We start from the raw sequence: 50270 nt of genomic DNA, 5'->3' as shown, positions 1-50270 counted from the left end.
AAGAGCGGAGCGTCTCGTTGTTGCCGAAGCGCCTAACGAGGAAGGCGTATTCTACCGAAAGCGCCGTGATTGTCAAGGCCGAAGCCGGCGAGACAATGCTTGGCAACGCTTCAAATCGCGGCGTTGCCCGAGGCCTTTCGAGATGCGGCGCATTCTACCGAAATCGGCGTTACTGTCAAGCGAGAAAGCCACCCGAAGGCTTGAATTTCTCAAGCAAGTCAGCCACTTGCGCCACCCCTTCACCGCCGGCCACGAAGCCCGTCGCCGGCAGCGGATGCGTACTTTACGGTCCACAGGGACTGAACGCAAGGGGATGATTTAAAAATAGTCGCCCGGCATTCATGTGGCAACGTCTTCGACCACATAGGGGCGACTAACCTCGTTGAGCAAGTCGAGAATCGAGCGATAGGGAATCCCGGCATAGTCGTGCGCAAATTCAACCGGCTCTTGGAGCGTCAAACGCGTATCGAGGCGTTCCACCATACGTTGTGTACAGGGGATCGTATCGCACAGCACGGGGTAGCGGCCGTTCTCTAACGCGAGCAATAACTCGCGGTTGAGCTCGCGCTCCAACGTCTCAAGCGCCTCGAGCAGCTCTTTATAAAGCGCTTTCAGCGTGGATTCCAATTATCAGCCGGCGGACGCAGTGCATCGAACTCGGCGAGAGCATACCGGAGTTCGTCCAGGCCACGCACCTGAGTCGCCGTCATGCCCAACTCGCGGGCGGCATCGACGCACTCGGGGTTGTCGTCGAAGAAGCGCACCTGGCCAGGCACCACGTCAAGCGCGCGACAGACGAATTTGAAGGCCTCAGGATCGGGCTTGCGCGCGCCGATCTCATGCGAGGCAAACGCCTTTTCGAAGGGCACATCGATACGGTAGTCATCGATCAGCCGCCGCCAGTGAACGGGGTTGGTGTTGCTGAGTATAGCGCGACGGTAGACGGGACGAATTCGCTCGACCAGTGATATGGCACCCGCGTAGGGACCACGCATCCAGTCGTCGAACACTGCCAGGAACGCTGCCGGCGTCATGTCCAGCTCGAGTGCCTCGAGCGCCGCTCGGGCAAAGCGCATGCCTTCGTCTCCACCCGTTTCGAACGGCGTGATCGCTTCGAAGCCCATCCAGAAGCGCCGGGCCTGCTCGGTATCGAAACGTCCCTGAGTCAGCTCGACGAGCCCGGATGTGCCACGCCAGTCGACTAGCACCCCACCAGCGTCGAATAGCAATACCGTTTCATCGGTCATTCGTCTCTCCCCGCTCCTGTCGGTCGCCCTTCAGCATGGCGCACGATCATCACCGCTCAATCAGCGCCGCGGCTTGCACCAGACACCAGCGAATCCGCCCCAAGCTCGGCGATAGAGCGCGCTCCGGTGAGCGTCATCGCGACCCGAATCTCCTTCTCGAACAGCTCGAGCAGGTGGGTAACACCCGCCTCACCGGCGGTAGCGAGTGCATAGACGAAGGCCCGCCCCAGTAACACGGTATCGGCACCCAAGGCGATCATGCGCACGACATCCAACCCATTACGCACACCGGAATCGGCCAGGACGGCCAGATCACCTTTGACCGCGTCGGCGATAGCCGGCAAGGCACGCGCGGTAGAGGGCACACCATCGAGCTGACGGCCGCCATGATTGGAAACGACGATACCATCCGCGCCGAAGCGAACCGCATCGCGAGCGTCTTCGGGGTCGAGTATCCCCTTGATGATCATCGGGCCATCCCAGAACTCACGAATCCATTCCAGGTCTTTCCAGGAAATGGAGGGATCGAAGTTGTTGCCGAGCCAGGCGATATAATCCTCGAGCCCCGTCGGTTGGCCGCGATAGTCCGAGACGTTGCCCAGGTCGTGAGGGCGTCCATGGAGGCCCACGTCCCAGGCCCAGAAAGGATGCGTCATAGCTTGGAGCATTCGCCGCGTCGCCGCATGCTTGCCGCTCATGCCGGCATGGGCATCGCGGTAACGCGCCCCCGGCACGGGCATGTCGACCGTGAAGACCAGGGTCTTGACGCCGGCGGCCTTGGCACGCTCCAGCACATGCTTCATGAAGCCCCTGTCCTTCAGCACATAGAGCTGAAACCAGAGAGGGCGATCGATGGCCGAGGCCACCTCATTGATAGGGCACACCGATACCGTCGACAGCGTGAAGGGTATGCCTTTCCCGGCCGCTGCGCGCGCCGCCTGTACCTCGCCGCGCCTGGCATACATCCCCGCCAATCCCACGGGCGCCAGCGCAACTGGCATGGCCATGGATTCGCCGAATAGTTCGGTTTCCAGAGACAAATGGGACATGTCCTTCAGCACACGCTGACGCAACGCGATATCGGCAAGATCTTCGACATTGCGTCGCAGCGTATGCTCGGCGTAAGCACCCCCGTCGGCGTAGTGAAATAGAAAGGGCGGGATACGTCGCTTAGCGGCTTGGCGGTAGTCCGTGGAAGCTGAAATGATCATGACAAGCCCTGTGCAAATGATGCGCTATCGTTGAATGGTCATCGAAGAGTCGTTCCGAACGTCCGGAGAGTGGTGACAATAGAGTGGTCAAGACATAGGCGGACGAGGATATGGAAACGGCACCTCGTCACTTTTTTATTGGTTTTACCAATTTACAAAAATGGATGAATCAACTCTATGAGCGTGAACTGAAGAGTGTCAACACAGAACCCATCTATTGCACAGCAATGGCCTTGAACTTTAGTCAAAACCATAGTAGCAGACATACGAACGAAGGCTGGAGTGACGCGAAAAGATTGCGTAAAATTGGTCATACCATTTATTGACTGATTTTACGCCCGTCATCAACCACCGAGTAACGAGCGACCCCCATGGCCCCACAACACCTGAGACAACCGCGTCTCGCCGACGTCATCACCGAGCGACTCGAGGCCATGCTGCTCGAAGGCAGTCTCAAACCGGGAGAGAAGCTGCCTCCCGAGCGCGAATTGGCGGAGCATTTCGGCGTTTCGCGCCCTTCCCTGCGCGAGGCCATCCAGAAGCTAGCCGCGCGCGGCCTGCTCACCAGCCGCCAGGGCGGCGGCACCTTCGTCTCTGAACAGCTCAACAATAGCTATAGCGATCCGCTCCTGGAAATGCTCGCGCGGCACGGTGAGTTCAATCTCGACCTGCTCGAATTCCGCGATGCACTGGAAGGTATATCAGCCTATTACGCCGCCTTGCGTGCCACACCCGACGACAAGGCCATGCTGCAAACGCGTTTCGAGGCACTCGAGGCCAGTTATCGGCACCCCGACCGCAGCAGCGATCCCATGCGCGAGGCCCGTGCCGACGCCGCTTTTCATCTGGCTATCGCCGAGGCGGGCCACAACGTCCTGCTGCTGCACACTATGCGCGGCCTGTTTCACCTGCTGGAGAAAAGCATCGTCGCCAATCTGGCTCATCTGTTCGAGAAGCCGGACTCCCGCGACCGCCTCATGGAACAGCATCGCGCCCTATTCGAGAGCATCGTCGCCGGCGACGCCGACGAAGCAAGGACACGTGCCCACGAACACCTGGCCTTCGTCGAGAATGGACTGCTTGAGCTCGAACGCGCCGAGACACGCGCCCAGCGCGCGCAACGCCGTTCCCAAGGATTACCCGAACCGCCTACCTGAGGCCGCCTCGTCAGGCCACATCACAGCCAGAATGTTACGCCGCGATTCACCAACTCCAGCAGCATGGCCCAGGGCGGCAGCCACGGCGCCAGGGCAACGCCCAACAGCAACCACAGGACAGCATTGCCAGGCTCGCGATAATCGAAGAGCTTGAAGGCGGTACCGAAGGAACGCTTGAGCCGCGAGCCAACCAGGTCAACGCTGTACAGCTCGTCAAGCAACAGATGGACCAACGCGCCCCCGCTTAGCGCCAGCCCCTGGGCCCATGCCATCGGTGCAGGCTGGGCCAGCAAGTGGAAGCTCATCGCCGCCGTGCCCATGCCGCACAGCAGGCTCGCGAGCAACGAATGCCAGATGCCGCGATGCACGGTGAAACGCTTGAAGATCGCGCCAGCCAGGTAGCGTACGCCGAGATACACACCGCCACATGCCAGCACCAGTGGGCCCGGCGCCAGGCGCGATTGCAGCCATAGCGCACCGGCGATCACTGCCAGGACGGCCAACAGGGTGAAAATCAGACGAATGGCGTGCGAATGATCGGAGTCGATGTCGGGCAGGATGCCGCCAAACGCCATCAATACCGCCAGAGGCCAGCCCTCGTTGAAGCTCCAGAGGCTTGCCTGCCAGCCGGCATAGGCCGCCAACGCGCCACCGCCCAGGGCAACGCCGAAATGTGTGCGAAAGTTGGCCATGGCCCGCCCGAGACGCCCTCGACAATACTGGATGAAAAACCAGATTATGGGGCTTCACGACGAGACAAAACAATGCGTTAAGCGAGAAAATACCGCCACGAGCAGGCCTGACACTCACGGGCGTGTCGTTATACGGGGGGCTGGGCCAGGTACTCGTCCTTGAGTTTCACGTAATTCCCCGCCGTATAGGTGAAGAATGCTCGCTCGGCTTCCTTGAGCGCCCTGAGCGGCTTCGCGGGATTGCCCGCGTAGACGTATCCACTTTCCAGGTGCTTGCCCGGCGTTACCAATGCGCCAGCGGCGATGATCACCTCGTCCTCGACGATCACACCATCCATGACCGTAGCGCCCATTCCCACCAGCACCCGGCTACCGATGGTGCAACCGTGCAATAACGCCTTGTGGCCCACCGTCACGTCATCGCCGAGCGTCAGCGGATAGCCCTCGGGGTTGTAATCGCTGGCATGGGTAATGTGCAGCACGCTGCCATCCTGGATGCTGCAACGCGCGCCGATACGGATACGATGCATATCGCCACGAATCACGGTCATCGGCCATACCGAGCAATCGTCACCCAAGGTGACATCGCCCAGCACGACACATGCCGGGTCGATATAGACCCGCGCCCCCAGGCGTGGCGTCGTCCCTTTGAACGTCCGCAATGTCATCCGCTCTCTCCTTTATTCCATTCATGATGGCCGGGCAGTTCATGATGAACGGGCGTCACCATAGCGCCGACAACAGTACGATAACGACCAGCGGAATCGACACATAACGTACCAACCCACGCCATAGCCGGTACCCACCAGGGCCTGCGTCCAGTGAGCGCATGGCCGTACTCGCCGGCATGATCCAGGCAGCGAAGATGGCGATCAACAACCCGCCGATGGGCAGAAAGAACTCCAGTGGCACGGTGGTCACCAGCTCGAAAAAATTCATGCCCGCCAGCCACTTCACCTCCGACAGGCTCGAGAAGGAGAAAACCGACAGCAAGCCGACCAACCATACCAAGGAGCCGATCAACGCTGCCGCCTTGCCTCGCTTGAGACCGGCATCGGTGAAGATCGCCACCAACGGCTCGGCCAGGTTGATCGACGAGGTCCATGTCGCCAGCAGCAGCAACAGGAAGAAAACGCCCAGCCACAACGGCCCGCCCGGTAGATCCGAAAAAGCAATGGGCAAGGTCACGAACATCAGCCCCGGCCCCTCGGCGGGATCCATTCCCTGCGAGAACACCACCGAGAAAATCGCGATGCCCGCAAGCAGCGCCACGGCAACATCCAGTACCGCCACCGCCGCCACTGCACGCGGTAGACTCTGATGATCGGGCATATAGGCACCATAGGCCATCAGCGCGCAGGCGCCTACCGCCAGGGTAAAGAAGGCGTGACCCATGGCATTGAGCACCACACTCAAGGTGATTGCCTCGAAATCAGGGGTGAATAGCCACGCCATCGCGGTGTCGAAGCCATCGGTGGTTACGGCGTAACCGACCAGCACCACCAGCAGGATGTAGAGTAACGGCATCAGCAGGTTGTTGAGCCGTTCCAGACCTCCGGAAATACCAGCCGCGACCACCGACATGGTTAGCAATATGAATAGCGTATGGTTAAACGTCATGCGTAGCGGATCGGCGAGGAAGGCATCGAAACTGGCGCCGATCTCATCCGGCGTGCGGCCGCTGAAATTACCGTTGACCGACTCGATCAGATATTCGACCGACCATCCCGAGACCACCGAATAGAACGACAGGATGAAGAACACCGTCAACGCTCCGAACAGCCCCAGCCAGCGCCAATGCGGCGACACGCCCGCCTGGCGCGCCAGATGCGCCAGGGCATGCATCGGCCCGCGTCGCCCGGCACGCCCCACGAGGATCTCAGCCATCATTATCGGCAGCCCCAGGATCAGCACGAACACCACATACAGCAACAGGAATATCGCCCCGCCGTTTTCGCCTGTCATGTAGGGAAAGCGCCAGATATTGCCCAGGCCCACGGCCGCCCCGGTCACCGCAAGAATGAAGGCACGTCGCGACCCCCAGCGTTCCAGCGTTTCACTCATGGTGCTGCATCCTTCGTTACGACCTGGCGCCCGACACGGCGCCGAAAGCGCCAAGCCTAGCAGGCGCGCGGTTGGCGGCCAATCACGCCGACATTGAAAGCCGCCGGGCCCACCCCCACTTATGCTGCATTAACACGTTCATATCGAGGTGCCCATGTCACGCAATCCTTTGCTCGAATCGCATGTCCTGCCGCCGTTCGATGACATCCAGCCCGAGCATGTGGTGCCGGCCATCGAGCAGCTTCTGACGGAGAATCGCCGTGACATCGAGGTCCTCGCCAATCAGTCGCAGGTCAGCTGGGAGAACCTCGCCGCGCCGCTCGAGGCTCTCAACGACCGCCTCTCGCAGGCCTGGTCGCCGGTGTCACACCTCAATTCCACCATGAACAACGACGCGCTACGCGAAGCCTATCAAGCGTGTCTCGCCATGCTGTCCGACTACAGCACCTGGCTGGGCCAGCATCAGGGCCTCTTCGACGCCTTCACGCGCCTGAAGGAAAGCGACGAATACGCCCACCTCGAGGAAGGTCAGCAGCGTTCCATCGATAATACCCTGCGCGATTTCCGCCTCGCCGGGGTCGATCTGGCCGAGGACAAGAAACACCGCTACGGCGAGATTCAGGCACGCTTGTCGGAACTGGCCAACACTTTCTCCAACCATGTGCTGGACGCCACTCAGGCATGGCACAAGGACTTGCCCGACGACTCGCGCCTGACCGGCCTTCCGGAAAGCGCACTGGCCACGCTCAAGGCCAACGCTGAAGCCAAAGACGTCGAGGGGTACCGCATCACGCTCGACTTCCCGAGCTTTTACCCGGTGCTTTCCTTCGCCGACGACCGCGCGCTACGCGAAGAAGTCTATACCGCCTTCGTGACCCGCGCCTCGGACAAGGGCCCACAGGCCGGACGCTTCGATAACGCACCGATCATCGAGGAAACGCTGCGTCTGCGTCGCGAACTGGCCGAGCTGCTCGGCTTCAGCACCTATGCCGAGTATTCGCTGGCCACCAAGATGGCCGACTCACCCGCGCAGGTACTGGGCTTTCTCAATGATCTGGCAGAACGTGCGCATCCCCAGGCGCAGCGCGAATTCAACGAGCTGGAGGCCTTCGCTCACGAATCGCTGGGCCTCGAGACACTGAAGCCGTGGGACATCGGCTACGCCAGCGAGAAGCTTCGCGAGGCACGCTATGCCATCTCGGAAGAGCAGCTACGCCCCTATTTCCCGGCTCCCAAGGTGATCGAGGGCCTATTCAAGGTGACCGGCACGCTTTACGGCATCCGCTTCGCCGAGCACGACGACGTGCCGCGTTATCATTCAGACGTACGCTATTTCGAGATCCTCGACGGCGACACGCCGATCGCCGGCTTCTATCTCGATCTTTATGCCCGCGAGGGCAAACGTGGTGGTGCCTGGATGGACGAATGCCGTGTGCGCCGCACCCACGAGGACGGCAGCCTGCAATTGCCGGTCGCTTACCTGACCTGCAATTTCACGCGTCCCGTGGGCAGCAAGCCGGCGCTGCTCACCCATGACGAGGTACTGACGCTGTTCCACGAGTTCGGCCATGGCCTGCATCACATGCTGACGCGTCAAACCGTCGCCGATGTCTCAGGCATCAATGGCGTCGCCTGGGATGCGGTCGAGCTGCCCAGCCAGTTCATGGAGAACTTCTGCTGGGAGCGCGAAGGGCTGGATATGATCGCCGCGCATGTCGACACCGGCGAGAAGCTGCCCGACGCCCTGCTCGACAAGCTGCAAGCCGCACGTAACTTCCAGTCGGCCATGGGCATGACGCGCCAACTGGAGTTGTCACTGTTCGACTTCCGCCTGCACCATGAACTCACAGCACCCGATGCTGGCGAAGTCCAAGCCCTGCTCGACGACGTACGCGACAAGACCACCGTCACGCCGCGTGTCGACTTCAATCGCTTCCAGCACGGTTTCGGACATATCTTCGCCGGTGGCTACGCGGCGGGCTACTACAGCTACAAGTGGGCGGAGGTGCTTTCGGCGGATGCCTACAGTGCCTTCGAAGACGCCGGCATCTTCGATACCGCAACGGGCAAGCGCTTCCGTCAGGAAATCCTCGAGCGTGGTGGTTCACGTGACGCCGCCGCGCTATTCAGCGCCTTTCGCGGCCGCGCGCCCAGTATCGAACCGCTGCTTCGCCACTCGGGCATCGAGAATGCCGACGCGGCCTGATACCGTTTTTTTCAATTCCGCTTTTGCAATCCTATTCCAACCGGGCAACGCGCCCGGTTGCCATCGTAAGAGGACGCCAAGATGACGGCCAATCCCAAGCGTTTCATCGCCGGCGCCATCTGCCCGCGCTGCGCGGCCATGGATCGCATCCGTGCCTGGGAGCAGAACGGCATCCGCTATCGGGAATGCGTGTCCTGCGATTACCTCGAGCAGTTGGCCATCGATGAGAATGGCTTCGCCGAAGACCTCGCCACGCGCGTCAACCAACCACGCGAGGACGACACATCCGATGATATCCAGACCGTGCGCTTGATCGATCCGAGTGACGGCAAGACGCACTAAGGAAACACTGCATAAAGCAAGACGCATGAAAAAGGCTCCCGCTGGGGAGCCTTTTCGTTGCCTAGCGTGGCCGATATAGAGCGATCAATCTGACAAGGTTCCGCAAGCGACACGCTTGCCACCGCCGCCCAGCTTGGGCTCATCAGAATAATTGTCGCCACCGGCATGAATCATCAGGGCGCGACCGTCCAGGTCGGAGGCTTCGAGACGCGGCGCCAACACCGGCGTCGTGGCATTGCCATCCTGATCGACCATCAAGACCGGCAGGTCGCCGAGGTGACCTTCCGCATAGGGGCCCTGGTGGGTGCCCGTGTCTTCGGGGTCGTAATGACCGCCGGCGGCACCGCCCGGCACCGTTTCACCGTCTTTCTCCGACGGCTGGCAACTCGGGTTCATATGCACGTGAAAGCCGTGCATGCCTGGCCCTAGACCCGAAAGTTCTGGTGTCAGCAGCAGACCGTGATCGGTGTCCTCAAGCGTCACGGTGCCTACGCTTTCACCGGTTCCCTGGGCATCGACCTGGTGCATCTCGATGTCATGTTGCGCTGCCTGGGCACTTCCCAGCATCAACAGGGCACTGCCGATACCGAGCGCGATTCGGGGAGTACGTAGCATGCCTTTCTCCTATCCATGGGTGAGACGTCTACCTCCCCCAGGCTAGATGAAGAGCACGCCAGACGCCATGCATCAGCTATCGCAGCGTAGATTGTCGAGCACTCGCAACGCCGGCGTTGACTGGTTGAGCGTATAGAAATGCAGCCCCGGCGCCCCACCGTCGAGCAGACGCTGGCAAAGGTTCGAGACCACCTCCTCGCCGAAGGCCTGGATGCTTTCGCTATCGTCGCCGTAGGCTTCGAGCTGCTTGCGAATCCAGCGCGGAATGTCCGCCCCGCAGGCGTCCGAGAACCGTGCCAGCTTGGTGTAATTGCTGATCGGCATGATACCCGGCACGATCGGCGCCTCGACCCCCAACGCGCGGGCCCGCTCGAGGAAATGGAAGTAGGCGTCGGCGCTGAAGAAGTACTGCGTGATGGCGATATCGGCACCAGCCTGCATCTTGCGCACGAAATTCTGCAGATCATGCTCGTAACTGGGCGCCTGAGGATGCACCTCGGGATACGCCGCCACCGCGATCTGAAAATGGTCGCCAGTTTCCTCGCGGATGAACTCGACCAGCTCGTTGGCGTAACGCAGCTCGCCCATGCCGCCCATTCCCGAAGGCAGATCACCGCGCAGCGCGACCAGATTGGTGATGCCCGCCTCACGGAAACTTTCGAGACGCTCGCGCAATTCGCCCTTGTCGCTGCCGATGCAAGACAGGTGCGGGGCAGTGTCGATGCCACACTGGCGCACCGACTTAACGGTCTCGAAGGTCCGTGCCTGAGTCGACCCCCCGGCGCCGTAGGTGACCGAGAAGAAACGCGGACGCCGCTCGGCAAGCGTGTCGCGCACGCCTTTCAGCTTTTCCCGCCCCGCCTCGGTGTTGGGCGGAAAGAATTCGAAGCTGATGCCCAGCGGATGTTCACGCATACTCATCGATGCAACCCTCTTCATGTCATGGCGTGACCGACATAGGGTCACGTTCGTATTCGATGCCGCGCATTCTGCCGATCCCCGCCCGCGCTGACTAATGAAAGTTTCGCGGCTTGGCATTAATCCGGGTCATGGCGCGCGACGCCACGCCGCGAACGCCTCAGGGATGCGTGGCGGATGTCACCTGGCAATCGCCGCCCGTCAGACACGCTTCACCCTCGACTTGCATCGTGGCATGGCTGATCCCGAAGCGTTCCTGCAAGCGCGCATAGGCAGCCTGGAGCATCGCCTGGTGCGACATGTCATCGCGTACCACCAGATGCAGACTCAGCAACGGATCCTGCGGCGTGAGTCCCCACACATGCAGATCATGCACACTCACCACACCCTCGATGTCTTCCAGCGCCGTGCGAATCTTGTCGACATCGACGCCTTCCGGCGTGCCTTCGAGCAGGGTATGGGCCGAACGACGCAGAATTTTCCAGGCCGCGCGCAGGATCAAGGCCGCCGCCAGCACGGACAACAAGGGGTCGATGGGCGTCCATCCGGTCAGCATGATCACCAGCGAAGCCGCAATCGCCGCCACTGATCCCAGCAGGTCGCCCATTACGTGCAACAGCGCCCCACGCAGGTTGAGGTTCTCCTGATCGCCGCCGTGGAGGATCTTGAACACCACGAGGTTCACCAACAAGCCGAGAATCGCGATGACCATCATCGGCCCCGCCAGCACGTCCACCGGCTGCGTGAAACGCTCGAGGGCAGCAATGAAGATCCATACCGCGATGCCCAGGAGCATCAGCCCGTTGATGAAGGCCGCCAACACTTGGAAGCGCTGGTAACCGAAGGTACGCCGCTTATCCGGCGCTTTGTCACCCATGTAGAAGGCGAACAATGCCAGCCCCAGCGCAAAGCTATCGCTGAACATGTGCCCGGCATCGGCCAACAGCGCCAGCGACCCCGATACCCAGCCGCCTACCGCCTCCGCCAGCATGAAACCGGCGGTCAGGTACATGGCGAGCTTGACGCGCTTGGCGCTATCGGCGGTGACCGTGGGCGCGTGATCGTGGTCGTGGTCGTGGTCGTGGTCGTGGTGATGATCATGCGCCGCATGATCATGGCCGGAAGACGAATGTCCCATACCGTCGTGCCTCTCGATGGCTTTTCTCCAGTGTAATGTCTGGAGTGGACTTCAGGGTCAATCCGTCGATCCTTGACCACGTCGCGGCATGCGTAACCAGCCACTGCCGATGAGCATGCCCAGCGTGATCAGGGCCGCCGCCAACACCAGCCAGGCCGTCGCCGAGGCATAGCCGGTGGCGATCAACACCAACGTGGAAAGCAGCGGGGTGAAATAGGCCAGCAGCCCCAGCAAGCGCAGATCGCCATGCTTCACGCCCACGTCCCAGGTAAAGAAGGCGCTACCCACCGGACCGAGCCCCAGGCCGATCACGCCCAGCCAGCCGATACCCTGGGGCCAGCGCGAGGGCTCGAAAAGCCAGTGGCACAACGCCGCCAGCACCGCCGTCGCCAGGCAAAAGCCCCCCACCGCAGCCGTGGGCACTGCGCGGTTGGCGCGTGAGAGCACCGAGTAACCGCTCCACAGGAAGGCGCAAGCGAACGCCGCGATATAACCTGTCGCACTGCCCGAGGCACTGACATCGCCGCCCACCAGCAAGGCAGCTCCTACGAAGCCCAACAGCGCTCCCACGACGTGTTGCGCACGCAGTCGCTCACCAGGCAGCAGCGCCACGAACAATACGATCAAAAGCGGCCACAGATAGCTGATCAACCCGGCATTGGCCGGCGGTGCATTCTGCTGGGCGACGAAGTACAGGGCGTGATAGCCGAATAGCCCACCGACACCCAACCCCCAGACCCGCGGCGGCTGACGCAACGGCGCCCGCAGCGACTCGCCACGCACGCGCAGCCAGACCATGAAGCATAAGAACGCCAGGCCGAACGCCAGCGCAGTGAGCAAAAACGGCGGAACAGGCCCTGCCAATTGCGTCAACGCGGCCAACAAGGCCCAGTTGAGCACGGTAGTAGCGCCGATCAGCGTGGCTCGGTGAGACGTGGACGACTCTAGCGACATGATGAACTCCCATGTGACATGAACGCGAGCGCTCAGACTGTCACGCCGATACGCCACAAACTTGTCGAATCCTGACCCGAGGACTACCACATTAGGTGCATTACAAGCGCATCAGAGACAGGTCAAAGCGAGAGTTTTTGCCATGGATGGCAAAAGTAGTGCCCAAGGATGGGATTTACAGCGCCCTCGCGAAGACCTGTCGCTGGAAAAGCACCGATAAGTAAGCGGCCTAATCCTTCTTCCAGGACTGCCCAAAAAGCCGCATAACGGGCATCATGACGCACTCATCATCAGGAAGTGCGCATGTCTCAAGTCGACCTTTCTCAACCGCTATGGATGCTGCTGATCTTCGTGGCCCTGGGCTGGCTCTGCGCGCGGCGCCTCGCCGTCGACCCGCGCCCCATCGCCACGCTATTGATCTATCTCATCGCACCGCTGACGTTCTTTCGTGGACTCTACCTGGGCGAGCCCTCGCCTGCCTTGCTAGGCCTGACGGCGGGTATGTTCACGCTGGCAAGCCTCCTGTGCCTGGCAACCCACGCCGTCGTGCGGCGTTATTTCGCCCCTCAGGAAGCCGCGCTGCTGGCGTTTTCCGCCGGCACCGGCAACACCGGCTACTTCGGGCTGCCCTTGGCCATGGCGTTGCTCCCGCCGGAGGGCGTTACCGCTTACCTATTCTGTTTGCTGGGCGTCACGCTCTTCGAATTCAGCGTGGGCTTTTACATCAGCGCCCGGGGGCACTTCTCGGTCCGCGAGAGTCTCGGCAAGATAGTCCGCCTGCCGTTGCTCTATGCCTTCATCGCCGCCCTGCTCGCCTATCATTTGCCATGGAGAGTCCCCGGCGCGGTGATCGATGGACTCGACTACTTCCGCGCCAGCTATACGGTGCTCGGCATGATGATCATCGGCATGACCCTGGGCGGCGTTTCGATGCGCGCGTTCGACGCGCGCTTTCTGGGTGTCTGCATCGCCGCACGCTATGTGATGTGGCCCTTGGTGATGCTGGGCCTGGTGCTCGCCCTGCAAGCGGCAATGGGCATTTCGGCGACGCTGGCCGGCGCGCTGCTGTTGCTCGGTGTGGTGCCCATGGCGGCCAATGTCGTGGTCATCGCCATGGAACTGAACATCCGCCCCGCCAAAGGTGCCATCGCCGTGCTGCTGACCACCGTGGCAGCACCACTGATCATTCCACCCTATCTAGACATTCTCTGGCGAATCGCAGGACTCGGTTAGCGTACCGACTATCGTGAATCTGCCGACTGGCGACGTTGCCGCCACTCGCGTGGTGACAACGCATAGTGGGCGCGAAAGGCACGCGAAAAATGCGCACTGTCGTGAAATCCGCATGTCTGGGCGATCTCGGTAAGGGGGCGGCGGGTATCCTGCATCAGCGTGCAGGCGCGTTGCAGGCGGCGCTCGATCAGCCAGGCGTGCGGCGAGGCACCGGTGAGGGTGCGAAAACGCCGCGCGAACGCCGCCTCCGCCATGTGGCAGCGCACCGCCCAGTCACGCACACGCCAGGGTGCCGCCAGATCCGCCTCGACCTCCGGCAGCAAATGCAACAAGCGCAAACGCGGCTCGGCATGCGTCGTGCGCCCCACGTCGAGCAGTGCATGCAGTCGTCTCGCCAGTACATCGGGACGCGCGTCGACGAGCGCAGAGATATCCGCACGCACGGTCGACGGCAAACGGCGCGACGTGACATCACCAAGCCCAGCCGCCTCGCACCAGGCGACGGGCAGATCGAGCACCAGCGTGCGGTTGTGGCCCGGCGCCAGATAGTGGTGCTCGTTGCCACTGGCGATAGTGACGAGCCGCCCCGCCTCCACGTGCGCGCCACGTCCGCCAGCTTCCAGTTCGACAACGCCCTCGAGCCCGATCAGCCACTGGTGAAAGCCATGGCGATCGGTCAGCACCCGATCCGGGTAGCGGCGTGTCTCGGCGGTGGGCAGCAAGCATTCATTCGACATGGCAACGACTCATCTCACTCGGCCAGCGCCCAGCCGGCCGCACCATAGATGCTGGCGCCAACCAACGTGGCCAGCCCCACGTTAGGCGTCAAACGCTGCATCAGCAACACCGCCACCGCGCCCAGCGCCAAGCGTAACCCGCCGCGCCAATGCGGCGCCTGCCACCATAGATCGCTCATCGAGAGGACGATCAACGCCGCGATGGCGGCAAGCCCCAACGCCCCGAGGAAGCGGCTCAGCCAGCCTTCACTTCGCGCCAGGCGCGTCCCGGAAAGCAGCGGCAGATAACGTATCAGAAACGTGCCCGCCCCCGCCGCGATCACGATGCTCCACCATGTCATGTCATTGCCTCCCGAGAGCATCGGGTACGAGATCGACGGCTACCCACCAAGGCACCCGCCAGCATGCCGATAAGCATGGCCACATGCCCCGGCCACCACACCATCCCCAATAGCGTGACGCCGGCCGCGACCGCCACCACCGGCCATCGAGCACGACGCCACGCCTGCGCAAGCAAGGCCAGGAACAGCGCAGGGAGCACGAAGTCGAGTGCCTGTGCCACGTAGCCACCATCGTTTGCCCATCCCGCCCCCATGCTGGCACCCAAGGCCGTACCGCCGACCCAGGCCAGATAAGCGCCTGACGCCAGGCCCAGGCACCAGGCTGGCTCGAGAGGCCGCGACGCGCCCTTGGCCATCGCCGTGGCGAAGACCTCATCGGTCAGCCCGAATGCAAGCCAAGGCGCCAAGCGACGCGGTAGTACCACGAGGCGTGTCGCCAGGGCCGGTCCATAGAACAAATGGCGCAGGTTCATCATCAACACCGCCGACAATACCGTAAGACCGCCACTGCCCGCGGCCATCATCGCCACCATCACGAACTGGCTGGCGCCAGCGAAGACTAGCAACGAAATACCTACGGCCTGCCAGGGCGTCAGCCCGGACTGCACGGTGATAACACCAAACGAGAACGCAATCGGCGCATAGCCGACGACCAACGACAGACTCTCGCGCAGACCTTGACCGGCAGCGCGCCAGGGCGACGAGATGGCCCGTTCGAGATTCATTGAGCCACCTCGTCATGTGGATACACGATGCTGACCACAATCCGCGTGGTGTCCAGCAGGGCTTCATAGCGATGCTCTACATCCGCCGCGAACTCGTGCCCTTCGCCCGGCCGACAAACGGCCAGCGCATGACCAGCCCCCACACGCAACGTGCCTTCGACCACCATGACATGCTCCCGCACGCCTCGCGGATGCGCCCGCGAGGTTTTCGTCTCCCCCGGTGCCAGGTGCATGAGATAGACCTCCACCCGAGGCGACTGCTGCCCGCGCACCATCAGCTGCACATCGCCACCACCGGGTTCGCTGACGGTCATGCCATCTTCGCCCTCGGCGAGCAGCTCGCTGAAAGCCACACCCAGCGTATTGGCGAGTGTCCAGAGCGTTTCGATAGTCGGATTGCCCTTGCCGGCTTCGAGCTGCGAGAGCGTCGATTTGCTGATCGCAGCCCGTTCAGCCAGCGCGCTCAATGAATAACCCCGCATCTCGCGGAGGCGGCGCACGTTGACGACGATGACGGGATTCGGTGATGACATGCAGTGTTTACCAAAAAGAACGATTCTGTTCTTTTTAACGAACAAAAGACTAAAAAACAAGGGCGCCAGTCAGGCGCCCCTGATTATCAACACGCATTATCGACATGCACTATGGCATCCACATGTCACGCCGTCGCGGGTTGCGTCTTCTTGGCCAGCAGGAACAAGACTACCGTGATTGCCGCACCGACGACATCGCTGAGCAATCCAGGGTAGATCAATGTCAACGCCCCGATCGCTGCCAGCAGACGCCAGAACGGATTGAGCGGACGGCGCAGATAGCCTTCCACCGCCACGGCCAGCAACAAGACGCCGACCACACCGGTGACAATCACCCACAGAATGTTACTCAGCGTCGCATCGATCATCAGCATGCTGTGCGCAAACACGAACATGTAGGGCACCACAAACCCGGCAACAGCCAGTTTCATGGCTTGGAACCCCGTGGCATTGGGCGAGCCACCGCTGATGCCGGCACCGGCATAGGCGGCCAGGGCCACCGGTGGGGTCAGGTTGGCGAACAGCCCGAAATAAAACACGAACATGTGCGCCACGAAGATCGCCGTCTCATTACTGCCTGCCAGCTCGCGGAACAGCGGCAGGTTGAGCAGGATCGGCGCCGCCATGGTGCTGGTGATGATATAGGTCGGGATGCTCGGCAGCCCCATCCCCAGCACGATAGACGCGATCATGGTCAGAAACAGTGTCACCAGAAGCTGAATCATGGGGACCGGAATCTGCTGCCCCAGGGTGACTACGGCATCGGCAGCGTCCAGGGCGATGCCGGTGAGCGTGGCGATACCCACGATGATGCCTACCGCACCACAGGCGACCGCCACGGGAATGGCATTGCGCACGCCATCGTGCATTGCATCACGGCACTCGGCGATATCCATTTTTTCCGCCACCAGCCCGAGCTTGGCACGCACAGCGTTGAGCGCCACCGGCACCGCAATGATCAGAAACAGTGACCAGCGACTCGCCGGCATGTTGGGCTGCGCATAACCGACAAATAATGCCCGCAATTGCGGCTCGAAGATCAAAAGCGCCAGAATCGCACTGACACCCACGGTGACTCGACGCGTGCCGCAAATCAGCACGGTGGCGGCAATCGACCAGAAGGCCGCGAAGAACGGTGCTCGGCCATCGAACAGCAGCCACAGCAGCACCACCATCGGCACCAGCAGATGACCGCGCTTGAGCATCACGGACTTGAGCGGCGTCAGCTCGGAGCGTGGTATTCCCTCGAGGCCATTGCGCAGAGCACGCAGGTGCACCTGGAACAACACACCCAGATAAAACAGCAAAGCCGGAATGATGCCGGCCAGGACCACTTGGGTGTAAGGCACTGACAAGACTTCCGCCATGATAAAGGCAGCCGCCCCCATGATCGGTGGCAGGATCTGCCCACCGACACTCGCCGAGGCCTCGACAGCCCCCGCGAAATTCGGCTTGTAACCGGTGCGCTTCATCAATGGAATGGTGAAGGCCCCCGTGGTCACCACATTGGCGATCGCCGACCCGTTGATCGAGCCCAGAAAACCGCTGGCGATCACCGCCACCTTGGCCGGCCCGCCGCGTGTGTGTCCGGCCACGGCGAGTGCCAGATCGTTGAAGAGCTGCCCCAGGCCCGATTTCCCCAGGAAGGCGCCGAACAAAATGAACAGAATGATATAGCTGGCCGATACGCCGATGGCGGTACCCAGCAAGCCCTCGGTGATGAATACCAGATGCGACATGATCTGGCGGCAGGTGGCCAGAATGACCGACTCGTTCAACTGCGGATAGAACGACAACTTGGCGTAGAACCCGTAGACCAGGAAAATCGTCGCCAGCAGCGTTAACCCCCACCCAGTCGCTCGCCTGGTGGCATCGAGCACCAGTAGAATGGCCAGCAAGCCCACCAGCATATCGACATCGTTGATGCGTCCCGCCGAGGCAATGACGCGATCGGACACCACCAGCATGTAAACGCCGACGCCAAACGCCAGCACTGACAGAATGGCATCCCCCCACGGCACCCGGTCACGCGCACCCTTGCGGGTAAACGGGTAGAGAATGAACGTCAGACCCAGCAGGGTATACAAGTGGATACTGCGCTGTGCCACATCGACCAGCGGCCCCGCGAACGAGGTATACAGGTGAAACAATGCCAGCAATATCGCCAGACCGGTGACGAACTTGACCACCAACCCCGGCAACGCATCGCGCACCAAACTTTCACGGTCAAACCTTTCCAGCGCTTCCTGGACCGCCTTGTCATTATCATCGGCGGCTGGTGCACTTTTATCTTGAGACATAGGGATCTTCATCTCTCGCAAGGCGAGTCATTACGATAACCAGGGTCGCACCAATGCCGGCAATACTCGCCAGAGTGGGGCCCTGCGGACGCTAAACGTATAAATCGGCGGCGGAGAGGCATGCGATAATGCGAACATATGCCCGGCATAGCGCATGCGATAATGCTCGGCAGGGGCTGCCTGGACGGCGAGAGGGTCCACGACGCGGTCGATGCCCGTCATCACCACCCAACCATCCTCAAGGTGTGTTTCCTTGCCCGCCGATGCCGGTACGCCTGCCCCAAAGGTCTTGAAACGGGTGCCAGTGATCTCTATTGCGCCACCTTCGGTCACCTCGAACCACTCTTCCCAGTCTTCCTTCTCGACCGAGTGCGTCCAACGCAGAGTGAACGACGTCCCTTCCCAGCCCGGGAAGGCATAGCGCCATTGCGACCCTTCGCGTACCGCCAACCAGGACCATGGATACAACACGGTGGCGATCGCCATGATCGCCACCGTGCCGCCGATCCACCAACGCTTACGCGGCATAGTGAATCATACCACCAGGCCTTGCATCAGGATTGTGCGTCGCCAGCATCCTCGCTCGACGCATCCTCCGCATCACCGTTCTCAGAGGACAGTGAATCATAGAATGTCTGAGCCCCCGGGTGCACCGGCGCCACCAGGTTCTGATTCATGGTGTCAGGATCGAACTGATTGAGCGCACCCACCGAGACGTTCTCGGAATTGAGGTAATCATAGAAGCGTTGAGTCAGCTCCTCGGCGACGTCATCGCGCATATCGCCACTGACGATCAACATGTTGCGAATCGCCACGGTGTCGACCTCTTCGCCGAGATCATAACGCTCGGGCGCGCCCGCCGGCAGCGTATACGTCTCGTAATAAGGGTATTCGTCGAGCAACTTGTCCGCCACGTCACCGCTCACCGGCACGAAGGTGATGTCAGTGCTTTGCATCAACCCGGTGATGCTCGAGTTGGGCACGCCGGACGTAAAGAAGGCCGCATCCAGATTGCCGTTGCTCATGCTGGTCACGCTATCGGCATACCCGGTATGGCTGACTTGGGCCAGATCGTCATAGCTCAAGCCGGCGGACTCGATCACCTTGGCGGCGCTCTGCTCGACGCCGGAACCGACCTTACCCACGCCGACGCGCTTGCCTTCGAGATCGGCAATGCTTTCGATGCCACTGTCCTCGGTCGCAACGATCTGCACGACGTTGGGATAAAGCCCGGCGAGCGCCTGAATATCAGCAGGCTCACCATCAAACTGGTTCTCGCCGTTGACGGCGTCATAGGCGACATCACTCATCACGATGGCGATCTGATTGAGACCATCGGTGATGTTGTTGATGTTTTGCACAGACGCGCCGGTGGAGACGACCTGAACCTCATCAACGAGATCGCTGGCCTCGAAGACGCCCTTCAGGGCACCGCCGATGGGATAGTAGGTACCGCCCGTGCCTCCGGTGCCGAAGATTAGGCTGACCGGCTCGGCACTCGCGGTCTGCGTGTCGCCTCCGCCATTGGTGTCACTGACATCACTCGATGTCTGCTCTTCGGAGGCCTGCGAGCTCGACTCGCCGTTTTGCGTCGCTTCCTCGGTCTCGGAGTCACTCCCGTCGTCACCGCAGCCGGCCAGCAAAGCACCGGAAAGGCCCAACGCAGCCGCCAGCATCAAAGTACGAGTCGCCATAGCGTATTCACCCCTTGATTATCCACGATCCCGTGGTTATTGAATTGTCGACCCCTTACCTTACGAGCCGCAGAGAGTGGATACCATGGCGACACCCCGTCTTACGACTAAAGTCTAATAATCTTTGGAGTCTTGAGATAAGACACGCTGAACCAGGCGACCGATCGTCAGCCCCTGAGCCAGAATCGAAAAGAGAACGATGATGTAGGTCACCATCACGATGGTGCTGCGATAGTCGCTCTCGGGCAACCCTAGCGCCAGCGCCACAGAGATGCCGCCTCGCAGCCCACCCCAGGTGAGTACTCGCGTCGTCCCATGGCGATAAGGCACCCAACGCCTCAGTACGATGATGGGAAGACCAATGGTGAGCAAGCGCATCATCAGGATGACGCCGATCATGGGGCCCGCAACGATCAAATAGGACCACTGGAAAGGAATCAGCAGCAGTTCGAGCCCGATCAGCACGAACAGCACCGCGTTGAGAATCTCGTCGATCAGCTCCCAGAAGCCATCGACATAACGACGGGTGGTATCCGACATGGCATGTTCACGGCCATGGTTGCCGATGAACAGACCGGCGATGACCATCGAGATCGGCCCCGATACGTGCAGATGCGTTGCCAGCGTATAACCTCCCAGCACCAGCGCCAGGCTGACCAGTACCTCGACCTGATACTGATCGATGCTTTTCATCATCCGGTAGGCGACATACCCCATGACCAATCCGAGTAACGCCCCGCCGCCGGCCTCCTCCAGAAACAGTACTGCGGAGTGTGTGAAAGTCAGCGCTTCGGTCGCAGTCGCCGCCCCCAGCATCATGGTGAACACCACCACCGCGACGCCATCATTGAACAGGGACTCACCGACGATCTTGATCTCCATATCCTCGGGCGCACCGGCGCTTCGCATGATGCCAAGCACGGCAATCGGGTCCGTTGGCGAGATCAGCGCCCCGAAGACCAAGCAGTAAAGATAGGGCACCCCGACATGAAAAGTGGCGAAGAGCCACCAAGCCGCGCTGCCGATCGCCACGGTCGAGATCACCACACCGATGGTGGCAAGAAAGCCGATCGAGTAACGGTAACGTTTGAGCTTGTGAACATCGACGTGCAACGCACCGGCAAACAACAGACACGACAGCATGCCGTCCATCAACAAGGCGTTGAAGTTTATCTGGCCCAGCCAGGCTTCCGCCCAATCGGTAATGGCGTCGAAACCGAAGTAACTCGATGTGATCAGCAACACCGACGCCAACAGCGAGATGCACATCACGCCGATCGTCGCCGGTAATTTGATGAAGCGGTAATTGAACCACGCAAACAGTGCGGTGACCGTGATGAAGACTGCGGCGATTTCCAGCATGCAAAGACTTCCCTTTCGCTACCAGCCATGGCGAATTGTCACCGGAGCTCTCGTCTCTGTCATTAAGCGATAGAGGCGCTCGATGGAAGCGACCATGATGCAGATTCATCGCGACGATAATCGATCAAAAAAGCGGATCCGGGAACCCGGATCCGCTATGCCGTCATAGCGTCACTTCTCGATCAAGCCTCATGCGTCGGATCTTGCCAGTAGGCCTCCCATCACAGGCCAGCCGCCTGCCGCAAGGCATCGGCACGGTCGGTCTTTTCCCAGGGAAACGCCGTGAAGGTCTCGGCCTGCTGCTCGCCGTTGGCATCGGTCCAGGTATAGCTATGCTCGAACGGCTCGCGGCCGAAGTGCCCGTATGCCGCCGTCAGTTGATACATGGGATGCAGCAGATTGAGCATGCTGGTAATCGCATTCGGGCGCAGGTCGAAGTGCTCACGGACCAACTCGACGATCCTGGCATCGCTGATCTGGCCGGTACCGAAAGTATCCACCGAGACGGACGTCGGCTCGGCCACACCGATGGCGTAGGAAATCTGAATCTCGCAGCGCTCGGCGAGACCGGCGGCAACGATGTTCTTGGCCACGTAACGTCCGGCATAGGCAGCACTGCGATCGACCTTGGACGGATCCTTGCCCGAGAACGCTCCGCCACCATGGCGCGCCATGCCGCCGTAGGTATCGACGATGATCTTGCGCCCCGTCATGCCACAGTCGCCCACCGGACCACCGATGACGAAGTTACCGGTCGGGTTGATGTGGTACTTGGTGTTCTCGGTCAACCATTCAGCGGGAATCACCTCTTCGATGATCTCGCGCTTGATCATGTCACGCAGTTCTTCCTGGTCGATGTCCGGATCGTGTTGGGTGGACAGTACGATGGCATCGACGCTGCACGGCTTGCCATGCTCGTCATAGCGGAACGTCAGCTGACTCTTGGCGTCCGGACGCAGCCATGGCAGCAAGCCGTGCTTGCGCAGCTCGGCCTGGCGTTCCACCAGACGGTGAGAATAGTGAATCGGTGCCGGCATGTAGGAGTCAGTCTCATCGGTAGCATAACCGAACATCAAGCCCTGGTCGCCCGCGCCCTGATCCTCGGGTTTGGAGCGATCGACGCCCTGGGCGATATCCACGCTCTGTTTACCGATCAGGTTGAGCACACCACAGGTATTACCGTCGAAGCCGACCTCCGAGGAGGTATAACCAATCTCGTTGATGACGTTACGCACCAAATCTTCCAGATCGACCCAGGCGGACGTGGTGATCTCGCCAGCGACGATGGCGACACCGGTCTTGACCATGGTTTCACAGGCCACGCGCGCCTGCTTGTCGCGGGCAATGATGGCATCCAGCACCGCGTCGGAAATCTGATCGGCGATCTTGTCCGGGTGCCCCTCGGAGACAGACTCGGAAGTAAACAGGGAATATTCGCTCATGGCGTCCTCGACTCTCTCTATCACATGCTGGCGAGCCGAAACACGACCGCCATCGTTAAGGAGATAAAATTACGCCGCCAGCCGATGGCGATTTCGGCACGGCGCATGACAGGTCCGGCGCGAGACGAGGCCGGCTCGGGGGTGCAAAGTTTACACGCTGGATGACTAGCTGCCTAGCGATTGGCCCTCGGCGGCATTGCCTTACAGCAACCGCAGCATCATGTCACTTGCCGCCATATTTATGCACGATACCCACCAGCCGTTCGATGCCTTGGGTTACGCTCTCGCGCTGCCAGGCATTGCGCCCAAAGATTACACCCCGAGCGCCATTATCCAATGCATCTCGGGTGAAACGTGCCAATGCTGCGTCATCATTCATCGCCGCCCCACCCAGAACGAGTACCGGAACCGGACAACTCTGCGCCAGGGCCTGCATGTCTTCTGGACTTCCAGTGAACTGCGCCTTGATCAGATCGGCCCCCAGCTCGGCGCCGATCCTCGCGACACGCGCGATCCGCTCAGCATCGAGTCGCCCGCCTTCCCGACTGCCCCACACCACCGCTTCGACGATCATCGGCAGCCCGATCGCCTCGCACTGATGGGCGGCCTCCGCCACCGCTTCGAGATTGTCGGCTTCCCGCCTGGGGTCGTCGTAACCAGAGATCAGGCACATCACCACGGCATCCGCCCCCATCGCCTGCGCCTGGGCGGGCGTGGCGATCATGCGGTGATGCTCCTCTCCCGCGAGGGTGAAGTCGCCCACCATCGGGTAATCGATCCGCAGCACGACCCTAGGCGCCCCGCTATCGGCAAACAGATCGCCGCATGACTTGAGCACGCCCGGCGACAGCAGCACCGCCTCAGGCCCAGCCGCGACGATTGCCTCGCAGGCTCGGCGCACATCGACCGCATGTTCCACTGGTCCCGCCAGCAAAGTACGGTCGAACGCCACCATGCAGCTCAGGCCGGTATCACGACGAAACAGCCGCCCGGTGCGCATTCCGTTCGTGGAGACAGTGGTCGCGGAAAAAATGGCAGTCATGATGCGGCCTCCGAGGCTCGGGTTGGCGAATGATCGTGTTCCGGCATCAGCGAAACGCCATGCAGGCGTGTCGCGATCTCGCACACCACGTCGATTTCCTCCCGGCGGCGTGCCTCGGCCCAGCCAAGCGACGCGCCGCACAGGCTCGCAACCTCATCGATCACCACGCTGTCGAGCTGGCCCGAGAGCGCGATGGGTAGACGCCGGAACAGCACGTCGGCCAGATGTTCGACGCGTTCGAAACGGCAGACAAAATCGATCTCGCCTACCCGATAATCGGTAAGCGATACGAGCGAGCGCTGCCGACACACGCCCTCGGCGCTCATCTTCGCGCAGTGCCGACCCACCTCTTCGCCCCGTGTGCCATAGCGATCCAGCAGCGTGATCGCCCGGTGCCGGTCGCCCTCGCAGAGCGCCGTCACGCGGGAAAGCCAGGTCTCTCGCGACGCGGCATCGCGAGGGTAATCCCGCCCCCCGCCGATGGCCAGTTGCCGGGTATCGATCTCGCGGCGCCGACCGAGCCTGGAGAGCACGTCGTCCGCCACCTCTTCTGCAAAGCCACGGAAGGTGGTCCACTTGCCGCCTACCAGCGACAGTACCGACCAGTCGTGGATGCGATCCTCGACGATGGCATGATCGCGGCTGACCTGACCCGGGTCGGCGGCATCGCTGCGCGGCAGTGGCCGCACCCCGCTGTAGCGATAGCGCACCTGATCCGGCCCTATCGTCACGTCGGGAAACAGGTAGCGCACCGCTTCGAGCATGTAATCGCGCTCGGCATCGTCGCAGACAGCCTGATCAGGATCGATGCAGCGAATATCGGTGGCACCGATCAGCACGTGGTTCATGAAAGGGTATACCAGGCAGATTCTCCCATCCGGCGCACCGAAGTAGATCATGCGGCCATCGAGTTGCTCGCGAATCTTCGGCACATCGACGATCAGGTGGCCGCCCTTGGTGCCGCCGATATGCTGCGTTTCCCGTCCCAGTTGACGGTTGATCTCATCAATCCAGGCGCCGCCGGCGTTGACGATGATCTGCGGCCTTACCGTGAACGCGTTGCCCTCCTCGTCTTCAAAATTCAACCCCTCGCCATCGCCACCGGTCATGTTGACGTGGTTGAGCGCCATCGCCCCACGGTGGGTTCGACAGCCATCGTCGATCAGCTCGAATCCCAGACGCTCTGCCTGACTGATCGCCGCGTCGTAATAAGTGTGCAGCGCCCGCACATCACGCCGCATATCTGGAAGCGATTCACGCACCCTGCGCCCCAGCATCACCGAATGACGTGGCATGCTGCGAAAATGACGGCCGAAGAAGTCGTAGAGCGTCAGCCCCACTTCACTGATCAGAATGCCGCGATCATCCATCTTTGCCGGGCGGCGGAAAAAACGCTGGATCGACGGCCAGATGCCGCCCCACCAGCTGTGGGTCGGCATTGCCGTACGCAGCGGATGCACCACGTGCGGCGCGTTACGCAGCAGCAGGTTGCGCTCACGGGTCGACTGCGCCACCAGCCGGAACTCGCCAGTTTCCAGATACTTGAGACCACCGTGGATCAATCGTGAAGGCGCGGCGCTAGCCCCGGCGCAGAAGTCCTGTTTGTCGACGATCAGGGTATCGACGCCCTGCAGCGCCAGATCGCGAAACAGCCCGGCGCCGTTGATTCCGGCGCCGATGATCAGCACCGAGACTGAGGGGTCGGCTCGCAGGCGTTCCAGCATCTGCTGACGAGTCAGCGGTGGTGAATTCAGAGATTCCATCATCGGGTGGCTCCCGCCGTCGGCCTGGATTGAGATTCGGATTCAGCGTCAGACTCCCCTGGCGACGAAGCGTCGGCATCGAGTACCTCCCACAGCGGGCGCAGGCACTCGATCAACCGCTGGTAACGTTCGAAACCTTTCTGGCACTCGGCCTGGCGACGGGCATCCGGCATATAGCGGTGATCGACCTCGCACATCCGCGTGGCTGCCTCGATCGACGAGAACGCACTGGCCGCGACGCCCGCGCAGATCGCCGCGCCCCAGGCCGCCGCCTCCTGAATGCGAGAGGTTTCCAGCGGCCGGCCGAGCGAATCGGCGAAGAGCTGGGCCAGCCGCGGCGAGTGACTTCCGCCGCCGGTGATGCGGATGCGGTCGATGGCGAAGGTCGACGCCAGGGCATCGACATGCACGCGATGATTAAACACCACGCCTTCCAGAATCGCGCGCAGCACATGACCACGATCATGCCAGCCCTGCAGACCGAACAGGCCCGCACTGGCCGGCTCGTCATAGGGCGAGCCATAGAGGAAGGGATGATAGACCAGCCGCGATGGGCTCCGGAATGCCTCGTCCAGCGCCGCCTCCATGTCAGCGAGAAACGCCCCGGCGCCGCCATCGCCGGCCCGGCCCCACTGGCGGTGAAACCATTCGATATTGCTCGACGACGCCGGTGAAATCGCCATATTGAGCCACTGGCCCGGGCGCAGGCCGTTGCGGGTTGCCCAGCGCGGATCGGGGTTCGGCGCGTCGGAAAAGACTTCGTTGATGCTGAAGGTACCAGCTGCAATGGTCAGCGTATCCGATTCGATATTGCCCAGACCCACCGCGCTGGCCGTGACATCGTGAAGCCCAGTCGCCACGGGAGTCCCTGCCTTCAAGCCGGTCTCGCGGGCCGCCGCTTCGCAGACATACCCGGCGATCTCGTCGGGCATGCGCACCTCCGGCAGTGCCTCGAGGACGCCATCAATCCCCAGCATCGACAGCGCGTCAAGGCTGTAGCGCTGGGTATTGACGTCAGTATAGCCCGTACTGGCCTCGGTGAAATCGGTCGCCACCATGCCGGTCAGCTTGAAACGCAGCCAGTCCTTGCAGGTCAGTACATGCCCGAGTGCGGCAAACCGCTCAGGCTGACGATCCTGCATCCACGCCAGCAAGGTCACCGGAGAGAAAGCGAAAGGCGTCTGCCCGATCCGCGCCAGCGCTTCGTCACGCACGTCCTCCTGGCACCAGCGCTCCACCATACTCGCCGCGCGGCTATCCAATGAGGTGATCGCGTGACCGAGCGGTTTGCCCTTGCGATCGAGCGGATAGAGCCCGTCGCCATGCGCCGTGACCCCGATCGCCAGGATTTCACCACCGTCCAGCTTGGCCGCTGCCAGAGCGCCGCGTATCGCCGCTGCAGCGCTCGCCCAAGCGGCGTTCATGTCACGCTCGACCCAATGCGCCTGAGGATGTTCGAGACAGCACGCCTCCCGCCCGACGCCCATGACATTACCCTTGGTATCGAAGATCACCGCCTTGGTGGAACTGGAACCGCCATCGAGCCCCAGCAGATAACCGCGTGACATGGCTGCCTCCCTGCTATCGCCTTCGTTGAATCATTCAATAGTGCCTTGCATGAACGCCACTTAAGGTCATTTCTAACATTATTCTGTGACGTAAAGTCGTTAGACGTTAGTGTTAAAAATCTTTTATTATTTTATATAAACTAAAAATATCAACTACTTACAAATTTACGATCAAACAGAAAACCTATCCAAGACCAAAGTTATACGGAAATATGTCACTTCTTTATGTTATTTATTACCTACCGGCCACGGTTGCGATAGTTGCCGGAAACCTCCAATAAAAACCCGCCTCCCCACAGGAGCTCGCCGTCATGCCCAACGCCATACTTCGCAACGTCTTGTGCGCGCTGCCATTCGTTCTCGGCACGATCTCCATCGCCGCCACGACCACCACGGCGAATGCCGACGATGCCCAGAGCGAATATCGTTTCGTCGTGGTTCCCAAGGTCGTTCACCCCTGGTTCGACCAGCTCAACGAAGGTGCTCAGGAAGCCGCCCGGGAAATCCAACGCCTGACCGGCGCCGAGGTGACGGTTCAATACACTGCTCCGCAGAGTGCCAGCGTCGCCGAACAGAATCAGATCCTGGAGCGCGCTATCGCCACGCGTCCCGATGCCATCATCACCGACCTGCTCGACCCCACCGGCAATCGCACCGTGGTGCGCGAAGCCTTGGATCAGGAAATCCCCGTCTCGGTCATCGACGACAAGGGGATCGAGGATATGCACTTGCCCGTCGTCGGCAGCGACTACTGCACCCAGGCAAAGGTCGCGGCAGAACGCCTGGTCGAGCTTCTAGATCAGAAAGGCAACGTGGCGATCATGATGGGCGTACCGACCGCCTCCAACCATGCGCAGCGTGCCGAGTGCAGTCGGACGGTATTCGATCGCTACCCCGACATCGAGGTGGTCGCCACCGGCGTCGACAACGACAGCATCTCCACGGCTCAGAACCAGGCCGCTGCGATCATGCAGTCCCATCCCGACCTGGACGGCTGGGTGCCCTCCAACGCCGCCGGCCCCATCGGCATCGGTCAGGCGGTCAAGGAAGCCGGCAAGGTAGGTCAGGTCAAGATCGTCGGCATCGACGACCTCAACCAGACCTTGAGTCTGATCCAGGAAGGCGTGATCGACTCCACCTCCGCTCTGCGACCGAGAATGATGGGCTACTGGTTCATCATCAGCGCTTGGCAGCGTGCCAACGGCGCGGAGGTGCCCGAGTACATCGATACCGGGCACGTATCCATCGACCAGAACAACGTCGAAGACTACCTGTGAATCAGCAACCTGCTTGCGACCTTCTCATATGCCAGCTCAGGAGCCCATCATGACACTTCCCGAAAGCATGCAAGCAGTGGTCTGTCGTGGCCCCGGCGACTATCGCCGGGAGCGCATACAGACGCCTCAACCCGGCCCGAGCGAACTGATTCTCAAGATCCAGGCCTGCGGCATCTGTTCGAGCGATCTGAAGTGCCGCGATGGCGCCGCCATGTACTGGGGCGACGGAGATCGCTTCCCGCCTTTCGTCAAGCCGCCGATGATCGTCGGCCATGAATTCGCCGGTGAAGTGGTCGCGATGGGCGAAGGCGCAAAAGCGCACTTCGGGGTTGCGCTGGGTGACCGCGTAGTGCCGGAACAGATCCTGCCCTGTCGACAGTGCTTTTATTGTCAGCGCGGTCATTACTGGATGTGCGAGGTGCACAACATCTTCGGCTTTCAAGGCGGCGTCGCCGAAGGTGGCATGGCGGAGTATCTACGCGTGCCAGCCAATGCCGTGTTGCATTCGGTCGATCCACGCTTGAGCGTCGAGGACGCCGCCTTCCTCGAGCCGCTAGCCTGCGGCATCCATGCCGTCAATCGAGCCGACATCCAGTTCGACGATACCGTAGTAATCGCTGGCGGCGGGCCGATCGGCCTGGCGATGGTCCAGCTAGCCAAGCTCAAGACGCCCAAACAGTTGATTCTGGTCGACACTCATGACGACCGCCTGGCGCTGGCCCGCGACTACGGCGCCGATCACGGCTTCACCCCGCATCGCGACGACATTGCTAAGAAGATAAGGGCGCTCACCGGTGGCTACGGCTGTGAGGTCTATATTGACGCCACCGGCTCCTCGAGTGGCGTGACCCAAGGCCTGGAAGCCCTACGCAAGCTTGGCCGTTTCGTCGAGTTCAGCGTGTTCAAGGAACCTACCACCGTCGACTGGTCGACCATCAGCGACCGCAAGGAGCTGGATATTCGCGGCTCGCATCTTTCACCGCACACTTATCCGGTGGCGATCAATCTGTTGGCTCGAGGCTTGGTGACGGCGCATGGCATCGTCACGCACCAAGTTCCGCTGACCGATTTCGAGCGCGGCTTCGAAATCGCCGCCCAGCGTGATTCGATCAAGGTCGTGCTGATCACCGACGATACCTAACACATCCAACTCTCCAGAATCAGCAGGCTGAGGTAAGCTGTGCCGGCTCTATTGTCAGCGTCTGCGTTCGCCACGGGAGAAACATGAGCTCGCTCAATACCACCACGCCCCGTACCAAGGCTCACATCAAGGGCGCACCGGCACGTCACCAGGCGATGCTGGATTACCTTATTCAAGCCGGCTCGGCGCAGGTCGACGAGCTGGCCGAGCGGTTCGGCGTCAGCCGCATGACGGTACATCGAGACCTCGACTCGCTTTCCGAACAGGGCATGGTCAACAAGCAGCACGGAGGCGTCACCACTCGCTCCTCCAGCGTGTTCGAAAGCAACTTCGCGCTACGCTCGCACATCGCGACCCGGGAGAAGCAGGCACTGGCCCGAGCAGCACTGGAAGAGATCGCGCCTGGCGAAGCGGTGATGCTCGACGATTCCACCACCGTCAGCGAGCTGGCCTCACTGCTGCCCAACCGCGAGCCGCTGACCGTGATCACCAATGGGCTGGAAAGCATGGATCGGCTCAAGGCCGCCAGCGGTATCAAGCTGATTACTCTCGGCGGGGATTACCAGCCTCGCTTCAACGCCACCTTCGGCTTGCTATGCGAGCAGACGCTCGTCAATCTACGCGCCAATATCGCGATACTTTCGGCCTCCGCGATCCTCGGGACAACGACCTACGTTCAGGACCCGGCCGTGACCCAGATCAAACGCGTCCAGATGGCAGCGGCCGAGCGGCGCATCCTGCTGATCCACAGCGCCAAATTTGGCCATAGCGCATTGCATCGACTGGCCGATCTCTCAGAATTCGACCTGGTGCTGATCGATGCTGGGCTTTCCGCCGAGCATCGCGCCGCATTGGATGAGGCAGACGTCGTTTATCGATTGGTCAAGGCTTAACCGTTCATCGTCAACAATCCTCGGTGCTCGTAACGCCGCATTCCTTCACGAGGCGGTAATACGCTGGCCACACGCATGGCAGGATTCGTCGATGGGCACTCTATCAGTCAATGGCCACCGGACGACATTATGCAACACCACCGGTCGAGAAGATGGATTAAACGACGCACGACATCGCTGCCCCGGACGCGCCGGGCAGGGTACAAAAGTCCACACACAGAATGACTAGCTGCCTAGCGATTGGCCCTCGGCGGCATTTGATGCTACGTGGTTTCTCGGCGACAATATCGAACCGAATCCCGGGGCCCGCACAGCCGGCGCCCCGCGCTCGATATCGGCGGCGTAGGAAAGAGTAAGGAGAAGCCGAAAACGCGCTCACATACCGGCGCTCTTTCCTACGCCGCTTTACCCGATGCCGCAGGCGAGGAGCTAGCCAATGCCGTCCCGTTTCGAAATGGCCAATGCCATTCGTGCCCTATCCATGGATGCCGTCCAGAAGGCCAGTTCCGGCCACCCCGGCGCGCCCATGGGCATGGCCGATATCGCGCAGGTGCTGTGGAATGAATACCTCACGCACAACCCCGCCAACCCGCACTGGGCCAACCGTGATCGCTTCATGCTCTCCAATGGTCATGGCTCGATGTTGCACTATTCGCTTTTACACCTGACGGGGTACGGCATCTCGCTGGAAGACCTGCAGAACTTCCGCCAGTTGCACTCGAAAACCGCCGGACATCCGGAATTCGGCTACGCACCGGGCATCGAGACCACCACGGGCCCCTTGGGTCAGGGCCTAGCCAATGCCGTGGGCATGGCCATCGCAGAGCGCACTCTGGCCGCGCAATTCAATCGCCCCGGCCATGCGATCGTCGATCACTACACTTATGTCTTCGTCGGCGATGGCTGCCTGATGGAAGGCGTCTCGCACGAAGTCTCTTCGCTGGCGGGCACCCAGGGGCTGGGCAAACTGATCGCCTTCTACGATGCCAACGGTATTTCCATCGACGGTGAAGTCGAAGGCTGGTTTACCGACGATACCGCCAAGCGTTTCGAGGCATACGGCTGGCACGTGGTGCCCAACGTCGATGGTCACGACCCCGAGGCGGTCAAGGCAGCCATCGAGCTGGCCCGCACCAACGACGACAAGCCCAGCATGATCATCTGCAAGACGATCATCGGCTTCGGCGCGCCCAATAAGCAGGGCAAGGAAGAAAGTCACGGCGCGGCACTCGGCGAGGACGAAGTCGCCGCCGCCCGCGAGCAGCTCGGCTGGCCGCATCCTCCGTTCCACGTGCCGGAAGACATCTATCAATCCTGGGACTCCACCCAACGCGGTCGCGAGGCCGAAGCCAACTGGGACGAGCGTTTCGCGCGCTATCAAGCCGCCCATCCAGAAGAGGCCCGCGAGCTCGAACGTCGCCTCAAGGGCGAACTACCGGCCGCGTTGACCAGCGAGAAGCTCATCGAGGATGCCCAGGAAAAAGGCGAAAGCCTCGCCTCGCGCAAGGCCTCGCTGGCATGCCTCAACGAACTCGGCCCGCAGCTACCCGAGCTACTGGGCGGCAGCGCCGATTTGGCGCCGTCCAACCTGACCTTCTGGAAGGGCGCCCAGACCATCACGCAGTCCGAGGCCAACGGCAACTACCTGCATTACGGCGTGCGTGAGTTCGGCATGGCCGCGATCATGAACGGTATCGCCCTGCATGGCGGCTTCGTACCCTATGGCGCTACCTTCCTGATCTTCATGGAATACATGCGCAACGCCGTGCGCATGGCAGCGCTGATGGGCCAGCAAGTCATCCACGTCTTCACCCATGATTCCATCGGGTTGGGCGAAGACGGTCCGACGCACCAGCCGATCGAGCAGCTCACTACGCTACGCTCGACGCCCAACCTCTCCACCTGGCGCCCCTGCGACGCCGTGGAAACCGCCGTGGCCTGGGACGCGGCGCTCAAGCGTCAGGCCGGCCCCTCAGCCCTGGTATTCTCGCGCCAGAGCTTGCCCCACCAGAACCGGGATAAACAGCAGCTGGCCAATATCGAGCGCGGTGGCTACGTCCTCAAGGACTGTGACGGGACACCGGAACTGCTTCTCATCGCCACCGGCTCCGAAGTCGGCCTGGCGATGGATGCCGCCAGTGAGCTGGAAAGCGCAGGCAAACGCGTGCGCGTGGTCTCCATGCCCTCCACCGATACCTTCGACGCCCAGGACGCCGACTATCGTGATTCGGTTCTGCCGCGTGGTGTCACCGCGCGCCTGGCCATCGAAGCCGCGCATCGCGACTTCTGGTTCAAGTACGTGGGCCTCGACGGCGGCATCGTCGGCATGACCACCTACGGCGAATCCGCACCCACCGGCGATCTGTTCAAGCACTTCGGCTTCACCGTCGACAACGTCGTCGCCGAAGCCGAGCAACTGCTCGACGACGCTGCGGTCTGAGTCTGCTCGACCCCTCAGCCGTTTAGAGCACAAAAGGCACGGCCAATCGACCGTGCCTATTTCCTGCTATCTTTTACATTGCTGCACGAAGAAACATGATGATGGGAGACTGCTCAGCGGCACACGTAAAACAATGCGCAGCTACTACATGGCCACTGTCCTCAAGGCAGGGGAAACCTCCACCGAAGGTGATGGCACTCTTCGGCGAAGGCGCGCCCAAGCTCGTAAGCGTCTCGGCATTCTTGCCGATGCTGGCTAGAACTGATTTTCCTGCCCACAACTCACTGCAAGTCGTCAAGCTTATTCCGAGTGATCAGATCGACACCGGTATCCATGTAGTCGGGAGGCTTGATCCCCAGTGACTGCTGCCACAGGGCCTGTATGGTCCAATACCCTTGTGCTTCGGGCCGATTGGCAACGGATGAGTCGGCAACCCCCTCTTCGATCAACTGTAGCATCTCCGGGAGCTTTTCCAGACCAACTAGCTTGACCTCACCAACCTTGCCGGCTTCCTTGATCGCTTGAGCTACACCAATGGGGCCGGAAGCTTCCGACACGACCCAGCCATCAAGCTCTGGGTGCGACTGCATTAGAGCGGCAGCCTGCTGCTGAGCTTTGGCAATACTGTCATCATTGATCGCGGTGCCTACAACCTGGATATCGGGGTGCTGCGCAAACACCTCTTTATGGCAGCGCACGCGGATAGCGTGGTTCGGCGCTGTCGGCGTACCCATCATGATGGCCACCTGGCCTTTCTCGCCAAGTTTCTCAACTAGCCGCCGAGCGGCAATTTTGGCCTGCTCACAAAAATCATTGCCGACGCTACTGACCTCCAACCCCTCCGGTGCGGGCGCATCAAAAATGACGACATTGATGCCCTGATCGAGCGCCTCCTGAAGAATGGCCCGGTTGGCATTAGCGTCCAAAGGATCTACGGCAATGCCGTCCGGCCGGGTCGCTATAGCCTGTTCAAGAATCTGATTTTGGACCGCCACCTGGGATTGCTGCGGTGCACTGTATTCAATTTCCACATCAGCACCACTTTGCGCCTTAATCATCTCCGCCGCTTGCTGGGCCCCCTCATTAACGCTATCAAACCAAGGCGCTACAGCCTTGGGTACAATCACAAAGCGGTAATTATCCTTACCCATAAAAGAAGAAGATAGCGGCTGCTCATTGGCATGAGCCTGCTTCGCCAGCATCGGCATTATCAACACGGCGACAACAAGTAATGCCAAACACAGCCAGTAAACACGCGTCACATCAAATCGAAATTAGTTATTATTAAACATGCACCCCCTTATTCTTGTCACTCTAACTTATTCTCGTTATCGAGCCTTCCTTTAAACAGGGCCAGCTCCTTGGCCCAAGATTGACCAATTAATGGAACTAATCTCGCTTGAAGTAGCGCCGCGAGATCGAGTCAAGTGCGATAGCGACAACCACGATGGCACCAGTAACCATCGCTTGCCAGTAAGGCGACACCCCAATCAGTACGATGATGTTTTTGATTACACCAATGATCGCCGCACCAAAGATCGCCCCCAGTGGTGTACCAATACCGCCAGTCGTAGGCACGCCACCAATGACCGCGGCAGCAATTGGGCCCAGTACCCAAGAGTCACCGATAGAGGGCTGCGCCGACCCCAGCCTGGCTACCATCAACATACCAGCCAACGCCGCCAAGAAACCGGCGAAAGCGAACACACCAACGCGCACTCTATCGGTATGAATGCCCAGCATCTGTGCCGCGGAAAGATTACTACCTACCGCGTACATATAGCGCCCAAAAGGTGTTTTCAAGGTAATGAAGCAAGCCAACGCCAAGAACACCAACATGACCCAGAACGGCACCGGCATACCTAACCAAGTTCCACTACCCATAAAACCAATGTCGGCAGGGATCCCTGTAATCGCAACCCCTTTAGTGATAACTAAGTTCAGCCCCCCATAAACACCCGCCATGCCGATAGTAAGCACCAACGATGGCAAGCGAAAAAGCGTGACCAGCAAGCCATTTATCACCCCGAAAAGGGTTCCTATCACCAGGCAGAGTCCAAAAGATAGCCACGGATTAATCCCCATGTTGACCATCATGATCCCACCGATAACACCACAGAAACCACCAATAGCTCCTAAGGAAAGATCCAACTCACCAAGGATCATCAACATCGACTGTCCAATGGTAATAAGACCAATAAACGCTAGTGTTCTAGCGATAATAACCAAGTTATAACTATTGAGAAAATTCTCTGACAAAATCGATGCGGATACTAGTATAATCACCAGAACACTGATCACCCCACTGAGAGGGTTGCTGACCATGAATCCCATTAATTTACGCAGCATTCCCATCTCCTCCGTGGCCATGAATGGCACCAACTAAGTCGGCGCCAGTAGCGCTCTCAATGTGAAAATTACCACTAATGTGCCCTTCATACATTGTTATAATTCGATTGGCGCAGCGCTGGAGCTCATCCATCTCCGACGATACTAGAATGATACCGACGCCACGTTCGGCAAGCTTTTTCATCAACCTATAAATCTCCATCTTGGTACGCAGGTCGATTCCCTTGGTAGGCTCATCAAAAATGAGAACTTTGGGATTGCACGCCATGGCCCGGCCAATAATCGCCTTCTGCTGATTCCCTCCAGATAAAAAATTAATATCCTTATTGAGTGTCGGCGTCTTGATATCATAATCACGAACAATCTCGCCGACCCGCCCACATTCTTTACGAGAAACAATGAAACCTCTTCCTGCAGTTTCGCCAAACAGTGCCATACCGATGTTTCGGCGCACGCTCTGCCCAGGAAAAATTCCGTGATACTTTCTTTCCTCGGAAAGATAAAATAATCCATTGCGAACCGATTTACTTGTATTACCGAGACGCCATTCCTGGCCTTCAAATCGTAACGTACCAGCACGAGCGGGAAGGAATCCGAACAACGTCTGCATGACTTCGGAGCGGCCGGCCCCCACTAATCCAGCAAACCCCAGGATCTCGCCGCGTTGCAGTTGAAACGAAACGTCCTCGAAACTCTTACCGCTTAACCCGGCCACCTCGAGCAAAATCTCCTGAGCATTATCACTCTCATCCGGCTGCAGCTGGGCATCGGTCTTAATTTCCTGACCGGACATCAGCTTGACCAATTGCTTATCATCCAGTTGTGAGACGGGTTGGGTATCAATTTTCTGTCCATTACGAAGCACACTGATGGTGTCACTGATCGCAAACATCTCATCGAATTTATGCGAAATGAACACTACCCCACAACCTCCCGCCACCACGTCGCGCACTACGCGGAATACCCGCTCGACTTCGGTTTCCGTCAGTGATGAAGTCGGCTCATCGAGTATCAAAATTTTCATCGATTCGTTGGTACAGGCTCGCGCAATCTGCAGAAGCTGCTGGTCGGAAATCGAGATGTTGCCCACCTTATCGCCAGGCTGGGCAGCGATATTGAAACGCTCTATCCAGGATTGTGCTTCCCGCTCCAACTGGCGGCGCCGAAAGACCATGCCGCCATGGTGCGAGCGGGAAAAAGGCATGAATAGGTTCTCGGCCACTGTCAGATTAGTGAAGAGGTTGATTTCCTGAGGCACATAGGCCACGGTTTTATACAGATGCGAATGTTCAGCAGCATCCTCGCCGTCAATTATCAATCTTCCTGACGTTGGATGCTCAGTACCGGTCAGGATCTTTACCAGTGTTGACTTACCCGCCCCATTCTCCCCGGCCAGTGTATGCACCTTGCCCATCTCGACTTCGAGCTCGATATCATCCAGCGCCGTCACGCCAGGAAAGGTCTTGCCTACGTGGTCTACATACAAATAAGCCATCAGATCCCCCTTACCACTTCAGCTCGGACGCCACCTCGGGGGAGCGCCCGAACTCGACTCAGGCCTGTCATGGATCATCAACAGACGTGACAGAACAACAGCAACACCCCTTACTGCTTGTTGTACGAGTCGACATTATCCGGCGTGATCATCACATTACCGGTATCGATATGATTAGGTGTGACGGCGCCGGTGGAGTGCTGCCACATATTCATTACCGCCCAATATCCCTGCATGTTGGGACGTGATGCTGAGGAGGAATCCGCTACGCCTTCCTTGATAAGTTCCAGCATCTGGCTGAGATCATCGAGGCCAACTAGCTTGACCTTGTCTGTCTTGCCAGCTTCTTTGATTGCCTGACCGATACCAATTGGACCAGCAGCATCAGAGGCTACCCAGCCATCAAGCTCAGGATTCGCCTGCATAATCGCAGAGGCCTGTTGCTGCGCCGTGCTGATGTCGTCATTGTCGACCCCCGTTGCCACGACCTCGATACCCTCTGCAGTATCGAATACTTCCTGTGCACAACGCGCACGTTCGGCATGGTTGGGAGCCGTGGGGACACCCATCATAATCGCCACCTGGCCCTCTCCATCGAGCAGTTCCACCAAACGATTGGCTGCCATATTGGCCTGCTCACAGAAGTCACTACCCACGGTCGTCAGGTGCATGCCGTCCGGATTACTAGAGTCGAACAATGTGATCGGGATTCCCTGGCTCTTGGCATCACGCAGCACACTACGGTTGCCGTTAGGATCCAGCAGGTCCACGATCAGGCCATCTGGACGCGTGGCAATAGCACGTTCGATGATCTGATTCTGCTCGGAGACACTGGCGCTTTGGGGGGCAGAATACTGAATTTCGACCTCAGCACCGGTTTGGGCTTCAATAGCGGCCGCTGCCTGCTGAGCGCCATTATTGACCTTATCGAACCATGGATGGACCACTTTGGGCACAACCACGAAACGGTAGCTATCGGCAGTTTTGGTTCCCGGGCTATCGGCCGCCTGAGCTGTAGTAGCAAGCGTTACGGAAGTCAGCACACTTAACGCCAACACCATACCGGCTTTGGTGATTCTCATGGCACCTCTCCTGACTTGATTATGATTCTGAGTAATTGGAGGCCTGCAGCATCAGGCTTCTTAAATGGCGCTTCCTCTAATAGGCACCTAGGGTGCTTATAACATATGAAATCTGACTGATCATATGTATAGCGCATTTAGCCTTAATTAAAGGTCACAAAAGACAATGACGCAATCTAGACTTTAGTGGACGTGCTGCCAACTCACTAACATACATGGATAAATTCACAATTCAGGCCCTACCTTGTTAGCAACAAGCGAAATTCACTTGCACTCATATGATCATAATACGAAACATATGATCATCACTGACCAACCTGATCTTGCACTTCAACAGGCTTAGCGCGCCGAAGATAGAACTTAGCTACCATCGCGCTCATATGCTGCGATGCGATCAACCTTCGCCTGAGAGCTTCCACCCGAAAATTCACTGGACAGGAAGGTCTCAGCAATCATTTTGGCCAACTCAAGCCCAATGACACGAGCCCCCATAGTGACGATTTGCGCATCGTTACTCTTACGCGCACGCTCCGCAGAATAGGTGTCATGCGCCTGCGCCGCGCGAATACCCGGCACCTTGTTGGCGGAAACCGCCACTCCTATCCCGGTACCGCATATCAGTACACCGCGATCAACCCGACCCTCAGAGACCGCCTGCGCCACCTCAATGGCCACATCGGGATACAGCACCGGCTTGGCGTCATGAGTGCCGAAATCTTCAACGTCGTACCCCAATGACTCGATGTGCGCGACCAGTACCTGCTTCATGTTATAGGCGGCTTCATCACACCCGAGAGCAACTTTCCACTTCTCAGCCATATTCATCTCTCATTGCTAACTTCGATATTGATACCCGGCACCACCGGGCCGCGGTAACCCATATCAGCATCCTAGACCGAAAATGCTCATATGAACAACAATGTTGCACATGATCAAAAACACCGGGAAGAGCGCATAAAGAAATTTCGTAAGCAGGGGTGTAAGCGCAGACATACACGCTAAAACCGCTGACCACACTCAACAAAATCCCCAAAGACACCACCAAAGTCGCATATCTATGGCCTTTTCCATCGCTATGATGGGCCTTAACACAATGCAAAATCATATGAACAACATCAGATCAAATCTTCAAAACGAATTATCTTGATGGAAAATCCAATTTCACGGATAGCACCCTCCGCCGAAAGAGGCCTTCCAGCTAAGTCATCAACCGGGAGCGTCGGTCATGACACGTCTGCATAACGACCCTGTGGAATTCGTCGATGAAGCCATCGAAGGTTTCGTCGCTGCACATGCGCAACACGTCTGCCAGGTTTCAGGCGGTGTCATACGCAACACGCGTAGCGAAAAGGGAACTGTCGCCGTAGTTATCGGTGGCGGTTCTGGTCACTATCCGGCCTTTGCCGGCCTTGTCGGGCAGGGGCTGGCCCACGGTGCAGTGATGGGCAACCTGTTTGCATCACCTTCTGCCCAACAGATCTATAACGTCTGCAAAGCAGCCAATAATGGTGGTGGTGTACTGCTAAGTTTCGGCAACTATGCAGGGGATGTGCTGCACTTCGGCCAGGCCCGCGAGCGCCTGCTTCGTGAGGGGATTCACTGTGAGATTGTGGCGGTCACTGACGACATCTCCAGTGCCAGCCTAGACGAGTTACAGAAGCGACGCGGCATTGCCGGTGACTTGACAGTATTTAAGACCGCCGCCGCTGCCGCAGAACAAGGCTACTCGCTGGAAGAAGTTGTCCGAGTCACTCGTGCCGCCAATTTGCGCACCCGCTCAATGGGCGTAGCCTTCGATGGCTGCACCCTTCCGGGAGCTAACGACGCGCTGTTCCATGTCCCTGAGGGCAGAATGGCCGTCGGCATGGGCATTCATGGCGAGCCGGGTATCAGCGAACAGGAAGTACCCCGTGCAGACGAACTTGCGGAGTTACTGGTCTCTCGCCTGCTCAAGGAAGTCCCTGACGTCATCGTCAGTGCTAACGGCTCAAGGGCAGCTGTCCTGCTGAACGGGCTGGGCGCAATCAAATATGAAGAGCTATTTGTTGTCTACCGTCGCGTGAATCAGCTCCTCAAAGAAGCAGGCATCGAAATTGTCGAGCCAGAGGTTGGCGAACTGGTCACCAGTCTGGATATGGCCGGCACATCGTTGACCCTATTCTGGCTCGACGATGAGCTTGAGCGCTTATGGCGGGCGCCTGCAGATAGCCCGGCCTACCGTAAGGGCAACTCGAAACCGGTCGCCCAGATCGATAGATCTAAGCTCGACACACCAGTTGATGACACCACCCCTCCGGCCAGCGAGGCTTCTAGCGAAGCCGCCCATTGCATCAACAAAGCTCTGAGCACCATTCGCCAACTCATCGATGACAATGTCGATGAGCTCGGACGTCTGGATGCCATTGCCGGTGATGGAGATCACGGTATCGGCATGCAACGCGGCGCCGTGGCAGCATCAGAGGCCGCCAACAAGGCACTCAGCAGCAATGCCGGCGCCGGTACCTTGTTAAATCTTGCCGCGAAGGCCTGGGCTGACCGCGCAGGCGGTACGTCCGGAGCAATCTGGGGCGTCATACTTAACGCCTTGAGCGTTACTATCGGCGACCAAGACAAGCCAACAGCTGACCATTACGCTCGCGCACTTATCAAAGCCAAAGAAGATGCCATGAGCTTTGGCAAAGCCAAGGCTGGTGACAAGACACTGGTCGATGCACTAATCCCTTTCAGTCAAACGCTTGAGCAGCAAGTCAGCAGCGGTGATGATTTGGCAAACGCCTGGGACAAAGCCTCTGCGGCAGCCACCGAAGCGGCCGAGGCAACAGCAGACATGATCCCTCAGATTGGGCGCGCCCGCCCGCTTGCCGAGAAGAGCCTCGGGACACCTGATCCAGGCGCCAAGTCTTTCGCCATGATCGTGAGTGCCGTTAAAGATATAATTCAAAGCCACCAACGTTAGTCACCATATAGAGGCATTCATGCAACGCTCTACCATTACGCTGGGCATCAGTTTCAAGATGTACTTTGGTTATGCTCAGACGCTAACATGGTGCCGCGAGATTGCCGCTTCACTGGAAAAACATCCGGCTGTGCTCGATGGCCGGGTATCGTTGTTTGTACTGCCCAGCTTCCCCGCAATAGCGCCGGTACTCAATATTTTTAACGACAGCCCAGTCGGCGTTGGCGGCCAAAACCTGTACCCATCAGCCTACGGCGCCTATACAGGTGAAGTGAGTGGCGCCATGCTAGCTGAAATGGGATGCCGCTATGTAGAGATCGGACATGCCGAGCGCATGCGACTCTTCGGAGAAGATGCCGAAACCGTGGCCACCAAGATACAGGTGGCGTTGGCACACCAACTGATACCGGTCCTCTGCATCGGTGAAGCTAAACGTGGCTCGCCAGAAGCGGCAATCGCGAATTGTCGTGCACAGATCGACAGTGCACTATCATTGGCCACGCCGGAACAATGCCAACAGCCGATCATCATCGCCTATGAGCCTCACTGGGCAATTGGCGCTTCAGAACCAGCATCACTTGAGCACATTGCTGCGGTCTGTCAGGGGCTACGCGAGCATATGAACTCACACCCCGCAACCAGCATCATCTATGGCGGCAGTGCCGGCCCAAACTTATTGACCAAGCTAGCAGGGCAGGCTGATGGGTTATTCCTGGGACGCTTTGCTCACGATCCGGCCGCGTATAACACCATCGTTAATGAGGCCTCGATACTTGTCACCTCGTGCTGAAGGCCTACTCCCTCAGTCCAGTATCAATGGTGTTGCGCACGCCATGGCTAAAAAACGCAATGTAGGATTAGCGTGCTGAATGATCATTGACCTGAGTCGCCTCATCCAGCGGAATGGTGCAGGAGTTGATCACACTGGTGGCCAAGGGTATCGGTGACGCCCGTACACAGCCCCCAAGATTCCCACCGTCTTGGTATCTTCACTGGTAATCGCCACCACGCATCAGGCCTTTAATGTCCGTCGCATGACGTACACGCCCGGCAAGCATGGCTTGCCGGGCGTTTTCGTCTGGGCCGTATGTCCACGGCGCCTCAGTCCAGGTCAGTCGTCGAGATACTGACCATGCAGCACACGGTCGGCATGGCCCAAGCGATTGGCCGCCGTATTGTGCTGGTGCCAGTAGGGATAGAGCAGCGCCGGACGGCTGACTTTCTCGATGGCGGCGATCTCGTCGGGCTTGAGCGTGAGCTCGGCGCTCGCCAGGTTGTCCTTGAGCTGCTCATCCTTGCGCGCGCCAATCACCGCGGTGGACACGCCGGGGCGGTTCAGCGTCCAGGCCAGCGCTACCTGGGCGGCGGAGACGCCGTGGCCGTCGGCGACTTCTACCAGCGTATCGATCAAGTCGAAGAGTCTGTCCTCGTCATGGATCGGCGGCTCGGTCCAGCCTTGACTGAAACGCGTGCCGTCGGGGTTGTGCTGGCCACGGCGATACTTGCCGGAAAGCAGGCCCCCGGCGAGCGGGCTCCAGACCATGGTGCCCAGCCCCTGATCGACGGCCGCCGGCATCAGCTCGAACTCGGCATCGCGGGCCTGAGCGGTGTAATGGATCTGCTGGCAGATCGGCTTGATGAAGTTGTGCCGCTCGCAGATCTTGAGCGCCTTCATGACGTGCCAGGCGGACCAGTTGGATACGCCGTAGTAGCGGATCTTGCCGGCGCGTACCAGTTGATCCATCGTCTCCAGCGTTTCTTCCAGAGGCGTAAGACCATCCCACTGGTGCATCAGATAGAGATCCAGATGGTCGGTCTGCAGCCGTTTCAGGCTGGCCTCACACTGACGCAGGATATGAAAACGCGACAGGCCGTCGTCGTTGGGGCCCTCGCCCATCGGGAAACGTACCTTGCTGGCGATCAGTATATCGTCACGCTTGGCCTTGATCGCTTCGCCGAGGATCTCTTCCGAACGACCCTCGGAATACATGTTGGCGGTGTCGAAGAAGTTGACGCCACGCTCGATGGCCATATCGATCTGGCGCTGGGCGTCGCTCAGCCCGGTGTCGCCGACGCTGGCCATCTTGCCGACACCGCCGAAGGTCATGGTGCCTAACGTCAGTGGCGAGATGCGCAGGCCAGAATGGCCGAGATGACGATATTCCATGTTGGCTCTCCTGATTGATGACGAAATGACAGCCGCCCGCTGGACGGCCGCCGGAGCGACTATCACTCCTCCCGTGCGGGAGGTGCCATGAACTCGGGGCCTACGGGGTCCGTGACATGCTCGTCGATGATGGCGTCGATGTCGCGCAGGTCGCTGGATGTCAGCGACCAGTTGCCAAGCGCATCCAGCGGTGTCACCTGATCCGGGCGCCTTGCACCCCAAAGGGCAATGGCATTGGGATGGGAATCGAGCACCCAGCGCACCGCCAAGGCCAATACTGGCTTGTCGTGGTGCTCACGAGCGAGTTGCGTCAACGCCTCGACTGCCGCGAGATACTGCGCGAAGCGAGGCGATTGGAACTTGGGGTCGGATTGGCGCAGATCGTCGCCGGTGAAGGCCGAATCGGCGTGCATCTTGCCCGTCAGCAAGCCGCGACACAGCGCGCCATAGGCCAGAAAGACCAACCCTTCGCGCTGCGAATAGGGAATGATGTCGCGCTCGGCATCGCGCTCGAACAGATTGAGCGGTGGCTGCACACTGTGCAACGGCGCCACCTGACGAAAGGCATCGAACTGCTCGGGACTGAAGTTGCTGACACCGATGGCGCGAATCTTGCCGGCACGGTATAGACGCTGCATGGCGTCGGCGGTTTCCTCCATCGGTACCCGTGGATCCGGCCAATGGACCTGGTACAGATCGATCGCCTCGGTGCGCAGGCGCCGCAGCGAGTCTTCCACTTCCTTCTCGATGCGTGCCGCGGAGGCATTGCGCACCACGCCGTCACTGCCTTCCTGCCACTCCAGCGCCGTCTTGGTGGCGAGCACCACCTTGTCGCGCTGCCCGTACTCGGCCAGCGCCCGACCGACGACCTCCTCGGAATGCCCAAACCCGTAGGCCGGCGCTGTATCGATCAGCGTAATGCCGCGATCCAGCGCGGCATGAATGGTACGCACCGCATTGGCGTCGTCGGCGCCGCCCCATTTCCAACCACCGATTGCCCAAGTGCCGAGCCCCACGCGTGACGGCGTGAGGTCGGTCCCCGGTATCGTGATGCTTTCCATGCTGCTCTCCTTTGCCTGTCAGCGGCAGCGTGCCGCCTTCCGGAACGCTATCCAGCGTGGTCGCCGACCGCAACTTTGACAAGATTTACGAGAGGAGAAAGCGGAGGATATGCGCCCCCGGGCGCCACGACACGAGCCGATGTCGGGCACCCAGGAGAGGCTGAACAATCAAAGCGACGGAGGACGCTGATCAGGACGTAATGAGACCGACTCAGAACGCCCAGTCTTCGTCCTCGGTACGCTCCGAACGCCCGATGACGTAGGAAGAGCCGGAGCCGGAGAAGAAGTCGTGGTTCTCCTCGGCCCCTGGTGAGAGCGCCGCCAGGATCGCGGGATTGACCGACTCGGTGGCGCCGGGGAACAGCGGCTCGTAGCCCAGGTTCATCAACGCCTTGTTGGCGTTGTAATGCAAGAACGCCTTGACCTCTTCGGTGAGTCCCACGTCGTCGTAGAGCGATTCGGTGTACTGCACCTCGTTGTCGTAGAGCTCGAGCAGCAGATCGAAGGTGGCGTCCTTGATCTCTTGCTGGCGCTCGGCGCTCTCCTTGGCCAGCGCCTGCTGGAACTTGTAACCGATGTAGTAGCCGTGGACCGCTTCGTCGCGAATGATCAGACGAATCAGGTCGGCAGTGTTGGTCAGCTTGCCGCGACTGGCCCAGTACATCGGCAGATAGAAACCGGAGTAGAACAAGAACGACTCGAGGAAGACGCTGGCGACCTTGCGCATCAGAGGATCGTCCATACGGTAACGGTTGAGAATCAACTCGGCCTTGTTCTGTAGATGCGGATTCTCTTCACTCCAGCGGTAGGCATCGTCGACATCACGCGTCGCGCATAGCGTCGAGAAGATCGAGCTGTAGGAGCGCGCATGTACCGACTCCATGAAGCTGATGTTGGTGAACACCGCCTCCTCATGGGGCGTCACGGCGTCCTCGATCAGCACCGGCGCGCCGATGGTGCCCTGAATGGTGTCGAGCAGCGTGAGCCCGGTAAAGACGCGAATGGTCAGCGTCTGTTCCTGCTCGGTCAGTGAGTTCCACGCGCTTACGTCGTTGGACAACGGCACCTTCTCGGGCAGCCAGAAGTTGGCGGTCAGCCGGTTCCAGACCTCGAGGTCCTTGTCGTCCTGGAGGCGGTTCCAGTTGATGGCATCGACACGCGTCAGATGACGCGGTGCGGCGGTAGCGGTCATGACGGTTCTCTCAGTTCCGGCGGTGCGCGGGCACTGTCACCAACGCACCGGTAATCTCGATGGAGTGGTCGCGTAGGCGACAGCTTACAGGGTGCAGGACACGCAACCCTCGACTTCCGTGCCTTCCAGCGCGGCCTGACGCAGACGCACGTAATAAAGCGTCTTGATGCCCTGACGCCAGGCGTAGATCTGCGCCCGATTGATATCGCGCGTGGTCGCGGTATCGCGGAAGAACAACGTCAGCGACAAGCCCTGATCGACGTGCTGCGTGGCCTCGGCATAGGTGTCGATGATCTTCTCAGGACCGATCTCGTAGGCGTCCTGGTAGTATTCCTGGTTGTCGTCGTTGAGATACGGCGCCGGGTAATAGACGCGCCCCAGCTTGCCTTCCTTGCGGATCTCGATCTTCGACACCACCGGGTGAATGCTCGACGTCGAATGGTTGATATAGGAAATCGAACCGGTCGGCGGCACCGCCTGGAGGTTGCGGTTGAAGAGCCCATGCGCCATGACCGACGCCTTGAGCTCGCGCCAATCGTCCTGGGTCGGCACATGGATGCCGGCCTTGTCGAACAACTCGCGGACACGCGCGGTACGCGGCCCCCACGCCTGCTCGGTATACTTGTCGAAGTACACACCGCTGGCATAGTCCGAATCCGCGAAACCGGCGAACGCCACGCCGCGCTCGATAGCCAGCTGGTTGGAAGCGCGCAGCGCATGATAGGTCACGGTGTAGAAGTAGAGATTGGTGAAATCCAAACCTTCTTCACTGCCGTAATGAATATGCTCGCGGGCCAAGTAACCGTGCAGGTTCATCTGCCCCAGGCCGATGGCATGCGAATGCTTGTTGGCCTCGGCAATCGACGGCACCGAGCGGATATCGCTCATCTCGGAGACCGCCGTCAGCCCGCGAATCGCGGTTTCGACCGTGGCCCCGAAGTCCGAAGAGTCCATGGTCCTGGCGATATTCAGCGAGCCAAGATTGCAGGAAATATCCTCGCCGATACGCTCATAGCCCAGATCCGCATCGTAATCGGACGGCGTGTTGACCTGCAGGATCTCCGAGCACAGGTTGCTCATGTTGATGCGGCCGGCAATCGGGTTGGCGCGATTCACCGTGTCCTCGAACATTACATACGGATAGCCCGACTCGAACTGGACCTCCGCCAACGTCTGGAACAGCTCGCGCGCGTTGATCTTGGTCTTGTGAATACGCGCATCGTCGACCATCTCGTCGTATTTCTCGGTGACGCTAATGTCGCCGAACGGCTTGCCGTAGACGTTCTCGACATCGTAGGGCGAGAACAGATACATCTGCTCGTTGCGCCTGGCCAGATCGAAGGTGATGTCGGGAATCACCACGCCCAGCGACAGCGTCTTGATGCGAATCTTCTCGTCGGCGTTTTCGCGCTTGGTATCGAGGAAACGCAGGATATCCGGGTGATGCGCGTTGAGATACACCGCGCCGGCGCCCTGGCGCGCGCCCAGCTGGTTAGCGTAGGAGAACGCATCTTCGAGCATTTTCATGATCGGAATGATGCCCGAGGACTGGTTCTCGATATGCTTGATCGGTGCACCCGCCTCGCGGATGTTACTGAGCAGAAACGCCACACCGCCGCCACGCTTGGAAAGCTGCAGCGCCGAATTGATGGAGCGCCCAATGGACTCCATGTTGTCCTCGATGCGCAGCAGGAAGCACGAGACCAGCTCGCCGCGCTGTTTCTTGCCGCAGTTGAGAAACGTCGGTGTGGCCGGCTGGAAGCGTCCGTGGATGATTTCATCCATCAGCTGCCGAGCCACCGTCTCGTCACCCTGCGCCAAGGTCAGCGCGACCATGCACACACGGTCCTCGAAGCGCTCCAGGTAGCGTCGCCCGTCGAACGTCTTGAGCGTATAACTGGTGTAATACTTGAACGCGCCGAGAAAGCTTTGAAAGCGGAACTTCACGGCATAGGCGCGCTCGAAAAGCGACTTGATGAAGGCGAAGTCGTACTGATCAAGCACCTCCTTCTCGTAATAGCCCTTCGTCACCAGATACTCGAGTTTTTCTTCCAGCGAATGGAAGAAAACCGTGTTCTGGTTGACGTGCTGCAGGAAGTACTGACGCGACGCTTCGCGGTCCGCCTGCAGTTGCAGACGCCCCTCGTTATCGTAGAGGTTGAGCATCGCGTTGAGGGCGTGATAATCCAGCGTCTGCGTCGCACGGCTCAGCTCGACGGAGGACGTATTCTCGGTAGTTTCCACGGTATCATCCAGCATCTGTCATCTCCGCCGCCAGGCAACTATTCACCTTGGCGACATCCTCGGGCATTCCCATCAATTCGAAGCGGTGCAGCAACGGCACCTGGCACTTGTGCGCGACCACGCGACCGGCTAGGCCGAAGGCGGCACCGAAGTTGGTATTGCCAGCGGCCACCACGCCTTCGATCAGGGCCCGGTTGTGGGGGTCGTTCAAGAACCGGATCACCGGTCCCGGTACTGCCGTGCGTGGATCGCCATCGCCGTATGTCGGCAAGATCAGGATATAGGGACGCTCCACGCGCAGCAGGACATCGTTACGGCTACGCGGGATAGCCTGCGCCGGCACGTCGAGCTTTTCGACGAAGCGCCGCGTGTTGCCCGATTGCGTGGAAAAGTACACTACATCGCGCATTCTGCCCCCTCCTCTCAGGCGAGTTGGCGAATCAGCTCGGGACGAAAACCTGACCAATGCTGCGATTCCGCCGCCACGACCACCGGCAACTGGCGATAGCCCAGCGATTCGACGGTTCGTACTGCCTCGGGATCCTTGCTGATATCCACCACCGTATAGTCGAGCCCCTGCTTATCGAGGGCGCGATAGGTGGCGTGGCACTGCATGCAATCCGGCTTGCTGTAAATCTTGATGCCCATGAGAATGATAGTCCTTTGTTTTCGCAAAGAAGCGAGGTAAGACGAAAAATAATCGATCGAGGATGACGCGATGCCGCACCAGGCACCGCATCTCAATACACCACATATGGTAGTACAAACTCAGGGGCGCGCATAGATATTGACGATTTCATGGAAATTCGTTAAGCACGGCCCAGAGCGAGCAGAGCCCGTCTATGGCGGGAGAAGAGCCATCTCAGCGCCGCGATGAGGGCCCAGCCAAATAGTCTTCGAGTAGCCATTGCAGCGGCGCGGCCTGGCGCGCGGCCCCGAGTACTAAATGACGCATAAGACGTGACGGTGGCCGCGTATCGCCGTACAACGTCACCAACGCTCGCGAGGCATGCCACAACGGCAGAATCGCACGCTGATGATGGCGCGCATAAACCGCTAGCCGCGCCGGCATCCCAACATCTTCCACCGCCTGGTCGTGAGGCGTCAGCGCCTCGACCAGCCGACGCACGCTAGCCAGGCCGACGTTGAAGCCATGCGCCGTGACCGGGTGCAGCCCCACCGCCGCATCGCCCACCAACGCCACGCGATCGGTGACCAGATGCTCGGCACGACTGACCGTGAGCGGATAATCGTGCAAGGCGTCATGGCAGTGCATCTCGCCCACACTACGCTGATAAAGACGCGTCGCCTCCGCCGCGAATGCTTCCGACGACAACGCCTTGAGCCGCTCGGCATCGTGCGGCGGGAGCGTCATCACCAGCGACGCAGTATCGCCCGCCAGCGGCAGCAATGCCAAGCCACGCTCACCGGTGAACCATGACCAGGTCACTTCGCGATGCGGTAACGCATGCGCCATGCGGCGCACCAGCAAACGCTGGCCGGTGTCATGAATCTGTGCGGAGAGCCCCGCCAAGCGACGCGTTGCCGATAAACGCCCATCGGCGGCCACCACCAGACGCGCAGGAATGTGCGACTGGTCATCGAGCCACACACTACGCCAGCCAGCGCCGGCGCCCAATGCATTCACCCGGCGCCCAGTGACGAGTTCGATATGCTCGACACCCTGCACCGCTTCGAACGCGGCGCGCCTGATGACATGATTGGCGACGAGTTGACCAATGCGGTCTTGGCCCTCGCCTCGCGCACGGGCCAGGGTCATGCCCCGCGGGCGGTCCCCGTTGTAGAGACGCGCCTCGCGAATAGGTGCCATCTGGTCTGCGGGGATATCAATGCCCGCCGCCGCCAGCTGCTCGCGCGAGGCATGTGTCAGCGCGATCTCACGTCCATCGTCGCCGGGCGAGGCCAGCGCCGTGTACGGCGCGGCATCGATCAACGTCACCGACAAATCCAGCGCCGCCAGCTCCAATGCCAGGCACAGCCCGACCGGCCCCGCACCGACGATCACCACATCTTTGATAGCGATACCTCCGGCAGGTTGCGGCATGCGCCCTCCGCATCAAATGAGCGTGCCCGGACTGGGCACGCCACCATCATAATCGGCACGACGGTCGCGCGTCATAAGCGTGACAATGGGTCGCGACCTTAGGCTATGGACGAAAAGTCGGCAAGACGACCCGGCAAGACCGAGTCGTCATTCAGTGTCGTTAGGCCGCGCGTCAGGCAAGAGTTACCTCGGAGGAGAGATAGACGTCCTGAAGGGCGTTGAGAAGCTCGACGCCTTCGTTCATCGGCTTCTGGAACGCCTTGCGTCCGGAAATCAGCCCCATGCCGCCAGCGCGCTTGTTGATCACCGCCGTGCGCACGGCTTCACCCAGATCGGAATGGCCTTTGGAGCCACCGCCGGAATTGATCAGCCCGGCACGCCCCATGAAGCAGTTCGCCACCTGGTAGCGCGCCAGATCCACGGGATTGTCGCTGGTCAGCTCGTCGTAGACCTTATCGTGGGTATGCCCGAAACCGACGGCACGATAGCCACCATTATTCTCCGGTAGCTTCTGCTTGACGATATCCGCCTTGAGCGTCGCCGCCATGTGGATCGCCTGGCCGGTCAAGTCCGAGGAGACGTGATAGTCCGTGCCCTCGTGCTTGAACGCCGGATTGCGCAGAT

45 protein-coding genes (1 of these 45 only partly in view) are annotated in these 50270 nt (G+C 59.9%); 10 read left to right on the top strand and 35 right to left on the bottom strand.

Features of this window, described 5'->3' with window-relative positions; all coding sequences use genetic code 11:
* Positions 1 to 339 precede the first annotated feature (339 nt).
* Genes OP496_RS11445 through lldD form a run of 3 tightly spaced genes read right to left on the bottom strand, consistent with a single transcriptional unit; the run spans position 340 to position 2458 of the window.
* A complete protein-coding gene (locus OP496_RS11445; RefSeq protein WP_280563765.1) occupies positions 340 to 627 on the bottom strand; it encodes a hypothetical protein in 288 nt (95 codons plus the stop codon).
* Entirely contained in the window at positions 612 to 1247 is a 636-nt protein-coding gene (locus OP496_RS11440) for an HAD-IA family hydrolase (RefSeq protein WP_280563764.1), read from the bottom strand. The genes OP496_RS11445 and OP496_RS11440 overlap by 16 nt, the downstream gene beginning before the upstream one ends.
* Before the next feature lie 56 nt (positions 1248 to 1303).
* Complete coding sequence (gene lldD, locus OP496_RS11435; protein WP_280563763.1) at positions 1304 to 2458, bottom strand: FMN-dependent L-lactate dehydrogenase LldD; 1155 nt, start codon at positions 2456 to 2458, stop codon at positions 1304 to 1306.
* Between the two features lie 371 nt (positions 2459 to 2829).
* On the opposite strand from lldD, the gene OP496_RS11430 reads away from it, so the two are divergent.
* Positions 2830 to 3615 carry a GntR family transcriptional regulator gene (locus OP496_RS11430; RefSeq protein ID WP_280563762.1) on the top strand — a complete coding sequence of 262 codons (786 nt, stop codon included), beginning with the start codon at positions 2830 to 2832 and terminating at the stop codon, positions 3613 to 3615.
* Positions 3616 to 3635: 20 nt separating this feature from the next.
* Here the strand turns inward: OP496_RS11430 and OP496_RS11425 are convergent, their stop codons facing one another.
* The 3 genes from OP496_RS11425 to OP496_RS11415 form a co-directional block, all read right to left on the bottom strand.
* Positions 3636 to 4307: a metal-dependent hydrolase gene (locus OP496_RS11425; protein WP_280563761.1), complete on the bottom strand. Its 672-nt coding sequence runs from the start codon at positions 4305 to 4307 to the stop codon at positions 3636 to 3638.
* A 128-nt stretch (positions 4308 to 4435) separates the two neighbouring features.
* On the bottom strand, positions 4436 to 4975 hold the full coding sequence (locus OP496_RS11420) for a gamma carbonic anhydrase family protein (protein WP_280563760.1): 540 nt from the start codon (positions 4973 to 4975) through the stop codon (positions 4436 to 4438).
* Between the two features lie 55 nt (positions 4976 to 5030).
* On the bottom strand, positions 5031 to 6371 hold the full coding sequence (locus tag OP496_RS11415) for a sodium-dependent transporter (RefSeq protein ID WP_280563759.1): 1341 nt from the start codon (positions 6369 to 6371) through the stop codon (positions 5031 to 5033).
* Positions 6372 to 6525: 154 nt separating this feature from the next.
* Here OP496_RS11415 and prlC point away from each other — a divergent pair, with 154 nt between their 5' ends.
* A complete protein-coding gene (gene prlC / locus OP496_RS11410) occupies positions 6526 to 8577 on the top strand; it encodes an oligopeptidase A (protein WP_280563758.1) in 2052 nt (683 codons plus the stop codon).
* Between the two features lie 81 nt (positions 8578 to 8658).
* The gene (locus OP496_RS11405; protein ID WP_280563757.1) at positions 8659 to 8919 is read left to right on the top strand and encodes a YheV family putative zinc ribbon protein; all 261 of its coding nucleotides are present in this window, start codon (positions 8659 to 8661) and stop codon (positions 8917 to 8919) included.
* Positions 8920 to 9003: 84 nt separating this feature from the next.
* On the opposite strand, the gene sodC is transcribed toward OP496_RS11405, so the two are convergent.
* The 4 genes from sodC to OP496_RS11385 form a co-directional block, all read right to left on the bottom strand.
* Positions 9004 to 9534 carry a superoxide dismutase [Cu-Zn] SodC gene (gene sodC / locus OP496_RS11400; RefSeq protein WP_280563756.1) on the bottom strand — a complete coding sequence of 177 codons (531 nt, stop codon included), beginning with the start codon at positions 9532 to 9534 and terminating at the stop codon, positions 9004 to 9006.
* Between the two features lie 72 nt (positions 9535 to 9606).
* Positions 9607 to 10455, bottom strand: a complete 849-nt coding sequence (gene metF, locus OP496_RS11395; protein ID WP_280563755.1) for a methylenetetrahydrofolate reductase [NAD(P)H] — start codon at positions 10453 to 10455, stop codon at positions 9607 to 9609.
* 157 nt (positions 10456 to 10612) lie between these two features.
* The gene (locus tag OP496_RS11390) at positions 10613 to 11590 is read right to left on the bottom strand and encodes a cation diffusion facilitator family transporter (RefSeq protein ID WP_280563754.1); all 978 of its coding nucleotides are present in this window, start codon (positions 11588 to 11590) and stop codon (positions 10613 to 10615) included.
* A gap of 57 nt (positions 11591 to 11647) precedes the next feature.
* Complete coding sequence (locus tag OP496_RS11385) at positions 11648 to 12544, bottom strand: EamA family transporter (RefSeq protein WP_280563753.1); 897 nt, start codon at positions 12542 to 12544, stop codon at positions 11648 to 11650.
* Between the two features lie 303 nt (positions 12545 to 12847).
* On the opposite strand from OP496_RS11385, the gene OP496_RS11380 reads away from it, so the two are divergent.
* On the top strand, positions 12848 to 13777 hold the full coding sequence (locus OP496_RS11380) for an AEC family transporter (RefSeq protein ID WP_280563752.1): 930 nt from the start codon (positions 12848 to 12850) through the stop codon (positions 13775 to 13777).
* A gap of 8 nt (positions 13778 to 13785) precedes the next feature.
* Here the strand turns inward: OP496_RS11380 and OP496_RS11375 are convergent, their stop codons facing one another.
* The 12 genes from OP496_RS11375 to OP496_RS11320 form a co-directional block, all read right to left on the bottom strand.
* Positions 13786 to 14514, bottom strand: coding sequence for an AraC family transcriptional regulator (locus OP496_RS11375; protein ID WP_280563751.1), 729 nt, complete (start codon positions 14512 to 14514; stop codon positions 13786 to 13788).
* 14 nt (positions 14515 to 14528) lie between these two features.
* A complete protein-coding gene (locus OP496_RS11370; protein ID WP_280563750.1) occupies positions 14529 to 14855 on the bottom strand; it encodes an AzlD domain-containing protein in 327 nt (108 codons plus the stop codon).
* Positions 14852 to 15580 (bottom strand): AzlC family ABC transporter permease, encoded by a 729-nt coding sequence (locus OP496_RS11365; protein ID WP_280563749.1) that lies wholly within the window; start codon positions 15578 to 15580, stop codon positions 14852 to 14854. Before OP496_RS11365 ends, OP496_RS11370 begins: the two co-directional genes overlap by 4 nt.
* On the bottom strand, positions 15577 to 16113 hold the full coding sequence (locus OP496_RS11360) for an XRE family transcriptional regulator (RefSeq protein WP_280563748.1): 537 nt from the start codon (positions 16111 to 16113) through the stop codon (positions 15577 to 15579). Before OP496_RS11360 ends, OP496_RS11365 begins: the two co-directional genes overlap by 4 nt.
* A gap of 125 nt (positions 16114 to 16238) precedes the next feature.
* Entirely contained in the window at positions 16239 to 18413 is a 2175-nt protein-coding gene (locus OP496_RS11355) for a TRAP transporter permease (RefSeq protein WP_280563747.1), read from the bottom strand.
* Between the two features lie 30 nt (positions 18414 to 18443).
* Positions 18444 to 18941, bottom strand: coding sequence for a DUF1850 domain-containing protein (locus OP496_RS11350; protein WP_280563746.1), 498 nt, complete (start codon positions 18939 to 18941; stop codon positions 18444 to 18446).
* Positions 18942 to 18967: 26 nt separating this feature from the next.
* A complete protein-coding gene (locus tag OP496_RS11345; RefSeq protein WP_280563745.1) occupies positions 18968 to 20107 on the bottom strand; it encodes a TAXI family TRAP transporter solute-binding subunit in 1140 nt (379 codons plus the stop codon).
* Positions 20108 to 20221: 114 nt separating this feature from the next.
* Positions 20222 to 21469, bottom strand: coding sequence for a sodium:proton antiporter (locus OP496_RS11340; RefSeq protein WP_280563744.1), 1248 nt, complete (start codon positions 21467 to 21469; stop codon positions 20222 to 20224).
* 221 nt (positions 21470 to 21690) lie between these two features.
* Complete coding sequence (gene metK / locus OP496_RS11335; protein ID WP_280563743.1) at positions 21691 to 22911, bottom strand: methionine adenosyltransferase; 1221 nt, start codon at positions 22909 to 22911, stop codon at positions 21691 to 21693.
* A 223-nt stretch (positions 22912 to 23134) separates the two neighbouring features.
* Entirely contained in the window at positions 23135 to 23953 is an 819-nt protein-coding gene (locus OP496_RS11330) for a hypothetical protein (protein WP_280563742.1), read from the bottom strand.
* Complete coding sequence (locus tag OP496_RS11325; RefSeq protein WP_280563741.1) at positions 23950 to 25719, bottom strand: glycerol-3-phosphate dehydrogenase/oxidase; 1770 nt, start codon at positions 25717 to 25719, stop codon at positions 23950 to 23952. Before OP496_RS11325 ends, OP496_RS11330 begins: the two co-directional genes overlap by 4 nt.
* Entirely contained in the window at positions 25716 to 27284 is a 1569-nt protein-coding gene (locus OP496_RS11320; RefSeq protein ID WP_280563740.1) for an FGGY-family carbohydrate kinase, read from the bottom strand. Before OP496_RS11320 ends, OP496_RS11325 begins: the two co-directional genes overlap by 4 nt.
* Positions 27285 to 27595: 311 nt before the next feature.
* On the opposite strand from OP496_RS11320, the gene OP496_RS11315 reads away from it, so the two are divergent.
* From OP496_RS11315 to tkt, 4 genes are all read left to right on the top strand, one after another.
* Positions 27596 to 28561, top strand: a complete 966-nt coding sequence (locus OP496_RS11315; protein WP_280563739.1) for a substrate-binding domain-containing protein — start codon at positions 27596 to 27598, stop codon at positions 28559 to 28561.
* Between the two features lie 49 nt (positions 28562 to 28610).
* The gene (locus OP496_RS11310) at positions 28611 to 29702 is read left to right on the top strand and encodes an alcohol dehydrogenase catalytic domain-containing protein (protein WP_280563738.1); all 1092 of its coding nucleotides are present in this window, start codon (positions 28611 to 28613) and stop codon (positions 29700 to 29702) included.
* 83 nt (positions 29703 to 29785) lie between these two features.
* Entirely contained in the window at positions 29786 to 30595 is an 810-nt protein-coding gene (locus OP496_RS11305; RefSeq protein WP_280563737.1) for a DeoR/GlpR family DNA-binding transcription regulator, read from the top strand.
* Between the two features lie 436 nt (positions 30596 to 31031).
* A complete protein-coding gene (gene tkt, locus OP496_RS11300; protein WP_280563736.1) occupies positions 31032 to 33035 on the top strand; it encodes a transketolase in 2004 nt (667 codons plus the stop codon).
* A gap of 281 nt (positions 33036 to 33316) precedes the next feature.
* Here the strand turns inward: tkt and OP496_RS11295 are convergent, their stop codons facing one another.
* The 5 genes from OP496_RS11295 to rpiB all read right to left on the bottom strand — a co-directional run bounded on the left by OP496_RS11295 (position 33317) and on the right by rpiB (position 38780).
* Positions 33317 to 34297 carry a substrate-binding domain-containing protein gene (locus OP496_RS11295; protein WP_280563735.1) on the bottom strand — a complete coding sequence of 327 codons (981 nt, stop codon included), beginning with the start codon at positions 34295 to 34297 and terminating at the stop codon, positions 33317 to 33319.
* 127 nt (positions 34298 to 34424) lie between these two features.
* Entirely contained in the window at positions 34425 to 35384 is a 960-nt protein-coding gene (locus OP496_RS11290; RefSeq protein ID WP_280563734.1) for an ABC transporter permease, read from the bottom strand.
* Positions 35374 to 36879, bottom strand: coding sequence for a sugar ABC transporter ATP-binding protein (locus tag OP496_RS11285; RefSeq protein ID WP_280563733.1), 1506 nt, complete (start codon positions 36877 to 36879; stop codon positions 35374 to 35376). Before OP496_RS11285 ends, OP496_RS11290 begins: the two co-directional genes overlap by 11 nt.
* Before the next feature lie 110 nt (positions 36880 to 36989).
* Entirely contained in the window at positions 36990 to 37961 is a 972-nt protein-coding gene (locus tag OP496_RS11280; RefSeq protein ID WP_280563732.1) for a substrate-binding domain-containing protein, read from the bottom strand.
* Positions 37962 to 38321: 360 nt separating this feature from the next.
* Positions 38322 to 38780, bottom strand: coding sequence for a ribose 5-phosphate isomerase B (rpiB, locus tag OP496_RS11275; RefSeq protein ID WP_280563731.1), 459 nt, complete (start codon positions 38778 to 38780; stop codon positions 38322 to 38324).
* A gap of 406 nt (positions 38781 to 39186) precedes the next feature.
* Between rpiB and OP496_RS11270 the strand changes: the two genes are divergently transcribed.
* Together OP496_RS11270 and OP496_RS11265 are read left to right on the top strand one after the other, a co-directional pair.
* Positions 39187 to 40917, top strand: coding sequence for a dihydroxyacetone kinase family protein (locus OP496_RS11270; RefSeq protein ID WP_280563730.1), 1731 nt, complete (start codon positions 39187 to 39189; stop codon positions 40915 to 40917).
* 19 nt (positions 40918 to 40936) lie between these two features.
* A complete protein-coding gene (locus tag OP496_RS11265; RefSeq protein WP_280563729.1) occupies positions 40937 to 41707 on the top strand; it encodes a triose-phosphate isomerase in 771 nt (256 codons plus the stop codon).
* 321 nt (positions 41708 to 42028) lie between these two features.
* On the opposite strand, the gene OP496_RS11260 is transcribed toward OP496_RS11265, so the two are convergent.
* The 8 genes from OP496_RS11260 to OP496_RS11225 form a co-directional block, all read right to left on the bottom strand.
* Positions 42029 to 43084: an aldo/keto reductase gene (locus tag OP496_RS11260; RefSeq protein ID WP_280563728.1), complete on the bottom strand. Its 1056-nt coding sequence runs from the start codon at positions 43082 to 43084 to the stop codon at positions 42029 to 42031.
* Positions 43085 to 43146: 62 nt separating this feature from the next.
* Positions 43147 to 44145, bottom strand: coding sequence for an aldo/keto reductase (locus tag OP496_RS11255; protein WP_280563727.1), 999 nt, complete (start codon positions 44143 to 44145; stop codon positions 43147 to 43149).
* Positions 44146 to 44356: 211 nt separating this feature from the next.
* Positions 44357 to 45337, bottom strand: coding sequence for a class 1b ribonucleoside-diphosphate reductase subunit beta (nrdF, locus tag OP496_RS11250; RefSeq protein ID WP_280563726.1), 981 nt, complete (start codon positions 45335 to 45337; stop codon positions 44357 to 44359).
* An 84-nt stretch (positions 45338 to 45421) separates the two neighbouring features.
* Complete coding sequence (gene nrdE / locus OP496_RS11245) at positions 45422 to 47596, bottom strand: class 1b ribonucleoside-diphosphate reductase subunit alpha (protein ID WP_280563725.1); 2175 nt, start codon at positions 47594 to 47596, stop codon at positions 45422 to 45424.
* A complete protein-coding gene (nrdI, locus tag OP496_RS11240) occupies positions 47586 to 47990 on the bottom strand; it encodes a class Ib ribonucleoside-diphosphate reductase assembly flavoprotein NrdI (RefSeq protein ID WP_280563724.1) in 405 nt (134 codons plus the stop codon). The genes nrdE and nrdI overlap by 11 nt, the downstream gene beginning before the upstream one ends.
* Positions 47991 to 48004: 14 nt before the next feature.
* Entirely contained in the window at positions 48005 to 48229 is a 225-nt protein-coding gene (gene nrdH / locus OP496_RS11235; RefSeq protein WP_280563723.1) for a glutaredoxin-like protein NrdH, read from the bottom strand.
* 214 nt (positions 48230 to 48443) lie between these two features.
* Positions 48444 to 49646: a 5-demethoxyubiquinol-8 5-hydroxylase UbiM gene (gene ubiM / locus OP496_RS11230; RefSeq protein ID WP_280563722.1), complete on the bottom strand. Its 1203-nt coding sequence runs from the start codon at positions 49644 to 49646 to the stop codon at positions 48444 to 48446.
* Between the two features lie 172 nt (positions 49647 to 49818).
* Positions 49819 to 50270: the 3' end of a class I fructose-bisphosphate aldolase gene (locus OP496_RS11225; protein WP_280563721.1), read on the bottom strand. 601 nt of this gene lie beyond the right edge of the window; the window shows 452 of its 1053 coding nt (coding positions 602–1053); its start codon lies off the right edge, out of view — the gene reads right to left on this strand; it ends in the stop codon at positions 49819 to 49821.

The organism is Chromohalobacter sp. 48-RD10 (genome assembly GCF_029889785.1).
GTDB lineage: Bacteria > Pseudomonadota > Gammaproteobacteria > Pseudomonadales > Halomonadaceae > Chromohalobacter.
The sequence above is the reverse complement of the archived record's forward strand: the minus strand, read 5'-3'. Positions and strand labels throughout refer to the sequence as shown.

What these genes read in the sequence shown, in the direction of transcription:
- OP496_RS11345 (WP_280563745.1), bottom strand. Translation starts at nt 20,107, where the DNA reads ATGGCGACTCGTACTTTGATGCTGGCGGCTGCGTTGGGCCTTTCCGGT.
- OP496_RS11320 (WP_280563740.1), bottom strand. Translation starts at nt 27,284, where the DNA reads ATGTCACGCGGTTATCTGCTGGGGCTCGATGGCGGTTCCAGTTCCACC.
- metK (WP_280563743.1), bottom strand. Translation starts at nt 22,911, where the DNA reads ATGAGCGAATATTCCCTGTTTACTTCCGAGTCTGTCTCCGAGGGGCAC.
- prlC (WP_280563758.1), top strand. Translation starts at nt 6,526, where the DNA reads ATGTCACGCAATCCTTTGCTCGAATCGCATGTCCTGCCGCCGTTCGAT.
- rpiB (WP_280563731.1), bottom strand. Translation starts at nt 38,780, where the DNA reads ATGGCTGAGAAGTGGAAAGTTGCTCTCGGGTGTGATGAAGCCGCCTAT.
- nrdF (WP_280563726.1), bottom strand. Translation starts at nt 45,337, where the DNA reads ATGACCGCTACCGCCGCACCGCGTCATCTGACGCGTGTCGATGCCATC.
- OP496_RS11420 (WP_280563760.1), bottom strand. Translation starts at nt 4,975, where the DNA reads ATGACATTGCGGACGTTCAAAGGGACGACGCCACGCCTGGGGGCGCGG.
- nrdH (WP_280563723.1), bottom strand. Translation starts at nt 48,229, where the DNA reads ATGGGCATCAAGATTTACAGCAAGCCGGATTGCATGCAGTGCCACGCC.
- OP496_RS11360 (WP_280563748.1), bottom strand. Translation starts at nt 16,113, where the DNA reads ATGTCATCACCGAATCCCGTCATCGTCGTCAACGTGCGCCGCCTCCGC.
- OP496_RS11305 (WP_280563737.1), top strand. Translation starts at nt 29,786, where the DNA reads ATGAGCTCGCTCAATACCACCACGCCCCGTACCAAGGCTCACATCAAG.
- OP496_RS11350 (WP_280563746.1), bottom strand. Translation starts at nt 18,941, where the DNA reads ATGCCGCGTAAGCGTTGGTGGATCGGCGGCACGGTGGCGATCATGGCG.
- OP496_RS11390 (WP_280563754.1), bottom strand. Translation starts at nt 11,590, where the DNA reads ATGGGACATTCGTCTTCCGGCCATGATCATGCGGCGCATGATCATCAC.
- OP496_RS11380 (WP_280563752.1), top strand. Translation starts at nt 12,848, where the DNA reads ATGTCTCAAGTCGACCTTTCTCAACCGCTATGGATGCTGCTGATCTTC.
- nrdE (WP_280563725.1), bottom strand. Translation starts at nt 47,596, where the DNA reads ATGCTGGATGATACCGTGGAAACTACCGAGAATACGTCCTCCGTCGAG.
- OP496_RS11285 (WP_280563733.1), bottom strand. Translation starts at nt 36,879, where the DNA reads ATGGCTTATTTGTATGTAGACCACGTAGGCAAGACCTTTCCTGGCGTG.
- OP496_RS11315 (WP_280563739.1), top strand. Translation starts at nt 27,596, where the DNA reads ATGCCCAACGCCATACTTCGCAACGTCTTGTGCGCGCTGCCATTCGTT.
- OP496_RS11405 (WP_280563757.1), top strand. Translation starts at nt 8,659, where the DNA reads ATGACGGCCAATCCCAAGCGTTTCATCGCCGGCGCCATCTGCCCGCGC.
- nrdI (WP_280563724.1), bottom strand. Translation starts at nt 47,990, where the DNA reads ATGCGCGATGTAGTGTACTTTTCCACGCAATCGGGCAACACGCGGCGC.
- OP496_RS11425 (WP_280563761.1), bottom strand. Translation starts at nt 4,307, where the DNA reads ATGGCCAACTTTCGCACACATTTCGGCGTTGCCCTGGGCGGTGGCGCG.
- OP496_RS11365 (WP_280563749.1), bottom strand. Translation starts at nt 15,580, where the DNA reads ATGAATCTCGAACGGGCCATCTCGTCGCCCTGGCGCGCTGCCGGTCAA.
- OP496_RS11280 (WP_280563732.1), bottom strand. Translation starts at nt 37,961, where the DNA reads ATGAGAATCACCAAAGCCGGTATGGTGTTGGCGTTAAGTGTGCTGACT.
- OP496_RS11340 (WP_280563744.1), bottom strand. Translation starts at nt 21,469, where the DNA reads ATGCTGGAAATCGCCGCAGTCTTCATCACGGTCACCGCACTGTTTGCG.
- OP496_RS11260 (WP_280563728.1), bottom strand. Translation starts at nt 43,084, where the DNA reads ATGGAATATCGTCATCTCGGCCATTCTGGCCTGCGCATCTCGCCACTG.
- OP496_RS11330 (WP_280563742.1), bottom strand. Translation starts at nt 23,953, where the DNA reads ATGACTGCCATTTTTTCCGCGACCACTGTCTCCACGAACGGAATGCGC.
- OP496_RS11265 (WP_280563729.1), top strand. Translation starts at nt 40,937, where the DNA reads ATGCAACGCTCTACCATTACGCTGGGCATCAGTTTCAAGATGTACTTT.
- OP496_RS11440 (WP_280563764.1), bottom strand. Translation starts at nt 1,247, where the DNA reads ATGACCGATGAAACGGTATTGCTATTCGACGCTGGTGGGGTGCTAGTC.
- OP496_RS11355 (WP_280563747.1), bottom strand. Translation starts at nt 18,413, where the DNA reads ATGTCTCAAGATAAAAGTGCACCAGCCGCCGATGATAATGACAAGGCG.
- OP496_RS11415 (WP_280563759.1), bottom strand. Translation starts at nt 6,371, where the DNA reads ATGAGTGAAACGCTGGAACGCTGGGGGTCGCGACGTGCCTTCATTCTT.
- OP496_RS11310 (WP_280563738.1), top strand. Translation starts at nt 28,611, where the DNA reads ATGACACTTCCCGAAAGCATGCAAGCAGTGGTCTGTCGTGGCCCCGGC.
- OP496_RS11290 (WP_280563734.1), bottom strand. Translation starts at nt 35,384, where the DNA reads ATGCTGCGTAAATTAATGGGATTCATGGTCAGCAACCCTCTCAGTGGG.
- metF (WP_280563755.1), bottom strand. Translation starts at nt 10,455, where the DNA reads ATGAGTATGCGTGAACATCCGCTGGGCATCAGCTTCGAATTCTTTCCG.
- lldD (WP_280563763.1), bottom strand. Translation starts at nt 2,458, where the DNA reads ATGATCATTTCAGCTTCCACGGACTACCGCCAAGCCGCTAAGCGACGT.
- OP496_RS11385 (WP_280563753.1), bottom strand. Translation starts at nt 12,544, where the DNA reads ATGTCGCTAGAGTCGTCCACGTCTCACCGAGCCACGCTGATCGGCGCT.
- ubiM (WP_280563722.1), bottom strand. Translation starts at nt 49,646, where the DNA reads ATGCCGCAACCTGCCGGAGGTATCGCTATCAAAGATGTGGTGATCGTC.
- OP496_RS11370 (WP_280563750.1), bottom strand. Translation starts at nt 14,855, where the DNA reads ATGACATGGTGGAGCATCGTGATCGCGGCGGGGGCGGGCACGTTTCTG.
- OP496_RS11270 (WP_280563730.1), top strand. Translation starts at nt 39,187, where the DNA reads ATGACACGTCTGCATAACGACCCTGTGGAATTCGTCGATGAAGCCATC.
- sodC (WP_280563756.1), bottom strand. Translation starts at nt 9,534, where the DNA reads ATGCTACGTACTCCCCGAATCGCGCTCGGTATCGGCAGTGCCCTGTTG.
- OP496_RS11255 (WP_280563727.1), bottom strand. Translation starts at nt 44,145, where the DNA reads ATGGAAAGCATCACGATACCGGGGACCGACCTCACGCCGTCACGCGTG.
- OP496_RS11325 (WP_280563741.1), bottom strand. Translation starts at nt 25,719, where the DNA reads ATGATGGAATCTCTGAATTCACCACCGCTGACTCGTCAGCAGATGCTG.
- OP496_RS11430 (WP_280563762.1), top strand. Translation starts at nt 2,830, where the DNA reads ATGGCCCCACAACACCTGAGACAACCGCGTCTCGCCGACGTCATCACC.
- tkt (WP_280563736.1), top strand. Translation starts at nt 31,032, where the DNA reads ATGCCGTCCCGTTTCGAAATGGCCAATGCCATTCGTGCCCTATCCATG.
- OP496_RS11375 (WP_280563751.1), bottom strand. Translation starts at nt 14,514, where the DNA reads ATGTCGAATGAATGCTTGCTGCCCACCGCCGAGACACGCCGCTACCCG.